At 54.7% G+C, this 57,411-nt stretch carries 51 protein-coding genes, 1 pseudogene and 1 riboswitch (1 of these 53 only partly in view); of the genes and pseudogenes, 31 read left to right on the plus strand and 21 right to left on the minus strand.

The genetic code is table 11. The features are described 5' to 3' along the window. Window positions 1-35 precede the first annotated feature (35 nt). The 3 genes from IGS16_RS22320 to IGS16_RS07245 are packed head-to-tail and all read right to left on the minus strand — an operon-like array spanning window position 36 to window position 686. Window positions 36-170 (minus strand): DUF86 domain-containing protein, encoded by a 135-nt coding sequence (locus IGS16_RS22320; protein WP_367185748.1) that lies wholly within the window; start codon window positions 168-170, stop codon window positions 36-38. Next, window positions 121-333, minus strand: coding sequence for a HepT-like ribonuclease domain-containing protein (locus tag IGS16_RS07240; protein WP_297084605.1), 213 nt, complete (start codon window positions 331-333; stop codon window positions 121-123). Before IGS16_RS07240 ends, IGS16_RS22320 begins: the two co-directional genes overlap by 50 nt. Next, the gene (locus IGS16_RS07245; RefSeq protein WP_297084608.1) at window positions 330-686 is read right to left on the minus strand and encodes a nucleotidyltransferase domain-containing protein; all 357 of its coding nucleotides are present in this window, start codon (window positions 684-686) and stop codon (window positions 330-332) included. Before IGS16_RS07245 ends, IGS16_RS07240 begins: the two co-directional genes overlap by 4 nt. Window positions 687-946: 260 nt before the next feature. On the opposite strand from IGS16_RS07245, the gene IGS16_RS07250 reads away from it, so the two are divergent. Both IGS16_RS07250 and IGS16_RS07255 read left to right on the plus strand, forming a co-directional pair. Further along, window positions 947-2,725 carry a DUF5942 domain-containing protein gene (locus IGS16_RS07250; protein WP_297084610.1) on the plus strand — a complete coding sequence of 593 codons (1,779 nt, stop codon included), beginning with the start codon at window positions 947-949 and terminating at the stop codon, window positions 2,723-2,725. Window positions 2,726-2,865: 140 nt separating this feature from the next. Beyond that, window positions 2,866-3,771, plus strand: coding sequence for a M48 family metalloprotease (locus IGS16_RS07255; protein WP_297084612.1), 906 nt, complete (start codon window positions 2,866-2,868; stop codon window positions 3,769-3,771). 129 nt (window positions 3,772-3,900) lie between these two features. On the opposite strand, the gene IGS16_RS07260 is transcribed toward IGS16_RS07255, so the two are convergent. Further along, window positions 3,901-5,202, minus strand: coding sequence for a glycosyltransferase family 4 protein (locus IGS16_RS07260; protein ID WP_297084614.1), 1,302 nt, complete (start codon window positions 5,200-5,202; stop codon window positions 3,901-3,903). 491 nt (window positions 5,203-5,693) lie between these two features. Between IGS16_RS07260 and IGS16_RS07265 the strand changes: the two genes are divergently transcribed. From IGS16_RS07265 to IGS16_RS07275, 3 genes are all read left to right on the plus strand, one after another. Further along, window positions 5,694-7,019 (plus strand): bluetail domain-containing putative surface protein, encoded by a 1,326-nt coding sequence (locus IGS16_RS07265; protein WP_297084615.1) that lies wholly within the window; start codon window positions 5,694-5,696, stop codon window positions 7,017-7,019. A 265-nt stretch (window positions 7,020-7,284) separates the two neighbouring features. After that, window positions 7,285-7,572, plus strand: coding sequence for a hypothetical protein (locus tag IGS16_RS07270; protein WP_297084616.1), 288 nt, complete (start codon window positions 7,285-7,287; stop codon window positions 7,570-7,572). Window positions 7,573-7,685: 113 nt separating this feature from the next. Then, complete coding sequence (locus IGS16_RS07275) at window positions 7,686-7,907, plus strand: hypothetical protein (RefSeq protein ID WP_297084617.1); 222 nt, start codon at window positions 7,686-7,688, stop codon at window positions 7,905-7,907. A 113-nt stretch (window positions 7,908-8,020) separates the two neighbouring features. Here IGS16_RS07275 and IGS16_RS07280 read toward each other — a convergent pair whose 3' ends face one another. Next, the gene (locus tag IGS16_RS07280) at window positions 8,021-8,719 is read right to left on the minus strand and encodes an N-acetyltransferase family protein (protein WP_367185753.1); all 699 of its coding nucleotides are present in this window, start codon (window positions 8,717-8,719) and stop codon (window positions 8,021-8,023) included. A gap of 142 nt (window positions 8,720-8,861) precedes the next feature. Between IGS16_RS07280 and IGS16_RS07285 the strand changes: the two genes are divergently transcribed. After that, entirely contained in the window at window positions 8,862-12,218 is a 3,357-nt protein-coding gene (locus tag IGS16_RS07285; RefSeq protein ID WP_297084620.1) for a DEAD/DEAH box helicase, read from the plus strand. On the opposite strand, the gene IGS16_RS07290 is transcribed toward IGS16_RS07285, so the two are convergent. From IGS16_RS07290 to IGS16_RS07300, 3 genes are all read right to left on the minus strand, one after another. Next, window positions 12,205-14,559, minus strand: coding sequence for a filamentous hemagglutinin N-terminal domain-containing protein (locus IGS16_RS07290; RefSeq protein ID WP_297084622.1), 2,355 nt, complete (start codon window positions 14,557-14,559; stop codon window positions 12,205-12,207). The two genes, IGS16_RS07285 and IGS16_RS07290, sit on opposite strands and share 14 nt — an antisense overlap. Window positions 14,560-14,596: 37 nt before the next feature. Beyond that, complete coding sequence (locus tag IGS16_RS07295; protein WP_297084624.1) at window positions 14,597-15,148, minus strand: hypothetical protein; 552 nt, start codon at window positions 15,146-15,148, stop codon at window positions 14,597-14,599. A 235-nt stretch (window positions 15,149-15,383) separates the two neighbouring features. Further along, entirely contained in the window at window positions 15,384-15,737 is a 354-nt protein-coding gene (locus IGS16_RS07300; RefSeq protein ID WP_297084627.1) for a hypothetical protein, read from the minus strand. 362 nt (window positions 15,738-16,099) lie between these two features. Here IGS16_RS07300 and leuC point away from each other — a divergent pair, with 362 nt between their 5' ends. From leuC to IGS16_RS07320, 4 genes are read left to right on the plus strand one after another with little or no spacing between them, the layout of a single operon-like run. Continuing rightward, a complete protein-coding gene (gene leuC, locus IGS16_RS07305) occupies window positions 16,100-17,503 on the plus strand; it encodes a 3-isopropylmalate dehydratase large subunit (protein ID WP_297084628.1) in 1,404 nt (467 codons plus the stop codon). 25 nt (window positions 17,504-17,528) lie between these two features. Beyond that, window positions 17,529-17,720, plus strand: a complete 192-nt coding sequence (locus tag IGS16_RS07310) for a hypothetical protein (protein ID WP_297084630.1) — start codon at window positions 17,529-17,531, stop codon at window positions 17,718-17,720. Continuing rightward, window positions 17,707-18,096 carry a type II toxin-antitoxin system death-on-curing family toxin gene (locus tag IGS16_RS07315; RefSeq protein WP_297084631.1) on the plus strand — a complete coding sequence of 130 codons (390 nt, stop codon included), beginning with the start codon at window positions 17,707-17,709 and terminating at the stop codon, window positions 18,094-18,096. Before IGS16_RS07310 ends, IGS16_RS07315 begins: the two co-directional genes overlap by 14 nt. A gap of 5 nt (window positions 18,097-18,101) precedes the next feature. Further along, a complete protein-coding gene (locus IGS16_RS07320) occupies window positions 18,102-18,923 on the plus strand; it encodes an SDR family oxidoreductase (RefSeq protein WP_297084633.1) in 822 nt (273 codons plus the stop codon). A 10-nt stretch (window positions 18,924-18,933) separates the two neighbouring features. Here the strand turns inward: IGS16_RS07320 and IGS16_RS07325 are convergent, their stop codons facing one another. Continuing rightward, window positions 18,934-19,725, minus strand: a complete 792-nt coding sequence (locus IGS16_RS07325; RefSeq protein ID WP_297084635.1) for a Uma2 family endonuclease — start codon at window positions 19,723-19,725, stop codon at window positions 18,934-18,936. A 126-nt stretch (window positions 19,726-19,851) separates the two neighbouring features. Here IGS16_RS07325 and leuD point away from each other — a divergent pair, with 126 nt between their 5' ends. Beyond that, entirely contained in the window at window positions 19,852-20,451 is a 600-nt protein-coding gene (gene leuD, locus IGS16_RS07330) for a 3-isopropylmalate dehydratase small subunit (protein ID WP_297084751.1), read from the plus strand. Between the two features lie 525 nt (window positions 20,452-20,976). Here leuD and IGS16_RS07335 read toward each other — a convergent pair. From IGS16_RS07335 to IGS16_RS07350, 4 genes are all read right to left on the minus strand, one after another. Then, complete coding sequence (locus tag IGS16_RS07335; protein ID WP_172354454.1) at window positions 20,977-21,156, minus strand: hypothetical protein; 180 nt, start codon at window positions 21,154-21,156, stop codon at window positions 20,977-20,979. Between the two features lie 170 nt (window positions 21,157-21,326). Next, a complete protein-coding gene (lgt, locus tag IGS16_RS07340; protein WP_068512152.1) occupies window positions 21,327-22,172 on the minus strand; it encodes a prolipoprotein diacylglyceryl transferase in 846 nt (281 codons plus the stop codon). Window positions 22,173-22,584: 412 nt separating this feature from the next. After that, window positions 22,585-23,337, minus strand: coding sequence for a universal stress protein (locus IGS16_RS07345; protein WP_297084639.1), 753 nt, complete (start codon window positions 23,335-23,337; stop codon window positions 22,585-22,587). Between the two features lie 698 nt (window positions 23,338-24,035). Then, window positions 24,036-24,250: riboswitch (cyclic di-AMP (ydaO/yuaA leader) on the minus strand. Between the two features lie 906 nt (window positions 24,251-25,156). After that, window positions 25,157-25,975, minus strand: a complete 819-nt coding sequence (locus IGS16_RS07350) for a fatty acid desaturase (RefSeq protein WP_297084753.1) — start codon at window positions 25,973-25,975, stop codon at window positions 25,157-25,159. Window positions 25,976-26,294: 319 nt separating this feature from the next. Between IGS16_RS07350 and IGS16_RS07355 the strand changes: the two genes are divergently transcribed. Further along, window positions 26,295-27,005, plus strand: a complete 711-nt coding sequence (locus tag IGS16_RS07355; RefSeq protein ID WP_297084640.1) for a TetR/AcrR family transcriptional regulator — start codon at window positions 26,295-26,297, stop codon at window positions 27,003-27,005. A 103-nt stretch (window positions 27,006-27,108) separates the two neighbouring features. On the opposite strand, the gene IGS16_RS07360 is transcribed toward IGS16_RS07355, so the two are convergent. Then, complete coding sequence (locus IGS16_RS07360; RefSeq protein ID WP_297084642.1) at window positions 27,109-27,549, minus strand: META domain-containing protein; 441 nt, start codon at window positions 27,547-27,549, stop codon at window positions 27,109-27,111. A gap of 235 nt (window positions 27,550-27,784) precedes the next feature. Between IGS16_RS07360 and egtB the strand changes: the two genes are divergently transcribed. Together egtB and egtD are read left to right on the plus strand one after the other, a co-directional pair. Beyond that, window positions 27,785-28,912 (plus strand): ergothioneine biosynthesis protein EgtB, encoded by a 1,128-nt coding sequence (gene egtB / locus IGS16_RS07365; RefSeq protein WP_297084644.1) that lies wholly within the window; start codon window positions 27,785-27,787, stop codon window positions 28,910-28,912. Between the two features lie 178 nt (window positions 28,913-29,090). Beyond that, entirely contained in the window at window positions 29,091-30,068 is a 978-nt protein-coding gene (gene egtD / locus IGS16_RS07370; protein WP_297084646.1) for an L-histidine N(alpha)-methyltransferase, read from the plus strand. A gap of 24 nt (window positions 30,069-30,092) precedes the next feature. On the opposite strand, the gene IGS16_RS07375 is transcribed toward egtD, so the two are convergent. Further along, a complete protein-coding gene (locus IGS16_RS07375; protein ID WP_297084648.1) occupies window positions 30,093-33,686 on the minus strand; it encodes an NB-ARC domain-containing protein in 3,594 nt (1,197 codons plus the stop codon). Between the two features lie 552 nt (window positions 33,687-34,238). Between IGS16_RS07375 and IGS16_RS07380 the strand changes: the two genes are divergently transcribed. The 13 genes and pseudogenes from IGS16_RS07380 (at window position 34,239) to IGS16_RS07435 (ending at window position 44,802) form a co-directional block, all read left to right on the plus strand. Beyond that, on the plus strand, window positions 34,239-34,457 hold the full coding sequence (locus tag IGS16_RS07380) for a hypothetical protein (protein ID WP_297084649.1): 219 nt from the start codon (window positions 34,239-34,241) through the stop codon (window positions 34,455-34,457). 23 nt (window positions 34,458-34,480) lie between these two features. Next, window positions 34,481-34,984: a DUF5946 family protein gene (locus IGS16_RS07385; RefSeq protein ID WP_297084652.1), complete on the plus strand. Its 504-nt coding sequence runs from the start codon at window positions 34,481-34,483 to the stop codon at window positions 34,982-34,984. 359 nt (window positions 34,985-35,343) lie between these two features. Further along, entirely contained in the window at window positions 35,344-35,727 is a 384-nt protein-coding gene (locus IGS16_RS07390) for a hypothetical protein (RefSeq protein ID WP_367185749.1), read from the plus strand. 200 nt (window positions 35,728-35,927) lie between these two features. After that, window positions 35,928-37,907: a calcium-binding protein gene (locus tag IGS16_RS07395; protein WP_297084653.1), complete on the plus strand. Its 1,980-nt coding sequence runs from the start codon at window positions 35,928-35,930 to the stop codon at window positions 37,905-37,907. Between the two features lie 107 nt (window positions 37,908-38,014). Next, on the plus strand, window positions 38,015-39,418 hold the full coding sequence (locus tag IGS16_RS07400) for a hypothetical protein (RefSeq protein ID WP_297084655.1): 1,404 nt from the start codon (window positions 38,015-38,017) through the stop codon (window positions 39,416-39,418). Window positions 39,419-39,450: 32 nt separating this feature from the next. Next, on the plus strand, window positions 39,451-40,032 hold the full coding sequence (locus IGS16_RS07405) for a TIGR00730 family Rossman fold protein (RefSeq protein ID WP_297084657.1): 582 nt from the start codon (window positions 39,451-39,453) through the stop codon (window positions 40,030-40,032). Between the two features lie 582 nt (window positions 40,033-40,614). Beyond that, window positions 40,615-40,890: a hypothetical protein gene (locus IGS16_RS07410; RefSeq protein WP_297084658.1), complete on the plus strand. Its 276-nt coding sequence runs from the start codon at window positions 40,615-40,617 to the stop codon at window positions 40,888-40,890. A gap of 175 nt (window positions 40,891-41,065) precedes the next feature. Continuing rightward, a complete protein-coding gene (locus IGS16_RS07415) occupies window positions 41,066-41,425 on the plus strand; it encodes a hypothetical protein (RefSeq protein WP_297084660.1) in 360 nt (119 codons plus the stop codon). Further along, window positions 41,395-41,481 (plus strand): annotated as a pseudogene (locus IGS16_RS22325) (hypothetical protein); the annotation flags it as partial. The gene IGS16_RS07415 and the pseudogene IGS16_RS22325, both read left to right, overlap by 31 nt. A 21-nt stretch (window positions 41,482-41,502) precedes the next feature. After that, on the plus strand, window positions 41,503-41,943 hold the full coding sequence (locus IGS16_RS07420) for a hypothetical protein (RefSeq protein WP_367185750.1): 441 nt from the start codon (window positions 41,503-41,505) through the stop codon (window positions 41,941-41,943). Window positions 41,944-42,003: 60 nt separating this feature from the next. Beyond that, window positions 42,004-42,228, plus strand: coding sequence for a hypothetical protein (locus tag IGS16_RS07425; RefSeq protein WP_297084662.1), 225 nt, complete (start codon window positions 42,004-42,006; stop codon window positions 42,226-42,228). A gap of 142 nt (window positions 42,229-42,370) precedes the next feature. Then, window positions 42,371-42,712, plus strand: coding sequence for a hypothetical protein (locus tag IGS16_RS07430; protein ID WP_297084664.1), 342 nt, complete (start codon window positions 42,371-42,373; stop codon window positions 42,710-42,712). Between the two features lie 473 nt (window positions 42,713-43,185). Continuing rightward, window positions 43,186-44,802 carry an NAD(P)/FAD-dependent oxidoreductase gene (locus IGS16_RS07435; RefSeq protein WP_297084666.1) on the plus strand — a complete coding sequence of 539 codons (1,617 nt, stop codon included), beginning with the start codon at window positions 43,186-43,188 and terminating at the stop codon, window positions 44,800-44,802. Between the two features lie 386 nt (window positions 44,803-45,188). Here the strand turns inward: IGS16_RS07435 and IGS16_RS07440 are convergent, their stop codons facing one another. The 3 genes from IGS16_RS07440 to IGS16_RS07450 all read right to left on the minus strand — a co-directional run bounded on the left by IGS16_RS07440 (window position 45,189) and on the right by IGS16_RS07450 (window position 48,291). Beyond that, complete coding sequence (locus IGS16_RS07440; protein ID WP_367185751.1) at window positions 45,189-45,755, minus strand: cupredoxin domain-containing protein; 567 nt, start codon at window positions 45,753-45,755, stop codon at window positions 45,189-45,191. A 76-nt stretch (window positions 45,756-45,831) separates the two neighbouring features. Continuing rightward, complete coding sequence (locus tag IGS16_RS07445; RefSeq protein ID WP_297084669.1) at window positions 45,832-48,084, minus strand: heavy metal translocating P-type ATPase; 2,253 nt, start codon at window positions 48,082-48,084, stop codon at window positions 45,832-45,834. A gap of 12 nt (window positions 48,085-48,096) precedes the next feature. Next, window positions 48,097-48,291, minus strand: a complete 195-nt coding sequence (locus IGS16_RS07450) for a heavy-metal-associated domain-containing protein (protein WP_297084671.1) — start codon at window positions 48,289-48,291, stop codon at window positions 48,097-48,099. Window positions 48,292-48,654: 363 nt separating this feature from the next. Between IGS16_RS07450 and IGS16_RS07455 the strand changes: the two genes are divergently transcribed. Both IGS16_RS07455 and IGS16_RS07460 read left to right on the plus strand, forming a co-directional pair. Continuing rightward, window positions 48,655-49,320, plus strand: a complete 666-nt coding sequence (locus IGS16_RS07455; RefSeq protein WP_297084673.1) for a GNAT family N-acetyltransferase — start codon at window positions 48,655-48,657, stop codon at window positions 49,318-49,320. Window positions 49,321-49,569: 249 nt separating this feature from the next. Next, window positions 49,570-51,639: a Calx-beta domain-containing protein gene (locus IGS16_RS07460; RefSeq protein ID WP_297084675.1), complete on the plus strand. Its 2,070-nt coding sequence runs from the start codon at window positions 49,570-49,572 to the stop codon at window positions 51,637-51,639. Window positions 51,640-51,712: 73 nt separating this feature from the next. On the opposite strand, the gene IGS16_RS07465 is transcribed toward IGS16_RS07460, so the two are convergent. Both IGS16_RS07465 and IGS16_RS07470 read right to left on the minus strand, forming a co-directional pair. Beyond that, entirely contained in the window at window positions 51,713-52,768 is a 1,056-nt protein-coding gene (locus IGS16_RS07465; RefSeq protein ID WP_297084677.1) for a zinc-dependent dehydrogenase, read from the minus strand. Between the two features lie 178 nt (window positions 52,769-52,946). Beyond that, window positions 52,947-53,642: an aldehyde oxygenase (deformylating) gene (locus IGS16_RS07470; protein WP_068511873.1), complete on the minus strand. Its 696-nt coding sequence runs from the start codon at window positions 53,640-53,642 to the stop codon at window positions 52,947-52,949. 437 nt (window positions 53,643-54,079) lie between these two features. Between IGS16_RS07470 and IGS16_RS07475 the strand changes: the two genes are divergently transcribed. Further along, complete coding sequence (locus tag IGS16_RS07475) at window positions 54,080-54,895, plus strand: carbohydrate ABC transporter permease (protein WP_297084679.1); 816 nt, start codon at window positions 54,080-54,082, stop codon at window positions 54,893-54,895. 41 nt (window positions 54,896-54,936) lie between these two features. Here the strand turns inward: IGS16_RS07475 and IGS16_RS07480 are convergent, their stop codons facing one another. Beyond that, on the minus strand, window positions 54,937-56,118 hold the full coding sequence (locus IGS16_RS07480; protein ID WP_297084681.1) for an aldo/keto reductase: 1,182 nt from the start codon (window positions 56,116-56,118) through the stop codon (window positions 54,937-54,939). A gap of 447 nt (window positions 56,119-56,565) precedes the next feature. Between IGS16_RS07480 and IGS16_RS07485 the strand changes: the two genes are divergently transcribed. After that, window positions 56,566-57,411 carry the 5' portion of a DUF2325 domain-containing protein gene (locus IGS16_RS07485; protein WP_297084683.1) on the plus strand. Its footprint extends 195 nt past the window's final position, so only the first 846 of its 1,041 coding nucleotides appear in the window; the start codon lies at window positions 56,566-56,568; its stop codon lies beyond the right edge, outside the window.

Raw genomic sequence — 57,411 nt, forward strand, 5'->3', positions numbered from 1 at the left:
ATACTACATTCTGCCCCCATTTTTTGTATGTTGAGCTATCTTTCAACACCTCTGTTCCAAACGATATTAAAGTTGACATCGAAGTAGGCATGAACAACTCGATTTCTCATGCCGATGATCTCACTCCAAGGGAATATCTGAAAGCTCTTTTCGACGCTCTGGAGATACATTTGCTGTGGCCTCGCCAACAATTTCAATCAGCCGAACGATTGCCAGTGTTAGCACTTCGTCTGACTCCAAGTCGGCCTGAGTTTTACCCTGTGTAAATTCGCAGGCTTTTCTGGAATAGTCCAGCATATGTTGCAGGCGAGTTGTATCGTCAAGTTTTGTCATGTCCGCACATATTGAGTGACAGCTTCGTCAATTACTTCTTGCCGAAAATAACGGCTGAGTTCCTGAGGTGTTCTGAGATCCGCTTTCCTACCAATCATGGTAGACAGCTCATTTTCGATACGAACGATTTCAAAATATCCAATTCGAGCTTCAGGCAAAAACTCCACCAGAAAATCGACATCGCTGCGATCTGGATCAAAATCGTCGCGTAGGATAGAGCCAAATAGCGAGAGTTTGCGAATGCGGTGCTTCTGGCAAAAATCTGCAAGCTTGGCGCGATCGAGTGTGATGTGCGTCAGGTTTGCTGCAAGGGCTGGAGCGATGCGATCCGGCGACAAAGGAGAAGATGTCATAGGGCGAGGGCTGGTGACAGTAGGGAGCGTGGGGAAATCGTCTTGGTTTTGGACTTACTTCTCATTTTCGCTGAGTTTTGTGCTTCGATGATGGCACCTCCAGCTTGCAATGGCTGATAAGCCTGAAACCCAGGCGTGAAGCAATTCAAAGCGCAAATTTCAAAGGGCAAACTTCTCAGTTGCGTTTCTTAACTCCGTCCTCCAACTCTTCTAGCGCCTGAGCTATCGTTGGGAAGAAACACTTCCTGGGAGTCGAAGCGATGGGACGGCTGTGGTGGATTGGGCTGTTTTTAGCGGGGCTGATTTTGGCGCTGAGCCAGGTGCCGGGGCTGGGCAGCCGGGGCGAGTATGAATCGATTGTGCTGGATTTTCGGGATGACCTGACGGCGGCAGAGGTGGAGCAGCAGCTAGGGGCGATCGCCCAGCAATTCAGCATCACGCCCCGACTCAACAGCGCTTTTTCCGAAGCCGAGCAGGTCTACATTCTGCCGGGTGATAAACAGACTCTGCGGGCGTTGCGCCGCTCCGACCTGCGCCGCTACACCGAATCCATCGACCCCAACTATATCTACCGCACGCTCGACGTGCCCAACGACCCCGACTATCCCAAACAGTGGAACCTCCAGGCGATTCAGATGGAGTCAGCCTGGAACGAGAGCAAAGGCGCAGGCATGACTATTGCAGTAATCGACACGGGCATCGCGCCTGTGCCCGATTTGCAGCAGACGAAATTCGTCCCTGGCTACGACTTTGTGAACGACCGGGAAGAGGCGATCGACGACAACGGCCACGGCACCCATGTTGCCGGAACGATCGCCCAATCGACCAACAACAACCTCGGTGTGGCGGGCATTGCCTACGAAGCCAGCCTGATGCCGTTGAAGGTGCTGGGCGCAGAGGGCGGCGGCACTGTCACCGATATTGCCGAGGCGATTCGCTTTGCCGCCGACCACGGGGCGGACGTAATTAACCTCAGCTTGGGCGGGGGCGGCGATGCAGGCGTGATGCGCGATGCCATCGACTATGCCCACAGCAAGGGCGTGGTGATTGTGGCCGCGGCGGGCAACGCCAACACCAACGCCGCCGGATTTCCGGCCCGCTATGGCAACGTGATTGCCGTGTCGGCCGTGGATGCCACGGGAGCCAAAGCGCCCTATTCCAACTTTGGCGCGGGCGTAGACATTGCCGCACCGGGCGGCGCGTTTGAGGGCGAAAACGACGCAGGCGGCATCTTGCAGCAGACCATCGATCCGGAGACGGGCGAACCCGCGTTTCGCGCCTTCCAGGGCACGAGCATGGCCGCGCCCCACGTTGCCGCCGTTGCTGCGCTGGTGAAATCCGTGGGTATTACAGAACCAGAGGCGATCGCCCAAATCCTCAAATCCTCTGCCCGCCAGGTCACGGAAGATCCGCTCAACCACTTCGGCGCAGGGCGGCTAGATGCCAACGCCGCCGTCCGCCTGGCCCAGCAAGAAAACCTGGACGTGAAGGACTTCCTGCGCTGGCTGCGCGACAACGGCTATCTCAACCTGCGCTTCTGGTTTGATGGCGGCGCGGTGGCTTTCCTACCCAAACTAGGCATGGTGCTGGGGTCGTACCTGCTGGCGTGGCTGCTGCGGCGCTATGTGCCCGTGCTGAGTCTGTCGCTGGGGCTGGGGCTGGTGGCGGGCAGCAGTGGCTTTTTCCCATTCCGGGGCTTTTATATTTACGACCTGCCGCAATATCCCTTCCGGCTCCTGGGTAGCTCGATTCCCGAACTGGGCGGCGCGGTATCTGGCAGCGCAGCACTGAACCCCCTATTTGCCAGTGTGCTGATTCCGTTTGGGCTGGTGGCGCTGCTGCTGGGGCATTCCTGGGGCAAGTGGGTGGCCATCGGCGCGTCGCTGGGCGTGGCGGCCTGTTTGGGCATTAGCGCGGTGGTCGATCCACAGGTAATGGGACTGGGCGCAGGGGCGATCGCCCGTGGCTACCTGGCGCTGAATGCATTGCTTTCTTTTGGTCTGGCAACGTTGGCCGCCAAAGCCGCAGCCCGCGCCTAGTTTTCAGCCGCCTCCTCCTTTGGAGAGGGACTGACCATACTCCCAGTTGCCAATTTTCTTTCCTCAGATAGACCTTGCCAAACCGAGAGTCTGCGATGCTGTAGAAACCTCAAGCAAACTTGTCGATTTACGAGGGTTCTATGGCGGGGATGAATCAGTTCAAAACTTTGGCGCTGCTGGCGCTGCTCAGCGGCTTGATTGTGCTGGCGGGCTATCTGCTGGTGGGCAACGAGACGGGCCTTTACTACGGGCTCGCGTTTGCGGCACTGAGCAGCTTTGGCTCCTGGTACTATTCCGACCAAGCGGCGCTGGCAGCATTTCAGGCCAAGCCCACGCCACGAGAAGACGCGCCAGAGCTATACGACCGCATTGAAAAACTGTGCGATCGTGCTGAGCTTCCCATGCCTGCGGTGTATATCGTTCCGTCAGAGTCGCCCAATGCCTTCGCTACCGGGCGCGACCCCAATCACGCGGCGATCGCCCTCACCGAGGGACTCATCAAGCTGCTGCCGCCCGATGAACTGGATGCTGTTATCGCCCACGAACTCACCCACGTCCGCAACCGCGATACGCTGACGCAGGCTGTAGCGGGCACCCTGGCTGGTTCGCTCACCTACCTGGGGCGCATTCTGACGCTGGGCGCACTCTATTTTCCAGTGTCGCGGGCAGGGCGACGCGGCAACAATCCCCTGGCAATCTTGTTTTTGCTGGTGGTGGGGCCGCTGGCGGCGGGGCTGATCCAGATGGCAATTTCTCGCACGCGGGAGTTTGCCGCCGATGCCGGAGCCGCCGAGATCACGGGCGATCCCCTGGCGCTGGTTCGCGCTCTAGAGGCCCTAGAAGCGACAGGACAGAAGGTTCCCATCCACGGCAATCCCGCCTTTGCGCCGCTATTCATCGTGAATCCCTTGTCGCGGGAAGGGCTGATGACGCTGTTTATGACACACCCGCCTGTTGAAGAACGGATTAAGCGGCTGAAGGAAATGGCTGCACAAGCCGCAAGTTCAGAGACGAATCCGCCGACCGCGTTGAGTCCGTCGGTGTAGGAAGAGGGAAGAAGGAAGAGGGAAGAACGAAGAACGAAGAACGAAGAGGGAAAGGTGACGGGCATCCAAAATCACCAATCCAAACTCTAGAATCGACATAAGCCCAGACACTAGGATCGTTGATGCTGCCTAGATCAGCGCTTCCGCAGGCGAGAACACTCGACGTTCTGCCAGCACTTCGTGATAGAGCGCCACAATCTGTTCTGCCTTGTGTTCCCACTCAAACTGGCGGGCATGGGCGATCGCCCCTTGCGACAGGTGCGATCGCAGCGCCTCGTCTTCTACCAGCAGTTGAATTTTTTCTGCCAGCGTAGACACCAAATACTCGCGGGAATGCAGCGGAATAGTAAAGCCCGTGTTGGGAGTCATGTATTCGGCGATGCCGCCATTGTCGGCAACGATGCAGGGCAGTCCCGCCGCCATCGCCTCCAGCACCACCGCTCCGCCAAATTCCCGAATTGACGGGAAGCAGAAGAGATCCGCCTGACTATAGTAGCGATGTGTTTCTGAATGAGGAACCCAGCCCGCGAATTCTACAATGTCTTGCAGGTCAAGCTGCCGCGTTAGCGCTTCTAAATATTCCCGCTCGGCCCCATCACCCACAATAGTTAGCCGAGTTTTCGATAATGCAAGGGGCTTAATTTCTGCCAGCGCTTCTAGCAAAATATCTGCGCCTTTGTAGGGCACCAAACGACCGACGAATAGCAGGTTGATGCGATCGCCCTGCTCTTGTTTTGCACCCGGCCTAAAGAACTCTGTCGGAATTCCATTTTCGTAAAACAATCGGAGGCGATCGCCCAATTGAAAGCGCTTTTGCAGCATCCCAAAGGTATAGGATGACCCGGCTAAAATGCGATCGGCTTTTTGATAGGTTGCTCGGTATCCTGGCAGCAGCAGGCCCAGCCCTCGCAGAAAGTTAAAGTACGAAAATTCTCGACGGGCGATTGCGCCGAAGCCCTTGGGAAACGGTACACCGCCATTCACCGGGCCAAGAATAAACGGCGTTTGTCCGCAAGCCTGCGCCAGCTTCACCGGATAGCGCGGCATCATTGGCGTGATGGCGTGAACCAGGTCATATTTTCCTCGCCGGACATCGGTGTGAAACAAACGATAAACCCGATGATTAAACTCCTCGTATAGCAAGTAAGCCAGTGCGTTATGCAGCGGCCAATTCACCCGGCCGTTGATCACGGTTAGACGATCAACCAGATGATAATATCGCCGCATCAAGCGGCTTTCGGAAATATAAAAAATCTTCTGATCTGGCGCGACTCGTTCCAGCGACTCTCGGTTGCGTTCGTGAGTGATTAACGTTGCATCAACCCGTTCACAAATCGTTCTGAAATATTGATACCCCACATTAGGGACAGACGGTAAATCAGGATTGCACTGCTCAATCAACAACAGAACTCGAAGCCGATCCGCTGACATATATTGCTCCTGCTTGATCCCTGATGTAGCGATGTAGCGGTCTCGAATCTGCCTGCCGCAACGCAGCCTGTCCTTTAACGACTTCCTTTAAAGCACACCTACGAGTTAGTACTGACAAACCTCTGACCTCGCTAACGCCATTTAAGGACGGGGTGCAAACTTGGCAGAGTAGTGTGCGAAACGTTTTTTAATGTCTGAATTTTGCATCAATGGAGGGCGATCGCCCCAAAACTAGCTCCAAAGCCCTTGCGGATGAGCGATCGCCCTTTCCTCTCAGCGCCTCTGGTTCATCTCTACTTTATGAGGCTTCATTAAATCTTTACAGAAAAACCCCTAAGATAGACCGGGAAATCCCTGAGAATTTAGCCAGAGAAAAGTCTGTTAGAAGACTTTACAAACACGCTTTTTTACAAGCACGCTTCTTTGCAAGCACGCTTTGGGGCTTTGCAAAGAAGCGTGCTTGTTGGCTACCAAACTTTATAAACACCGTTATGACACTGATCAAACTTACCGCTGCCCAGCCCAACCAGGGTTCTCTTGTGCTGTTTCCCCAAACCATCAGCACGGGCACAGGCTTTTCCGTCAGCTTTGACCTCTATGCCTATGGCGGCAGCGGCGGCGATGGCATCAGCTTCTTTCTGGTCGATGGCAACGCCACGCCGACCCAGGCAGGTGGATTTGGTGGCTCCTTGGGCTACGCGCCGCGAAATGCCGAGCCGGGTCTAGTCGGTGGTTACTTGGGCATTGGTTTCGACGCGGTGGGCAATTTCTCGACTGCCACCGAAGGGCGCGTGGGGGGGCGGCGACCGCCGTTGCAAGATTCGGTGGGGGTGCGCGGCAGCGAGGCAAATAACTATCGCTATCTCACGGGCAGTCAGACGCTGCCCATCAGCCTAGACAATCCAAGGGGGAATCGCGCCCAGGCGCGGCGATCTGTGCAGATCGAACTGTCGCCAGCCGGGTTGCTGTCGGTGTTTGTCGATCTGAACGGCGATCGCGACTTTAATGACCCTGGCGAAGTGGTGGTCAATCGGTTCAACGTGGTGCAGGCGGGCAATGGCCCCGTCCCCACGACGTTCAAAATTGGCTTTGCGGCGGCCACAGGGGTGCTGACCAACAACCACGAAATCGACAACCTCACGATTCTTTCGTTTAATAAGCGGCCACTGCCGGGGTTTTCGGTCGGCGGTGCCAATATTATCGGGGGCGATCGCAACGACGTGCTGACGGGGGGCCGGGGCAATGACACTATCGACGGGCGCGGCGGCAACGACACCCTGCGCGGTGAAGCGGGCGACGACGTGTTGCTCGGTGGCCCGGGACGGGACGTGCTGATCGGCGGCCCCGGAGCCGACGTGCTGACGGGCGATGCGGGAGCCGATCGCTTTGTGTTTTCGGGACGCAACCGAACTCAGGCGCTCCGTACATCGTTGCTGCGGGCCCCTGACCGAATAACTGACTTTAACCCAGCCGAGGGCGATCGCCTTCAGCTTGATTTTGACAATCGGCTGAAAACGCGGGAATTGCCCAGAGCCTTGTTTAACGTTGGCGCAATCGATCAACCCGGCATCACGACGCTGGCTCAGGCCGTCAACGCTGCCTACGCCGATACGCGCCCCAGCCAGCCCGGAAATCAGCGGCTTGGGGCCAATCAGGCGCTATTCTTCGAGTTCCAGGGCCAGACCTACCTCTCGGTCAATGACAACCGGGCTGCCTTCCGTCCAAAAAATGACCTGCTGGTGGAGGTGACGGGCATTCAGTTTCGTCCAGGGGATGAGCAGCCAGGGGTTCTGTCTGTCAGAAACTATTTTGCATAACGCAGCGTAGTACTTGGATAGATAGTCAGGGTTGTATCGATTCTCGATTTTGGATTGCCAGTCGAGCATCTGCGGGGCTTCCGGCAACTTCCTTCGTAGCGTCACGGAGGGCAATAGATCTGAGGCGGCGGCATCGGGTGATCGGCTCTATGCGTAATTCAATCCATTTTTAGTGAAGACCTATAGGGTGAATCAAGAATCCCATTCACCCCAGAAATTTGCCCCAAGAAATTTACCAAAAGATTCCACAGGAGCAAAGCACCATATGTCTAAACCGTTCTGCCAAGGTGGGCGCGATGAAACGCCCGCTCCTAGCGACCCGACTGAGGCGGCCTGCGTGGCGATCGCCCGCCTGCTGCACGAATGGCTGCAAGAGGACATCATCGATGCCCAGGAATTTATCAGCACGGTAGGACATCTGCCCGTCAGTCTGGCGGTGTTATTTCCTCCACATTTATTTGATGCAGAGCCGTTTGATGCAGAGCCGTTTGATGCAGAGCCGTTTGATGCAGAGCCGCTAGAGTCCGACGATCCACCCTTCGATAGACCCTAGAAGCCCTCCTTTTTACAGAAGCAAATGCCCAAAAATTCGGTGACAATTCCTTTACGCTGATCGACATCAGCCCTGTTGCCTAAACCTTTGCTTCATGAAGTGGGAGGGTTTCTGTGTTTAATCTAGTCGAAGCGACGGTCAAGCCCTTGATGCTCAATCACCAGGTTTTGGAAGTGGCCTATGAGCTCTATCTGCAAGCGGCGGAAAGCAGCCATCCGGTGATTAATCTGCGTGATCTTTCTCGAAAAACGGGCAAGAGCGCCCTGACGTGTCGCAACGCGATTGTAGAAGCCAATCAGTTGGGGCGATTCCCCAATTGCACGTTGGAATCCTGAGGACTGACGGGCCCGGCAAAGTGGGCGGTTAAAGTGGCGATCGCCCCGTTATAAGATTTTCCCTTATCGCCTGAATTCGTAAACTTTGGCTGGCCACCGTTTGACTGTCCGCCCTATAGCGCACGGTAGAGCATCATCGCATCAATGCTTGCTCCATTGGGTAGCCGAGCGGCTTGGGGGACGCGGCCAAGGGTGGAAAAGCCGAGCGATCGCCACAGGTTGAGCGATGGCTCGTTGGTGGCAAAGACCAGGTTGAACATGACGGCGGTGTAGCCCTTGGTGGGGGCGATCGCCAGCATGGTTTCTGCCATCCAGCGGCCGATCCCCTGACCTCGCATAGCAGGTTGTACAATGAAGCCAGCATTGCAGATATGACTGCACCAGCCGGGAAAGTTGGGCTTTAGGTAAAAAGCTCCCAAGACTTCCCCAAGCGCAGGCGTAGTAGGCGATGCGCGGTTTGGTAAAGTCTCGGTTGAGGTCTTGTCTAACGATAGATTCTGTGGCAATGGGTCTTTGAGCGACATTTCTTGCGATATCGCTTCGACTAACATCTCTTTGGGTAACGCATCCTCAGATGCAGGCGGCGGTGCATCCCCCACAGCCCGCACCACAAAGGCATCCCGGCTCAGCCAATAGGCCGCAAACTCTGACGGAGAGAGTGGCTGAGCATGGGGATAGGTTAATCCTTCAGTTCCTGATGACGTTACGAAATAGTTCAGCAGCGCCCGCACGGCTTCGGCTTCCTCTGGGCGCAGGGTATCCAATTCGGCGATCGCCCCGTTGGGCAGGGTTTTCCGAATCGGCAATGCCAGGGGTAAGGTCGAATTTAGCTTAGGTTCTGCCTCAGACTGCGTTTCAGTTCTTGGTTCAATCATTCCAGGTGTAGGCTTTTTAGCCTTTTGTCCAACATTTTGTCCCGGTTCAGCACTGCTCATTGCATCGTTCTCCGCTCGCATGGCAATCTTACACGGTAGCTGGTTATTTCAGCCCCAGGTTTCTTCTCTAAGCACGTCAGAATCCGGCGAATCATTGGCGTGGCCCGCAGGCGGGCAATTTTTGATTTGGGGTGAAACCTGGCGACGGGTGGAAACGAATAGCCGCAAAGAGCCAGACCTGGACTGTGAGGTTCTGCCCCATCCCTTTGCGATGTCGCGGGTAGAACTGCTGAATTTGTTGCGATCGCTCCATCAAGCTCGTCGGCTCGCCTGGCCAGTTGCGGAGGTTCCTTTGATAGAACCCGTCCCTGCTGCCAGAGGTCGAGGGCGCAGGCGCACCACGACGCTAGAGCCATCGCCCGCGATTCCCGAAGCCCGCTGGCAAACCCTGCATTTCTCGTTGCCGACCTACACAACCGAGGTTGAGGGTGAAATCTCTCGACTGCCGCAATATTCTGTCGCGCTGCCTGACGGGGAGGCGGATGAACCTGGGCGATCGCCCCCGCTGGAACTGCACCCCTGGCAGATCGAGGGGCTGCTGCTGTCGCCGCTAGAGGCGTTTCAACTGCTGAATTCGCTGCCTCTATCTACGGTAGGCGAAGCAGACTCTTTTATCAGCGGGGATTTGCGCTTTTGGTCGCACGCAGCACGATGGAGCCTGGATCTGCTGGCACGGGCCAAGTTTTTGCCAGGGTTGCGGCTGCAAAATGGAACGGCGATCGCCACCTGGCAAGTGCTGCTGGATAGCGAGGTCGATCAGACGCGCCTCCAGCAGTTCTCCCGCCGGATGCCGCCCGCCTGTCGCACCTACCAGCTTCCCCACAGCGCCCTAGACAATGCAGAAGAATCCCCTTTCCCGGCGGCGCGGCTGGTGCTACTGGATTTTCTCAACCGAGTGACGGAGGCGCAAATTCGAGCGGCGATCGCCGCTCAGCCCCTCCCTGCTGCACCCCTGCCCAAAGACATTGCCCTGCGAGAATGGCTGCAAGCGCTGGGCACCGAGGAGGGGGCGATCGCCGCCGAGCCTGCCCGCATCGAGCGTCTGCAATCTGCGCTGACCCAGTGGACTGCACCCATCGCCCCGGTGCTAAACCAGCAGATCGCCGCCTTCCGCACCTGCTTCTACCTGCATCCCCCCGCCGCCGGACAAACGGACTGGACGCTGGAATACTTCCTGCAAGCCACCGATGACCCCGAATTTCTCGTCAGCGCCCGCACCATCTGGAACAACCCGGTAGATCGGCTGGTCTACCTAGAGCGCACCATTCCCCATCCCCAGGAAACGCTGCTAGCGGGGTTGGGCCTGGCCTCCCGCCTCTACCCCGTCCTCGAACCCAGCCTGCAAACCTCCCAGCCACAATCTTGCCGACTGAATCCCCTGCAAGTCTACGAATTCATCCGCTCGACCGCTTGGCGTTTGCAAGACAGCGGCTTTGGCGTGGTGCTGCCGCCGAGCCTGTCGCAGGAGCAGGGCTGGGCCAACCGTCTGGGGCTGAGCGTCCGTGCCGAAGCCCCCAAAGGCAGCGCGGGCATGGGGCTAAAAAGTCTGCTGAATTTCAAATGGGAACTGACCATCGGCGGACAGCGCATTTCCAAGGCAGAATTTGATCGGCTGGTGGCGCTGAACACGCCACTGGTAGAGATCAACGGCGAATGGGTGGAACTGCGTCCGCAGGACATCCGCGCTGCCCAGGACTTCTTTGCCAGCCGCAAAGACCAGATGGCGCTGTCTCTAGAAGACGCGCTCCGCATCAGCACGGGCGACACGCAGACCATCGAAAAGCTGCCCGTGGTGAGCTTTGAAGCCTCAGGCGCACTGCAAGATCTGATCAGCACCCTTACTACGGGCAACCAAAACCTATCGCTAATTCCTACGCCGAAAGGCTTTCAGGGCGAGTTGCGGCCCTACCAGCTTCGCGGCGCATCCTGGCTGGCATTTTTAGAGCAGTGGGGTTTAGGTGCGTGCCTCGCGGACGACATGGGTCTGGGCAAAACCATTCAGCTCATTGCTCTACTGCTGCACTTGCAGGAAACGGAACAGTTGGAAAAGCCCGTCTTGCTCGTCTGTCCGACTTCTGTGCTGGGCAACTGGGAGCGAGAAGTGAAACGGTTTGGCCCCAGCCTGCGTGTGTGGGTGCAGCATGGCGACAAGCGGCCTCAGGGCGCGGAGTTTGCCCGCACTGCCCAACGCTATCATCTGGTGATCACCAGCTACGCCCTGGTTTACCGAGACGAAAAAGACCTGAAGCGTGTCTCCTGGCAGGGCGTGGTGCTGGATGAGGCGCAGAATATTAAAAACCCCGAAGCCAAACAATCTCGGGCGGTGCGTCAGTTGGATGCCCAGTTTCGCATTGCGCTGACGGGGACTCCGGTAGAAAACCGCCTGTCGGAGCTATGGTCGATTCTGGATTTTCTCAACCCTGGCTACCTCGGCCCGCGCAACTTTTTTCAGCGGCGGTTTGGCGTGCCCATCGAGCGCTACGGCGATACAGATTCGCTAAAAATCCTGCGATCGCTCGTCCAGCCCTTTATCCTGCGCCGCCTCAAAACCGACCGCGACATCATCCAAGACCTGCCCGAAAAGCAGGAAATGACCGTCTTCTGCGGCCTCACCGCCGAGCAAGCCGCCATCTACCAGCGCCTGGTCGATCAATCCCTGGAGCAGATCGAATCTGCCGACGGCATTCAGCGCCACGGCATGATCCTGGCGCTGCTCACTCGGTTGAAACAAGTGTGCAACCATCCTGCATTGCTGAAGGCAATCGGGGAAGACGAGCGAAATGATGCGGAACCCTTTGAAATAGACTCACCCGCCGATTTCCTGGCGGGTTCTGGCAAGCTGCAACGGCTGACGGAAATGCTGGAGGAACTGCTGGCGGAGGGCGATCGCACACTGATCTTTACCCAGTTTACCGAGTGGGGCAAGCAGCTCCAGGTTTACCTCGAACAGCAGTTCAAGCGGGAAGTTATCTTCCTCTACGGCGGCAGTTCCAAGAAGCAGCGCGAGGAAATGGTCGATCGCTTCCAGAACGACCCCCAGGGCCCGCGCATCTTCATCCTGTCGCTGAAGGCGGGCGGCGTGGGTTTAAACCTGACTCGCGCCAACCACGTCTTTCACTATGACCGCTGGTGGAACCCCGCCGTGGAGAATCAGGCCACCGACCGCGCCTTTCGCATCGGGCAGACCCGCAATGTCCAGGTTCACAAGTTCGTCTGCACGGGCACGCTGGAAGAGCGCATCCACGACCTGATCGAAAGCAAAAAAGCCCTCTCGGAACAGGTCGTCGGCACGGGCGAAAACTGGCTCACCGAACTCGATACCGACCAACTGCGACAGCTCCTCCTGCTGGATCGGAGCGCCATTATTGACGAGTAGGCGATCGCCCTTCTCCACAAGCCGCCGATATCTGGCTACTTGCCGTCACCGGAACCGCCGCCACCAGCCGCACTTGTCCGCTGTCGTCGCGAACCCAGCCCTGAGCCTCGGTAAAGGGTGGAGGAGTGGGGGAGTGATGGAGTGATGGAGTGATGGGGTATTGGGGTGTTGGGGCATTGGAGCCAACCTCTAACCCCTGACCCCTGACCCCCAACCCCTGACCCCTGACCCCTAACCCCTGATCCGCCCAACCCACCGCAACAACCTCGCCACCCTGCACATCCCCCGGTGCAGCAGGCAGCCCACCTCGCCCAGAGACGACGAATTCTCGCTGTGCTAGGGCGATCGCCGTGCCTGCTGTGCCGCACCCTCTGGCGATCAGCCGCGAGGCATCTACAGGTTGGGCGGGCAGTTCGACTAGACCCTGGCTGGGGTCAACCACTAGGCCGTTGATCGTGACTGTGCCATCTAGTCCAAACTCTGAACTAGCAGTAATGTCACTCAGCCGATCGTCAGGGCGGGGGCGAAACGCAATTCCAAACAGTCCCTCTGTGGTGATCCGCACATTGCCGCCGCGTCCATCAAAGGCACTAGCGGTGATGTCGCTATTTTCGGATTCCACTGCGGCAATAACATCCGCATTAATAGAGATATTGCCGCCATCGCCACCGCCAAATCGTCGGTCAATCCCTGCATTTGTGGAGATAGAACTGCCATTTCTGAGGAAGAGCGATCGCCCCGCAATGGCAATATCACCCCCCAGTCCTTGAGGAATTGAAACAATTGTGGTGATGCGCCCGTCATTTAAGAAAACCTGTCTGGCTTGTAACTGAATCGTGCCTGCATTTCCAAAAGCTGCCGGATTATCCGAAATTGCATTCGATGAGCTATCAACTTGAGAATTGCGAATGGTAATGTCATCAGTGGCGCGTAGCAGAATATTGCCTGCATTGCCGCGCCCCAAAGTTTGAGTTGAAAGTCCACTGCTATTGCTGATTTCCAGGTTGCCACCGCTAATTACTTCGATTTCCCCACCCAATCCATTTCCGGTGATTAGAGTAATATTAGTATTGCTAATTAATAGATTTCGCCCTGCTTGTAAACGGATACTGCCTGAGTTGCCGCTGGTAAAAATCTGACTTCTAAGGCTGCTTGGGTTATCAGGGTCTCCCGCGATTTGCAGCGTGTCTGCTGCCTGAATAACCAAATTTCCAGCATTGCCTGGGCGGATCGTATTAAACGAAAGAACCAGGTTTGAAAGGGTAAGGTTTGGCGCAGCAATCAAAATGTCGCCAGAGTTCCCGTCTTGGGAATCGGTAGCAATCCTTATGTTCCGGAGATTGACAAATTCCTGAGCCAGGATGGCGATCGCCCCTGCATCTCCTTCAGTCGCATTGCTGGTTTCCAAGCGCCCACCATCTGCTGAGAATTGACGAGCAGCAATCAAAATTCCTCCTAGCTCACGACCCGCAGAAGCAGTTTGTACATTAACCACCTGAGCATCATTCAGAAAACTCACATTAGACAGGTTGCTGTTAGGAGAAAACTCAAATCTTGGGCGTGCAGGAAATTGCTGCGTTTCTCCCTGCCATCGTAATTTAATCCCTCCTGGCTCACTCAATCCACCTAGTTCAACCACACCTCCTGGCGCACTCAAGACACCGCCATTTAGCCTTACGTCTCCACCTGCTAATAGAAGGCTGCGAGTATTTTCGACCTGCAATCCGACAAAATTAAAAAACATCGAATCTGTGGAAGAATCGGCCGGGCGACGGCTATATACCTCAATGGGCTGTGGAGACATTTGGCGGTAGAGTAGGGCTGAAGGATTAATGCTGAGCATTCCAGGGGCAGTGGGTTGAGTTGCGCTAAAAATGCCGCGATCGCCAAACCCTATTGCATCAGCAGTCGTTGCCACAAATGATCCCGCCACATTTAGTTGAGCATTGCGCCCAAACAGAATGCCATTGGGGTTCATGAAAATCAGATTTACGTTTCCGTTGACTCCCAGCGTGCCGCGAATCTCGGAACGGCGATCGCCCGTCACCCTTGCCAAAATTGTTCGGACATCGGATGGAGCAAAGAAATAGACGCTGCTGCCTCGATTGATCCCAAACTGCCGGAAGCTATGAAATAAATTTTGCCCGCGTCTTGCGCCACCGTGAATCTGAAAATCCACATCCGAAATAGGCTGGACTTGTGAAGATTCAGCCCCCAAAGTATTGTCTGCAACCGGACGACTCCAGGCGCGATCGCCCAGACTCCAGTAGAGACATAGAAGGGCGATCGCACAATGTCTCCAGCACTGGCTTTGTCTAGTATTGCTTGGCTGATTATTCACAAGTTTTTCTTGAATTTATCCAACACAAAAAAGCAGATCACTCCACCTTCTCAGGGCTACTATTCTCTTTGTCTTTGGTGCTACTTTCATCTTGGATATCACTATTTGGACGACTGATATCGTCATTATCCATATCGTCATCCATATCACCATCTAGATAGTCATCCGATGGAACAAAGAGGCGATTTCCTGGATCAATAATGAGACGCACTAGGCTTCTTGCTGCGGTCAACAGCGTGATAGACAAACCCACAACTAAATCAAATAAGAACAGGATTGGACGCAGTAAATATTGAATCGGGGGTGGAGCAGACGTGGGCACAGACACCTCGATCACATACCTGAGACGTGGCACAACATTTACCTGCACCGTCGCAGAATTAACCGGGTCAAACAGCACATTTTGAGACCCAATATCCACATAGGAAATGTTGCTCCGACTGACGTAGAGCGGTACGCCTTCAGGAGAGTAGAGGTATAGATTCCCTTCAAATCCAGGGGGCACTGTTCCTATAGGTTGTGGAGCGGGAATTTCTGAGGGAACGCCCCACTGTAGCCATCTTCGTCTTGCCTGAACGGTAGCGCCCAAATAGTTTCCTCGAAAAAATGGACGCAAAGGCCGGGTTTGCCCCTGCGGTAACCCATTGCACCGGATTGCAGTCAGTCTCAGGATTTTCATCGCTCACTCCAAAGTCTGAAAATGCCAAAAGGAGCAGACAAACACTGCATTTGCCTTCGGCCTCTAAGATCGCACAGAAATCACCTAAGAGTGGGTCTTTTTCAATCTTTGTAAAGTCCGAACGATTCAAAGATTTTCTATTCACCTACTCAACCGTAAACTTCAGCTTTGGAACATGGTTAACGTTAGACGTTGCACCATTGGCTGGGGTAAATGCTGTCTGCTTGTTTCCAGGATTATCGTGAGAAACTTCTTGCCTACTTTCATAGAGGGGATCGTTGTTTACAGAGCGCAGGTCAATCTTCCCTCTAACGTTGACAGGTACATTTGCAGTAGGTTTTGACCCTGGTATTTGTGCGGGGTTGCCCCATTGCCGCCAATTTTTCGTAACTTCTACCGGAGCGCCAATAGGAATTCCACGAAAATAAGGTACAAATTTTTTGGTTTCGCCATTCGCTAAACCATCACATTTGATTGCAGTTAAGATCAGTTTCTTCATGACTTGAGCCTCCATTGAGATGCTGCCTACATTTTTTATCTTTGCTAAAGTTCTCAATGGATGCACTTCCCCCAGTGGGTACTTTATGTCCTTTGTTCTGTGACAAGGCGGCTAACCTGACGAGCAATTCTTTGCTGTGAGAGTGAGGTGTGGAATGAAGCTGGCTTGAGGATCTAAATTTTTCTAAATTTCATGGGTCTTTTTCATCAGCAGGATGGGCAATTGGCGATCGCCACGACTCCAGGAATCGAATTCAGGCTCTGATATTTTTCAGATATTAAAAGGAATCAAAAAATATATTGGACTGAATGAATCGGCTTGACTATTGTTATAGGTATGGAGAACACGGAGTACAGTCCACCATGAGTAGAGGAACGTTATTCGACAAGGTTTGGGACTTGCATACAGTGGGGACGTTGCCCTCAGGACAGACGCAGCTCTTCATCGGGCTGCATTTGATTCATGAGGTGACCAGCCCGCAGGCGTTTGCCATGTTGCGAGAGCGGGGGCTAAAGGTGCTGTTTCCTGAGCGCACGGTCGCCACAGTCGATCACATCGTGCCGACGGAAAACCAGGCGCGTCCCTTTGTCGATCCGCTGGCGGAGGAGATGATGCTGGAGCTGGAGCGCAACGCCAAGGACAACGGCATTCGGTTCTACAACATCGGCTCTGGTAGCCAGGGCATTGTGCATGTGATCGCGCCGGAGCAGGGCTTGACCCAGCCGGGCATGACGATCGCCTGTGGAGACAGCCACACCTCCACGCATGGCGCATTCGGGGCGATCGCCTTTGGCATTGGCACCAGCCAAGTCCGAGACGTACTGGCTTCGCAAACGCTGGCGCTGGCCAAGCTGAAGGTTCGCAAAGTGGAAGTGAACGGCACGCTGAAGCCGGGCGTTTACGCAAAGGACGTGATTCTGCACATCATCCGCAAGCTGGGCGTGAAGGGCGGCGTCGGCTATGCCTACGAGTTTGCAGGCACCACCTTCGAGCAGATGAGCATGGAAGAGCGCATGACCGTCTGCAATATGTCCATCGAGGGCGGCGCTCGCTGCGGTTATGTGAACCCCGACGAGACGACGTTTGAGTACCTGAAGGGGCGCGACTTTGCTCCCAAAGGTGACGAGTGGGACAAAGCCGTGGCCTGGTGGACAAGCCTCCGCAGCGATGCCGATGCCGAATATGACGATGTGGTGGTGTTTGACGCGGCAGACATCGAGCCAACGGTAACCTGGGGCATCACGCCGGGTCAGGGTATTGGCGTGAGTGAGGTCGTGCCCACGGCTGATTCGCTGCCAGAAGAAGATCGGGCGATCGCCCAGGAAGCCTATACCTACATGGATCTGGCTCCTGGAGCGGCGATCGCGGGCACTAAGGTAGACGTGTGCTTCATCGGCAGTTGCACCAACGGCCGCATCAGCGATCTGCGGGAAGCGGCGAAAGTCGCCAAGGGTCGCCATGTAGCGGAGGGCATCAAAGCCTTTGTGGTGCCCGGTTCCGAACGGGTGAAACAAGAAGCCGAAGCCGAAGGGCTGGACAAAATCTTTGAGGCGGCGGGCTTTGAATGGCGCAATGCGGGCTGCTCCATGTGCCTGGCCATGAACCCCGACAAGCTGGTGGGTCGGCAAATCAGCGCTTCCTCTTCAAACCGCAACTTCAAAGGGCGGCAGGGGTCTTCCTCCGGGCGGACGCTGCTGATGAGTCCGGCGATGGTGGCGGCGGCGGCGGTGACGGGTCATGTAACGGACGTTCGCACGCTGCTCTAAGAGTCTGAATTGTAGGAGTCTTAAGATGACCTATCGCGAGAAGCTGTTGCAAGAGGTCGAGACGCTGCCCGACTCGATGGTGGAAACGGTGCTTGAGTTTGTGCGATCGCTCAAGCAAAACGACCTGCCAGGAGGCGTTAATCCCAAAGTTTGGGAAGCCTATCTCGCTTCCAAGCGAGAGCGGGAGGAGGTGTATCGTCGCCTTGCAAACTCCTGAATTTCTCTCAATTGCAGACGTGCTAGTTATTCATGCTGACCAGATTGATAGCTTTGGCGGCAGTCCGGGTGTGCGCGATCAGGGGTTGCTGGAATCGGCTCTGGCACAGCCCCAGGCGACTTTCGGCGGCGAGTTTTTGCACGCCACGATCGCCCAACAAGCCGCTGCCTACTTGTATCATCTGGCGATGAATCACCCGTTCATCGACGGCAACAAGCGCACTGCCTTCGCGGCGATGGATGCGTTTTTGCGGCTGAATGGGGTTCTGCTCGGCTTCACCGACGACGAGGCCTACCAACTGGTAATTCGCGTGGTGGAAGGAGCGCTAAACAAAGACGAGTTAGCAGATATTCTGCAAGCAGCCCTACAGGAGTAGCGAACGTGCCGAAGACTGTTTTGATTACGGGTGCCTCGACGGGCATTGGCTACGCGACGGCGCAACTGTTTCAGCGGCAGGGCTGGAACGTGGCGGCCACAATGCGATCGCCCGCTGGCTCTGACCTAGCGGCGCTGGATCGCGTGATTTGTCCACCCTTGGATGTGACGAATGCAGCCTCGATTCCGGGGGCGATCGCCACCACGCTGTCCCACTTTGGGCAGATCGACGTGCTGGTGAACAATGCAGGCTACGGGCTGATTGGCCCCTTTGAAGCCTGCACCCCAGAGCAGATTCAGCAGCAGTTTGCGGTGAATGTGTTTGGGCTAATGGACATGACTCGCGCCGTGCTGCCCCATTTTCGAGAGCGGCGATCGGGCGTGATTGTCAACGTCGCCTCGATTGCAGGGCAAATGGCGCTGCCGATTTACAGCCTCTATCACGCTAGTAAGTGGGCGGTGGAAGGGTTTTCGGACTCGCTGCGCTATGAGCTAGAACCGTTCAATATCCGGGTCAAAATCATCGAGCCGGGGCCAATCAAGACGGACTTTTTCTCGCGATCGCTCGTTGTGGCAAAGCGGGAAGGGCTAACGGCTTACGATCCCTTCGTCGCCAGCGTCCTACCCCAGCTCGAAAACGTGGGCGACACCGCCTCGCCGCCCGAAGTCACTGCCCAGGTGATTTACACTGCCGCCACCGATGGCAGTTCTCGCCTGCGCTATCCCGCCGGGGGCAATGCGTCCTTTTTGCTGGCACTACGAAAGCTCCTCCCCGATGGGCTATTTACCCAGTTCATCAAGGCCGGCATGATCAAGGAGGTGAAGTAGGGATTGGGCGTTAGGGGTGGGGTGGGTTGAGGCGCGATCGCAGTCTGGCTAGTTCTGCTTCGGCTGCATCGGCCCGCTGTTTTTCTGCCTCAGCTCGCTGTTTTTCTGCCTCAGCCCGTTGAGCTTCTTGCTCTGCGCGCTGGCGTTCTAGCTCGGCTTTCTCAAAGCTCCACAGCAACAGATTGCCGTCCGAATCCCACCAGCGCAGCCAGTGGATCGTAGAACCCAGCCGGGGGCCATACCAAACGCCCAAAAACAGGGATAGCTCAGGAATCCAGAAGCGCCCCTCGGCACTTGGCTCCTGAAGTTGGTATGCTCCGTCCCTGAGATGCCGTACCTCTAGCGTTTGGCTGTAGGGATCAAACGTGACGTAGGTGGGAACCTGGAGGATTTGCTCATAGAAGAACAGTTTGCCGTAGGGAAATGTGGGGCGAATGGAATACTCACCCAGCTCCTCATCCGACAAAAATTCCATGACGATCGCCACCGGATCGCCCTGGAGAACGGGAGTATAGCTGCGGCGCACGCCCTCGCCCGTCCAGGGCAACACACGGGGCACGTATAGCCAGTCTGGCGCTTTCACCACGACCTTCTGGTTCACAGTCGCCACCAGCCCAAAGTTCGAGGCGATCAACATCTCTGGCTGAATCAGTCCCGCCTCGCCCAGCGCATCGGTGAGGGCAGCGGCCAGCAGCGGTTGTTGAATATTTTCCACAGGATCATCAGGCAGGCGATAGTCATCGGGGAGCGCTTCCCAGGTGACCTTGAGCGATTGGGTCGGGCGCGGCGCATTCAGAACCATGAGCTTTTGCGGGCTAAACTCGCGGGTGAAAGGGGCAATTTATCGGGACATTCATCAGACATTCATCAGTACATCCATCATAGGCGAGTCGGTTTTTGAGTTTTGTTGTTTTTAATTGAGGTAAACATCATGAGTCAAGTTCAAGCAATTTCCGGTCGCGGCATTCCTCTAGTGGGCGACGACATCGACACCGATCGCATCATTCCAGCGCGGTTTCTCAAATGCGTTACGTTCGACGGGCTGGGGACCCATGCCTTTGAGGACGATCGCGCTCAGTTGCAGGGGCAGCATCCGTTTGATCAGCCACAATATCAGGGCGCAGAGGTGCTGGTGGTGAATCGCAACTTTGGCTGCGGCTCTTCGCGGGAACACGCACCCCAGGCGATCGCCAAGTGGGGCATCAAGGCGCTGGTGGGCGAGAGTTTTGCGGAAATCTTTTTTGGCAACTGCGTGGCAATGGGGATTCCCTGCGTCACGGCGACAGGCGACGACGTAAAGGCGCTGCAAGGGGCGATCGCCGCTCATCCCCAGGCAACGGTAACAGTCGATTTGAGCGCGATGACCGCCACCTGCGGCGACCTGTCAATTCCAGTGCTAATGGGTGAGGGGCCGCGTCAGATGTTTCTCTCTGGCAGTTGGGACGCAACGGGACAACTGGTGGCACAGACAGAGCAGATTAAAGCCACAGCAGCAAAGCTGCCCTACGTCGCTTGGAGCCATGCCTGAAGTCCTTGCTAGGTTAGGGGTGCAGACTTCTGAAGCCTCATCAGCAAAAAAATTTCCGAACTTTGCAAAACCCTCCGGATACTCCCCTCTAGCCTGAGAACAATGGAGTGGTAGATGCACCCTGATTCAACATTCCCCCAGGCTCACGCGATTGAGTTTCGGGGGAATTTCTTTTGGGAGGGTATCGACTGCTTATCGACTACTTATTAAAAAATGGGCATCGCGTTAAAAAATGGGCATCGCGCCAGTTCTGACGCGCTTGCAAAGAATGCCTGCATTTTAGAAAACTTGTTGAGGCACAACTCGCGAGAACCCACTCATTGCGTGAATCCTGAGAGTTAAAAAACTGGACAGCTTTTGCAGAGTGAGCGAGAACCCCACTTAAATTTCATGTAAATTTCATGCCGTTCAAACGATTTTCAGCCCAAATTGCTCCTGACCCGAACGGCACTCCAACTAGCACCAGAAGTTGCGTCATCTGTCCTCAATACAACAAATCCCAATCCCTGAACCCCTGCGCCAAAGCTATGGATCAGACGAGGAATCTGCAATGTTGCGAATATCTTGCAGCAACAGGTCGAGGTGAGACTCGGCAGGAAGCTCATCTGTGGGTGGATTCGGCTGCTTTTTAGGTTTGGCAGGCGTTTCTTCAGGTTGTGCTGCCTGAACGATCTCCTGAACCAGTAAATCTAAGTAGGAGTCCATGAGCGTTCTCTCTTATCTATATGTCAGCGTACCCTTGTCCACAGAATCTGACCTCCTTATTTTGACTGAACCTGATCGGGTGAATTTATTCACGGGCTGCCAATCTTGAACCTCATGAATTTGCTCTGGAGACTGGTAAACCAGTGTTGCCGATAGTCAATATCAGGAGTTTAAGACTGGGAGGGGGCTGATTGATGTCGCCGATAGAGCAAAATGCTGGCGACAATCAGAGAAACAGCACTCAGCAAATGTACCGTGTTGAACGGTGTGCCTGGAAAGAACCATGAGTCGGTTCGCAAGAACTCGATGAAAAAGCGCCCTAATGGATACCAAATGAGATAGACCAATAGCAAATCGCCTGGACGAAGCTGGCGGGCAAACCGACGGGAAATCCATAGCAACAGGACAAAACCGGCCAGGTTCCACAGCGACTCGTAGAGAAAGAGTGGGTGAAATCGTGTGCTTTCAGGATACAGGATTATATCGTCATACGGGGGAATGCGACGGTTTTTCGTGGGATCGGTGCTGTAGTCGATGGCGAGGCCCCACGGCAGATTGGTGGGCGGCCCGTATAGCTCCTGGTTAATGAAATTGCCCCAACGACCGATCGCCTGGGCCAGTGGTAACCCCAGCGCGATCGCATCTAAGAAAACCAGTGTGGGCAGTTTGCGAACGCGGGTGTAGAGCCAGAGGGCGATCGCCCCAAAGATAAACCCGCCAAAAATATGGATGCCGCCTTCCCACACGCGAAAGATGGACAGCGGGTCTGAAAGGTAGTCTCCCAAGCGATCGCGCGGCGATTGGACAAAGACGTAGTAGAGCCTCGCCCCCAGAAACCCCGGCACCAGCACCCAAATCAGCATGTCCCAAAAGTCGTCGGAGGAATGCCCCCGTCGCTCTACTTCGCGACTGGCAACGGTTGCCCCTACAATCACGGCGATCGCCATCAGCAGCCCATACCAGCGCAGCGCAAACGGGCCAAATTCAAAAATAACGGGGTCAACAGGGGGATGCATAACCAAAACGTCTATGGCGCTCGCTTTATCAGGTGTTCGCTGGATCTGTGTTCACTGGATCTGTGTTCACTGGATCTGTGTTCACTGGATTCTGATTTCGCTCGGTCAGGGCAGCGCGAAATCAGCCTCAAATTTTTAGGTGGCAGGTTTTTAGGTGGCAGGTTTGAACCGGACATTTTGCCCTCCACTCTGCCCTTTGCAACTTGGCTCACTCGCTCTTCACTATATCAAGCCCCCAGGACGGTTGGGTGTTGGGGGCTTGTGCTGCGATCGCTGGCGCAAGGGCGCTGGGTTGTCCCCATTGCAAAAGCTGTTGGCAAAGAAGCGGACATAAAGCAATGGGCGCAGACGGGACAAATAAGCCTTTCCCAACTGCACCCTGTTCAGCCCTATCCAGCCCAATTCACCCGTCCTATCCGCGCTCCAGCGGACGAACCCCCGCCAACTGCTCTGGGATACCTAAAATTGGGCAGTGTGTATTGGCTCTGAGCTTGTTGACCAGTGGATGAGCTTTGGTGCTACAGCCCAGCACCATCAGATCCGCGCCCACTTCTTCGGCAACTTGATGGAGTTCAGCATCCGTCGCGCCAAACCGGAGGTGTGCCTCCAGAGAGCCGCGCCATTCTTCGGCCAGACAGCGAGCCTGCCAGAGGATACAGTCGGCCTGTTCCAGCAGATTTTGCGCTGGTGGTTCGGCGGGGTTGATGTGGCAATCGGTCAGGCAAGCTGGGTTGGCGTGGTAGTGGATGTGCGTACTGAGCGGGACAAACGATTCTGCCGGAGTCAGTCGAGGCAAGGTCAGGGTGTTGCCCACGCGCTCGGTCTGTCGTTCTAGCGTTGCTGTTTGGCGCGATCGCGCTCTTTGCGATTTCTGAGAGGGTTGGGGCGATCGCCCATTAAGCAGCCGATCGACCACGTACACCACATGCACCATGACCTGCTTCTGCGTTGCCAGTCGGGTTTGGTGAGCAATCCACAGCGTTAAATCCAGTGCCACCTGGCTATTGGGCGATCCGTTGTAGCCAATGACCAGATTCACCGTCTCATCTGACTGGGTTTCTGCGGCATCCAGCGCCGTTTTGCCAGATGCCAGCAGCATTTGCTCCACCAGCTTAGGCTGCCCCAGGGCATTTTGCAGACGCATCAGCATTGACTTAATCTTCACGATACTCACCTCGTCAGAAACAATAGACCGACAGAACTTAAAAACAAAGCTTTAAAGAAAGCCAAACCCGCTAAAACTGGAAATCAGGCAGGGATTGGACGACTCGATCACTAAAGGCACTAAAGGAGACAGCGCAGGAAATGCAGTCGGCATCTGCTCAGCCAGCACTCTTGGTGCAGCGCCCTTTTGGAGAAAACCCTTCCACAAGCGGCACTCTGATTTCATCGTCAAAACTCCCAAAACAGAATTTTGAAGATACGACTCCCTAACGCTGACAGAACAAGACTGCTGACCCTGATGGCGATCGCCCATTAGAACATCGATCGCTATAGATCGATCGCTAAAGATTCGGATCGCCATCACTAAACCAGAGGTAAATCCTCTGCACAAGCGGCAGACTCCTCGGCCAAATGGCCTAGAAGCATGAATTCTTCCCAGAACTGGGAAAAAGGCTCGGCGCAGACCCGCCCCATTTCTGTGAAGCAACCTGCCCTAGTCAACTTGCCTGAAATGACTCCATCTAAACCAGAGAATCCTGAGAAGAACATCTCCAGAAGAGACGTTTCCAATTACCAACTTCTATATCCGCCTATAACCACTTGTAGCCTCCTCAGAAAAACGCCACATGCAACGATCCAGCAGGCAGAGTGTGCAAGCTGGAGGCTCTATCAGTTCTGAGGACACTGAATAACTTTGCTTCAGTCTCCTCCCAAAGCCGACGGAGTTAGCTGACGGGCTAGGGCTGAGAGGTGCCCCTCATTGAGTACGGTAGAGCCAATGTTATGAGACCTGGACAAAGCCAGTTTCACTATACGCGGCAGCTCAAAAAGCTGCCTTCTACCGCACGAAAGATACGCCCCAAAGGATGGTTCCTCCGCTTCTGGTGTGCTGCACAAAGGGGCGATCGCGCACATCGCGCACTGCTAAACATGAACGCTGCCCGGATAGAGTAATGTCCCCAGAGGCAGTCCCTGATCGAGACGAGGATCTCGAAGGGCTAGCTTAGCAAATCACCACAATTGTTAGACCTCGAATTAGGCTGATGCATCTAGAGCTGTTCAAACATACCCTAACAATGATTGTCAGGAATCGTCAACAAAACAAAAAATATCGTTAAGTTCTAAAAAAGATCAGCCTCACCCATCAGTGCCTAGAGGGAGGCGGGCGAGGCTGGAGACGCAGTTAGGAGGTATCTTGTCCATAAGATTACTCGCAGATTTCCAAATTGTGCTGCCTTTTAAGATGTTCTTAAGTTTGTAGTGCCAATTTGGCGAAAATCCTTCAATTTTCGTTTCAAAGAATACATATTCGCGGTCTGCAAGTGCTGGCAGGTGAGGATCTGGCACCCTCAGCCTTTCAATCATGACCATAAAATGCCAGGTTTTTGAATCTATGATCTGGCTGCATCTAGCTGCGATTTGCTTGCAGAGAGCCAAACATTTCAACAGGCATTTTAGTAGAGAATGGCTTGGAACTTGCTCTATAACTCGCTTTACAAAAAGCGGAACGGACTTAATTTGAACTTCACGCAAAAATGAAGAAGTATTTAACCTTAAAGACAATCAATTGTAAGTATTAGCACAAATCTATCCTTGCGCTGAGGATGCTGCCTGCTATTGCCATTGCAATTACAACTCACCGATTACAACTCACTGATTAGGTAGATGGACGTATAGAACAACGACAAGACAGCGTATAGGGCCACGCACCAAATGTAAACCGCTACCAAGGAGAAAACTTTGGCAGCGGCTTGTGTACTTAGAATCGTCTGAAGGGCCTCTTCGCATTGCTAGAGAGCGCTGCGAAACCCAAAGGTGGCTTAGGTAGAGGGGCTGATCTTGGCGATCGCCTGGGAAGGCGGCATCACCACTTTCTTGGCTAGCCCTGTTGCGCGAAGCACCTGGATTGCCCACCAAGTCATGTCGATTTCCCACCAGCGCAGGCCCGCTTTGGCCATGTTGGGATAGGTGTGGTGGTTATTGTGCCAGCCTTCGCCATAGGCAAAAAGGGCGGCCCACCAGAGATTACGAGAGTTGTCGTCGGAGTCGAAGTTGCGATAGCCGAACATATGGGTGGCAGAGTTGATAAACCAAGTGCTGTGCCACACCAAAACCGTCCTGACAAAGATGCCGTACAGCACAAACTGCCAGCCGCCGAGGGCATACAGCACGGCTGCCAAAGGAATTTGCAAGAACAGGAAGTAGCGATCGAGGAACTGGTAATAGGGATCACGCGCCATGTCGGGGGCGAAGCGGCGATAGGCTTCTTTGTTAAAGAATTCTTCGCGGGGGAAAATCATCCACAGCAAGTGGCTCCACCAAAAGCCCAGACTGGCGGCGTAGGGGTCTTTTTCTTCCTCTTCGGTGTGGGCGTGGTGCAGGCGGTGGCTAGCAACCCAGAAGATGGGGCCGCCTTCTACCGCCAGAGCGCCGATGGTGCCCAGGATGTATTCCAGCCACTTGGGAACCTGAAAGCTGCGGTGCGTCAGCAGGCGATGGTAGCCCAGACAAATGCCGATGCTAGCGGTGAGCCAGTGCAGAAACAGCATGACCCCCAGGGCTGCCCAGGAGAAGTTGAATGGGGCAGTGAGTGCAAGAATGTGGTACACCCCAAAGAAAAAGACGTGTCCCAAACTCATCGGGGGTAGCTTGATACCCTTGAGAGTGGGGCTAAATGAAATCAATGACATAGATCATCCTTAGTGATGAGGCTTGCAGGCCTACTGGGCGATCGCGATATTTAGCTAATAAACAGGTTCCAGAAGAAAAAAGTCGGTCAAGCAGGAGATTAAAAGATGTCCTGAACAAGAGATACCGATGGCTTTTTAACTAGCTCGCTGGGGTGCATCCTGCCTTTTTGGTAAAGATGTCGCTACAGTAGGGGTAATGCAAGTGCTACTTACATCCTGAGCTTAGCAGTAGTCAACCTTTCTGTGCAAGTTTCACTTGCATTTGTCTATGTCGGATCGACGCACCTCCACTCGCCAACGCCTGATTCAGGTTGCTGTGGATTTATTCATGACCCAGGGCGTTGCAGAAACCACGACGCGGCAAATTGCTGAGCAGGCCGGTGTCAATGAAGTGACGCTGTTTCGTCACTTCGGTAATAAACATGGGCTGCTGCTGGCGGTGATGCAAGACAAAGAGGCCCTGAGCCGTTTGGGGATGGCCTTAGGCCAACAATCGACCCAAATGGGCAGCGCCTCGCAAGCCATCAAAGATTATGCCAATGTTCACCTACAGGCGCTAGAACAAATTCAGGAATTTGTGCGATCGCTCATTGGTGAAGCAGGACACTATCCTGATGAAAACCGACGCGCACTTGGACGGGGGTTGCTCCAGGCCAATCGCTACACGGCACAATACCTGGCGACGATTATGGAGCATGAGCAGCTACAAACTTGCTTGCCAACCGAAAAATTGGCTAGTCTGCTCAATAGTATGCTGCTGCGCTATGCAGTCCTGGAATTTACCAGTGAATTTAATAATTTATGGCCGAGTCGAGAGAGTTTTATTGAGGCACTGGTGGAACTGTTTATGTACGGGGCGATCGCCCAACCGCCCACCGCATCCACTCCCCCGACCGCGCCGCCACCAGCCACGCCGCCCAATGCTCCCACAAAGCGCCCGTCCTCAGTCAATCTGACCCATCCCAGTGAAAAACCATAGCTTCAAATCGCGGGGTTGGAGGAAGTGGAGTCATTTGTCAAAAAAGCCGCGTGATGGAGCGTCAAAGCCCTCAAGCCCCAATCCTTTATCATGCGAATTGGCTCTACCACAGACCCCGAACGGCGATCGGCGCAAAGCGCAATTCTCCCGATTCACGCTCGTTTTGATATGAAACGATCAAGATTCCCTGGGGATCAATTTCATAGCGCTGAGCGCCCTGCAACGCCGTCAGATAGCGAAACTCTTGATCCATCAAAAAGCCCTCGCAGGCGCGTTGGGTCGAGGCTAGGGGACTAACGCTCAACTGGCTTCCCGTGGTTTGATAGCGACCGGTGAACTGATTGCAGCCGCCAAACCCAGACAGGCGATCGCCCACAAACTCCGCCGTCAGCCGCACATCTTGCGACGGCACTCCCGGCTCAATCCCAGCCATCGATACGAGCCGCCAGTTCCCACTGAGGGAGGTTGTCTGCGCCACCTGCGGGCGGGCCACGCTGACCTGCGCCAGACCAGGATGCGCGATGCCCACACTCGTCAGCCCCATCGCTAAGACCGCTAACCCGCACGCCAATTTTGATGTCAACGCTGGTTTACCAGCAGAGGTGTAACTAGATTTAGTATTCATAAAGGTTGCCTCAAAATCCTCTTTAAAAGGCAGATCTAAAAACATCACCCAAGCATCATAAACGCTTTACAGCGTTTTTGAAGCTAGTGAGGCACACGGATGGTCAATAAGCCCTTGCCTCGTGAGGGCAGCATGTGCCTCACGAGGCAAGAAAATGCTGTATCTGTTTAATTCATATTACGAAGCCGTCGGAAATCGTCATCCTCGTGCCCAGCGTGGGTTGCTCTCGCGCCCAACTGTGGCAGAAATTTATCAATATCGGGACTATGTAGATGAGGCAATGCGATCGCTCTTTTCTAGCACCGATCTTTCGCCCAAAATCACCGAGCTGATCACCCTGGGTCTGCACCATGAACAGCAGCATCAAGAATTGCTGTTGACCGATATCAAACATATTTTCGCCACCAATCCTTTGCGCCCTGCTTATCGACCTGCCGCATCAAAAATTTCGCTGGCTTTGGTAACATCACCTCTTCGATTTATCGAATTTTCTGGCGGACTTCATACGATTGGACATCAGCAATCCGGCTTTGCATTTGATAACGAAGGCCCTGCCCATCGCGTCTATCTTCAGGATTTTTCGCTGGCATCGCGCCTGGTAACGAATGGCGAATATCTGGAATTTATCGAAGCGGGCGGCTATGAAAAGCCAGAATGCTGGCTGTCGGAAGGCTGGGCGACGGTGCAGACCCAGCGATGGAATGCGCCTTTGTACTGGGAAAAGATTGACGGGCAGTGGTGGGAAATGACGCTGATGGGAATGCAGCCGCTCAATCTGACGCAGCCTGTGTGCCACGTCAGTTTATTTGAGGCAGATGCGTTTGCGAATTGGTGCGATCGCCGTTTGCCCACCGAGGCGGAATGGGAAGTCGCAGCCGCTCGTGTCGCAGTGTCGGGGAATTTGTTGGAGGGCGATCGCCTGCATCCCCACCCCGCAGCAGGTCAGGCACCCCTCGAACAGCTCTATGGCGATGTTTGGGAATGGACGCAGAGCGCCTATCAGCCTTACCCCGGTTTTCGTCCGGCGGCAGGAGCCGTGGGGGAATATAACGGCAAGTTTATGTGCAACCAAACGGTTTTGCGCGGTGGGTCTTGTGCCACGCCACCCGGACACATCCGCCCCACCTACCGCAACTTCTTTCCCGCCAGCACCCGCTGGCAGTTCAGCGGCATTCGTCTGGCTCAATACAGCATTTTCTTGCGGGGTGAGGCACATGCTGCCCTCACGAGGCAAGGGCTTATTGACCATCCGTGTGCCTCACTAGCTTCAAAAACGCTGTAGCCTGCTTCTTCGCCATGTCTGCTTTTGCAAAGTAAAGTGGGTTAACATCCCCTTTTCCTGTATCTGAGAACGTCATCTAGAATGCTAGATTTCATTATTCTGACTGTTTATGGAAAAGGAAATTGCTCTTAGTTTGCACGTAAAATTCCAGATTTTGTGACATCTCATCGAAAGCATTATGACTCCCATTTTGAATTCTCAACTGCGTCACAGTCCTGTCAAACTATACGACTTTCATCCGCCGATTGAAGACTTTAGAACGTCCGTTTTGGCAGGACTACAGCAGCCTCAAAAAGCCATCTCGCCGCAGTTTCTCTATGACAAACGCGGATCTGAACTGTTTGATGCAATTTGCACGCTGCCGGAATATTATTTGACACGTACTGAAGTTCAGCTTTTGCAAGATCACGCGAATGAAATCGCGACGCATTTAGGAAATGGAGCGCTGGTGGAATTTGGCAGCGGCAGCAGCCAGAAAGTCCGCATTTTGCTGGGCGCAGCGCCCCAGGTGCAGACCTATGTTGGGCTGGATATTTCGCGTCAGCATTTGTATGAAGCCTGCATGGCGCTGGCGCAAGACTATCCGGGACTGGAGGCGATCGCCCTCTGCACCGACTACACGCAGCCGCTCCCCATCGCCCAGATTCCCGAATTGCAAAACCGACACACCATCGGCTTTTTTCCAGGGTCTTCGATTGGCAACCTGGAGCCGCTAGAAGCTGTAGCATTTTTGCAAAATGCAGCCGTGCTGGGCGACTTGATCATCGGCGTTGATCTGAAGAAATCAGCGGCGATTCTTGAACCTGCTTATGACGACGCTCAGGGGATCTCCGCTGCCTTTGCACTAAACTTGCTAACCCGGATTAACCGCGAACTGGGCGCAGATTTTGACCTGTCGCAGTTCACCTATCGCGCCCGCTACGACGAAACATTTGGACGCATTGAAATGCAGATTGTCAGCTTGGCGCAGCAAACCGTTCACATTGGCGATGCCAAAATCAGCTTTGGCAATGGCGAAACGCTGCGAACTGAGTATTTCTACAAATACACGCCCGATGAGTTTCAAATGCTGGCAATGGCGGCTGGATTTCAACCTGTGCAGGTGTGGACGGATGCCCAGCAACTCTTCAGCATCCATTACCTAAAGCGTCTGTAATCAAAAATTTCTGTAATCAACAAATTAAGGATGGTCAGCAGCGATCGCTCCCAGTATCTTCAGTGATGCCTGCTGAGCAGTAGTTAGCCCCTTGACTCCAGTGATATTCATCCCTTCATAGGGGCGATCGCTTGTTAGAGTTTTCAGGCATTCTCCCGTCTGGGCATTCCACAGGCGAATCGTCCCGTCTTTGCTGCTGCTGGCGAGAGTATGGTGAACAGGGTCAAAGGCGATCGCCCAGATCCAGTCTGTGTGATCTTTCAAAACGCAGATCAGTTGATGAGTTTGCGTATCCCACAGGCGAATGGTTTGGTCATTGCTGCTGCTGGCGAGAATATCACCCAGGGGGCTAAAGGCAACCCTCGTTACGGAGCTGGTGTGTCCGTCCTCTCCCGCCAGGATCGCTAGCAGTTCTCCTGTCATCACTGACCACAGCCGAATAGTGCCGTCTTCGCAGCCGCTGGCCAATTGCTGCTCATCGGGGCTAAAGGCAACCGACCAAACCCAGTGGCGATGCCCCTCCAGGACATGAATGATTTCACCAGTTTCTGCGTCCCACAGCCGAGCTGTATGATCATCGCTGCTGCTGGCTAATCGCTTGCCACTGGGGCTGAAAACAACTGACGTGACCCACTGGGTATGTTCTTCCAGCACTTGATGAAGCTGGCCAGTTGAGACGTTCCACAGCCGAATGGTCTGATCGTTGCTGGCGCTGGCGAGGAAGGGCTGCGTCGGGCTAAAGGCGACTGCCCGTATCCAGTGGCGATGTCCTTTTAGCGTTCTCAGGCATTGTCCATTTTCGATGTTCCACAGCTTCACTGTTGTATCATCGCTGCCAGTGGCGAGCAAGTTTTGAGACGGTTCATAGGCAATCGCCCGAATGCCCTGCGTGTGTCCTTCCAGCGTTCGCTCTAGCGTTCCAGTGTTCAGATTCCACACCCACACTGTGTAGTCTGTTTGCCCGCTGATGAGTCGCTGCGCCTGCGGGGTCGAAGCAAAGGTGACGGACTGCGCCCAGTTGATATAGCCGCGAAAGGTTTTGAGGCTCTGGCTCGTTTGGGTATCCCAGAGTCGGATCGTCTGGTCGAGGCTGCCGCTAGCCAACATTTGCCCATTGTGAGTAAAGCAAACAGATGTTACCCAGGCGGCGTGTCCGCGAAACATTCTGATGCTCTGCCCAGTTGCTGCGCTCCACAGGCGAATCGTGCCGTCTTCGCCGCCGCTGGCGATCGCCCGTCCGTCGGGGCTAAAGGCAACTGACCACACAGAACCAACGTGCCCTAACAAAACTTGGGTCACTTGAAATGGCTCACAGTCCCACAACCGGATGGTTTGGTCAGTACTGCTGCTGGCGATCGCCCGCCCGTCGGGGCTAAAGGCAACCGAGCAGACCGGGCCCTCATGTTCTCGAAGCTGCGCTAACCTCTCTCCCGTTTCGAGGCTCCACAAATCAATGCAGCCGTCGGTGCTGCCGCTGACGAGGGTGTGCCCATCGGGGCTGATGGCCACGGTCAAAACTCGCCCTTCGTAGCCCGTCAGCGTATTGAGCAATGTCCCAGCTTCCACGTTCCACAGCTTAACCGTGCGGTCTTCGCTGCCGCTGGCCAGCAGGTGGCCCCCAGGGGCAAAGGCGATCGCCCAGACGGTCGTGCTGTGTCCATCCAGTGTGTTTAATAAGCGCCCTGTGGCGAGATCCCACAGGCGAATGCGGCTCTCTTCTCCGCTGCTGGCCAGGAAGCGATCATCGGGGCTAAAGGCAACTGACCAGGCGGCGGTGGGGTGCCCCTCCAGCGTCAGAATTTGCTGCCTGTCAGACAATCGCCAGACGTGGATTTCGCCGTTTTTGTCGGCGGCGGCGAGCAGGGTTCTATCATGGCTGATGGCGATCGCCATTATGCTGCCAAAGACCTGACTAAACCGCGTTTTGGATAGATCTGCGCCTGCAAAATTGACCCGCGCCAGGTTGACCTGCTGCAAATCGGCGTGCCAGATTGGCAGGTTTGAGAAATTCCACCCCGTCAGGTCAACCTTGAGTCCGCTGCATAGATTCATCAGGTTGCCCGCGCCATATCCCAGCCCCGGCAAACCGCTCTGTCGGAGCGCGTCTAGCAGCCGCAAAAGCTGCGTTCGCAGTGCCATTGGGTCTGGAAACGCCTGCTGAAACCGCTGGGCAATCGCCTTCAGCAAAACCCGACTCTGGCTCTCGCGAATATAGTCTTTGACCGTGGTTTTAATTAGTGCAAACCGATCCAAAAAATTGATCTTACCGCTGATCAGCTCCGTCGAAATCCTTTCCACCAGACAATCGCTCACGTATTCCATCACCACGGGCTGTTGGGTGTAGCTGCCTGAGCGTTTCTCAATCAAATTCCGCCAGCTCAAGGATTCTAGTGTTTCTAGCAAACTGGCGCGCGAGACAGCAGGAACGATGTCTTCCTCTAGCGTGGCGATCGCCGTCCACTCGCGGTTGATTGCCAGCCAATACATGACGGACTGTTCCAGATAAGATAGCCGCTCAAACTGCTGCTCCAGCAACCGCCGAACGCCATTAAACAGAAAGGTATCCTGCGTCAGAAACGGCTCGATCTCGCCTGCAAACAAATCTTGAATAGACGTGGCGACAATCTTAAGGGCGAGGGGGTTGCCGCTATAGCGATCGCACAACTGCCGCTGCTGGGCAGCAGAGCCGATTAGCCCTTTACCCTGGAGTAATGCCTGCCCCACCTCCAGGGAACCGCTCAACGCCAGCGATCGCACCACGAACCCAATCCCTTCTAACGCAGCAATCTCTGCGGGTTTTTCTCGACTGGTGAGAATGATGCAGCTTTGGTGAGGAGTTTCTCCAAGGGTTTGAAACAGATCGCCATAGTTTTCATAGCCATTCCGGTAATGCCCAGCGCGATCGCCCGGTTGCAAAATCGTTTCCACATTGTCGAGGATGAGCAGGCAGCGATGTTTGCGGAGCCAGTGCAACAACTGCCCCACCTCCGCTCGAATGTCTGACTGATCGGAGAGAAACGCCACCAACGCCGCCAGCAGCGTGTCTAGCGGAGGAGCATTACCAAGCCCGCGCCAGATAACATACTGAAACTCCCCTGTCGCGGCCAACTCCTGCGCCAACTTAGCAGCCAGAGAGGTTTTGCCGACACCGCCCATGCCCAGGATCGCAACCAGACGGCACTGGTCTTGCACAATCCACTGACTGAGGGTGTGGAGTTCGTCGCGGCGAGCAAAGAAGTGGCGCACGTCTGCGGCTTCGCCCCAGTCGCAGAGCGGGCCCTGGGACGTGGGCAGCGGGCTGGCGGGCGTGGGGGCGATCGCTCCGACAGGCTGCGCGGCGGCGGTGGCAGCCGTTCTCGCCCGATAGCGCTCCAGCGCCCCCTGAAAGCTATTTTTGCTGACCTTTTCGCCAAGCGCTGCGCTGAGGCTGCGCCAGAGGACAGGGCCAATGTCCGTAGACAGATAGCTGAGGGAATATCCAGAGGACTCGGCGATCGCCCCGTAGGTCTGCCCATTCCACGCACCGCGCACGATCGCCAGCTCGGCATCCGACAGATACTTGCCCGCCTGGGCAAACATCGCCGCATTAATCAGGTCGATCGCCTCCTGAAGTTCCATAGTCCGAACAGGAAATTTGCAAGCCGAGAGCCAACAGCTTACCCCAAATTGCCAAGATAACCCAATCTGAGATTATCGAATAAACTCCATATTCTTCATGGCTTCCAGGTTTTCTTAAGACTTTGTTACACCGGCCGATCCCCAAATTACCCCAATTTTCCCCAAGTTGCCCTAGCTTCAGGATGGCGCAACTCCCCAGTTTTTCTGTAATGACAGTCACGGAATGGGTCGCTATTGTGGTACTCGTGCGCCGTTTGAGACTCTTGCGATCGCCCTTTCTTCCAGATGGTCATGGCAATTGAAGGGCGATCGCTTTCCTGAACTAACGAAGAGCGAAAAACGAAAAACGAAAATTCCAAATCGCCAAACTTAAGCCCAAAATCCAAAATCTTCCTGGAGCAGCCCTGTCCTGCCCTTGGCTTCGCGATGCCAATCTTCTTCCCGATCACTCCAACACTCCAACATCTAAAAGCCATGCAAACTCAACAAAAATTCCTGACCCAATCCCAGCTAAAACAGCTCTCTGAAATATCCCAAATCAATCGCCAAACCATGCCAAAACGCATTCTCGAACTCTGGCATACCGTGTGTCGTTTCACATCCTGGCTGCTGATCGATCCGACTCAGCCTGTGATTCAAGAAAAGCGCGATCGCCACGGTCGGCTGTATTGGAAAGTCTATGACCCGCGCACAGGGTATTGCGTTATCTGCGATTCCGAGCAGGAAGTCTGCACTTGGATTGAAGAACACTGGTTTGGCAATCGTCCGTAAACCATTTTGCAGGAGGTATCAGGATGCCGCATTCACTCTCAAAACTCTCACCCTGCCCTGGATGTAGTGCCATGGTTCTCTTTAGCAGTGGAGCAACCCATGAGTACCTGTTGGCATCTCCCGGATGTTGGGCAATGTATGGCGACGTGTTGGCACGGGAATATTCTGATGCTGCCTACGCCAGCGTTCATCGACTCACGGTTGATGCCTATGCCGTTCAGCATCCAGGCGTTCCCTCACCGCAAAGTATTCAGTCCGTTGCGCTCCATCTAATCAGTCTGTGTCTGGTTTTAGAGTGTGGGTTTGACATGGATCAGGCCACCAGAGCCATGCGACAGCACACCCAACGTAAATCTGATTTTGTCTGGCTAACTCCACCCAAATGCCTGGGCGACAGGACTGTGTTGGAGGTATGGCAAGCCCAGGATGCAGCAACCCACACACGGGCGGTGTGGGCCTGGGCCAGATCAGCCTGGTCAGCCTGGGAATCGCATCATCAGCAAATTCGACAGTGGATCGTGAGCTGAAAGCTGGATTCTGCATCATCACTCAGCCCTAACTTCCTGACTCGACGCGGCTTCCTTCCAATCGTCTGACCTGTTTCCGCTAAAGCCACGTAAGTCGTAACGCGATTACCCAATTCCTCAATAAAGGGAGACTCACAACGTTTGAATTGCCTATTTCTTTCCCCGCCGTAGCAGTGGGGAGGGGGAAGGTTTGTCCCAAAAACACTCAAAGGAGAAACTTCAATGACACGACAAGTCTTTGACACCGAAAACAATGACGTGAGAAATCGAGCCGTCAACGTCGGCAATATAGACAGGGGCTTTTTTGTCCGCGATGGTCGCATTGCTGGAAACGATGTGGCAGCGACAGTCTCTCTGGCATGGGCGGCAACGATGTGCTGTGTGGCAACAACGGCAACGACACGCTGTATGGCGGCAATGGGCGCGATATGTGTTGGGGCGGCGCGGGGCGCGACACCTACTACGGCGGTGCAGGGCGCGATACGTTTGTGCTGGATCTGCTGCGTGGTGTGGATGTGATCAAAGATTACAAAGACGGCACCGACAAGATCGGGCTGACCAACGGCATTGTTTACGAACTGCTGGATATCAAAAAAGAAGGCAAACACTCCGGCATTTATTTGGGCGACCAAAAGCTTGGCGTGGTGGAGAACACGCGCCCACGTGACCTGACGGCAGACGATTTCAAATCCATCAGCTTTGTCACCATCAAGGACATCCTCACGCCGCAGGTGATGACGTAGGGTTGATCCCCCTAAATCCCCCTTAGTAAGGGGGACTTCCGAGCCGCTCCGAGCCGCTCCGGTTCCCCCCCCTTAGCAAGGGGGACTTCCGAGCCGTCCCGGCTCCTCTTCTCCTGGGGGAGAAGGGCTGGGGATGAGGGCGATCGCTCGTTTTTCAAAAAGATCGCTGATTTATTTACGTAGCATAGGTACTTAAGGAAATGGTTCTGAATCTTGATCAGATTATTCGAGACCGACTGATTCGACTGGATAGCGGTCTGGGTGAGAATATACCCAAAACACCGTTTCAAGAGCAGACTGGTTCGGCTAACCCGTTTGCTGGGATTCAATCTGAGGTAATCGCGCCGAAGTTTGTGGATATTGACGGCGATGGAGATGCCGATCTGTTAGCCCGCACTGCATCGGGATTTAAGTTTTTCCGCAACAATGGCGGCAAGCTGCAAGGAGTGACAGGTAGCAGCAACCCCTTTCGATCGCTGCCTTTGCAAGCGGGCGATCGCCCCAATTTTGTAGATATTGACGGCGATGGTGACATCGATGCGTTTATGGGTCAGCGCGATGGAACGATCCGCTTTTTTCGGAATGACCGGGGGCAGTTTCGGCAGGTCACAGGGGCTGAAAATCCGTTGAATGGGATTCGAGTCGGAAATAATTCGGAGCTGATCTTCGCGGATATCAACAACGATGGAACTCCCGAACTTTTTGTCACCAATAGTAGTGGCATTCGGTTTATCGAAAAGCAGCGAGCAGTTGACGATCGAAACGGCGATCGCAGCGAACCCGGCGGCTTTGAAGATATGACCAATACCAACCGAAATCCACTCCGGTCTCTGTCGCTCAGGGGTGCGGTGCAGCTAGCCTTTGGCGATCTGGATGGCAACGGCTTAATAGAAATGCTGGTGGGCGACCTCAGTGGCAGGGTATCTCACTTTGAGTTTGACTTTTCTAGCAACGCCTTTGTGCCAGTCAGAAATAGCCACTTTACGGGTCTTAATTTTGGTAGTCTGGCCAACCCAGAAATTGGAGACATAGATGGGGATGGAGACCTCGATGTCATCATGACTTCTGTAGTGGGCACCAACCGCCAGATGCGCTTATTTAGCAATACAGGACAAACAGCGCCCCCGATTCGTGGCACTGATGCCAATGACATCCTTAGAGGAACACTCGTCAACGACTTGATCGATGGCGGCAAAGGCAGAGATACGATTTCAGGCTTGGCTGGCGACGATATTATCTTTGCAGGCGATGGCAATGATGTTGTAAATGGTGACAGCGGCAGGGACTTCCTCTTCGGCGAAGATGGCAATGACATGCTGCGAGGCGGCGACGGCAACGATATCTTGACCGGATCGACTTTCAAAAATTTCCAAAATGGAGTGCCTGTCAATACGGATGTCGATACGCTGATTGGCGGCAAAGGATCTGACCATTTTCGCTTACCCGTGGATGGGGCCAGGGCGATCGTTCAGGATTTTGAAGACGGCATCGATCGCCTGAGTTTATTTGGCAGAACGCGCCCATTGCGGTTTGAAGATTTGGATCTGCGTCAGCAAAATAAGGATGTAGAAATCCGGCTCGATGGCACCCTCATCGGCGTTCTGAAAAATACCGATGTCAATCGCATTACTCGCGATGATTTTATTAACCCTGACCGTTTAGGAGGCGATCGCATTGCCACGCCTGATCCATCAACTCCGCCGACCAACATTGGCGATCGCCGGGGAAATGTCATTCTGGGTCTCGAAGTTGGCGGCATTATGGATGGGCGCGGCGGCAACGACGACCTCTCCGGCATGGGCGGCGACGACATCCTGTGCGGCGGCAGCGGACATGACACGCTGCGCGGGGGGCAAGGTCATGACATTTGCTGGGGCGGTCGCGGCAGAGATATTTATTACGGCGGTGCAGGACGCGACACTTTCGTTCTCGACCTGTTGAAAGGGGTCGATGTCATCAAAGATTACAAAGATGGGATCGACAAGATTGGTTTGACCAACGGCATCACCTACGAGCAGCTCAATATCCAAAAGGAAGGCAAGCACTCTGGGATTTATCTGGGCGATCGCAAGCTTGGCGTTGTAGAAAACACGCGCCCCGGAACCCTGGGGGCAGATGATTTTAAGTCCATCAGCTTTGCCACTGTTCAAGATATTCTCACGCCGCAAGTGACGGCATAGCGCAGGTCTTTCTGAATTCCTGAATTCTCTAAATCCTTAACGAGGAGACCCCCAAACTGAGGGAAAACAATCTACTGAAACGATTCAGTATTCTAAGGAGCAACATCATGTCACGACAGGTTTTTGATACGGAAGGCAACAACGTTACATCAACTGCGGTAAACGTTGGAAAAATCGACATCACCAGTCAGCAAGGTGGCGCATTTGTAAGAGACGGCTTACTCTCTGGCACAGACGTAGTGGACTTTTACAAAATTGAGATCGATCGCCCGACTCAACTCAATAGCACCTTGACGGTCAAGTCTGGTGCTCTGTTCGGCAACTTTCAATTGCTTGACTCTGCGGGGCAGGTTTTACAAACTAAAACCTTGGGAGGTGGCTTGACAAATACATCCATTGCCATGAGCAACTTACCCGTTGGAACTTACTTCTTGAAAGTTAACCAGGAGCGGAACACAGAAGCTCGGTATGACCTGAGTATGCTAGGTGCGCCTGTATCGGGCGCAGAACTGCGCGTGGCAATGATCTCCGTAGCAGCAGTGGACAAGTTTGATCCGCTGCCGTTCGACAGTGCAGACTTTAAGATCACGATGGATATAGAGCGAGACACCAACCCCAGACAGATTATCCGGAGCATAACTAGCCCAGTTTTCGACAATAGAGATGCTGTGCCCAACCCCCTCACTGTGCAGGCACCTGTTCCTATATCCGATCGATTTATCAATGTCTCAATTAGTGTAGTGGATACCAATAATCTGTTTTTCCCAGATAAACCTGCGGATATCAATTCCTCGGTGTCTGATTCTATCGTGCGATTCAAGTATGACACGCTAACCCATACGATTTTTGATGATAGCCTCGATGGTCGCGGTGGGCGTGTCAGAGATAGGATTCTAGGTCGGATTAACGAGATAATCGTCAGTCGGGGAGATGGAAGGGCAGGTATTTCCAGACTCGATCGCGCCGAGGTTAGATACTTTGCTGCCTATCGAGCATTTACGTCGCTGTCGGCTCTGGCATTGCAGAGTGCGCCTGCTCGAATTGGGAACAATCGCAACAACACCCTGATCGGCAGCAGCGCAAACGGCATTCTGGACGGTGGTAAGAGGCATGATGATCTGTCGGGAATGGGCGGCAACGATGCTCTGTGTGGCGGCGCGGGCAATGACACCCTCTGGGGCGGTCGGGGGAACGATACCCTCTGGGGCGGAAAGGGCAAGGACACCTACTATGGGGGTGCAGGGCGCGATACGTTTGTGCTGGATTTTGAAAAGGGGGTGGATGTGATTAAGGACTTTCGGGCTGGTGTGGATAAGATTGGCTTGTCGAGCGGCATGATGTATGAACTGCTAGATATTAAAAGAGAAGGTAAGCACTCTGGGATCTATGTGGGTCAGCAAAAACTGGGGGTCGTCGAAAATACGCGCCCCAGAGATCTGAAAGCAGACAGCTTTGTACACATGAGCTTTGCTACAGTTCAAGACATTCTCACGCCCTACGTGACGGGTTGAGCGTGTTGTTTGGCTATCAAGGAACTCAATTGATGAAGCGTGTGTGTGTCTATTGCGGCTCTAACTTTGGCGATCGCCCCAGCTATCTGGCGGCTGCACAGTTGCTCGGCAAAGAGCTGGCGGTGCGCGACGTTGAGCTGGTGTATGGCGGCGGCAATGTGGGGCTGATGGGGGCGATCGCCGATGCGGTGCTGGCGGCAGGCGGGCACGTCATCGGCGTGATTCCTCAGGCGCTGGTCGATAAGGAAGTGGCGCATCGGGGGCTGCCCGATCTCCGCGTTGTGCAGTCTATGCACGACCGCAAATCCCTGATGGCAGAGCTGTCGGATGCGTTCATTGCTATGCCCGGTGGTCTGGGTACGCTGGAGGAATTCTGCGAGATCGCCACCTGGACACAGCTTGGCTTTCACCGAAAGGCGTGCGGTTTGCTGAATGTGGACGGGTTTTATGATGGGCTGCTGGAATTTTTGAACCATGCCACAGCCGAAAAGTTTATCCGTCCTGAACATCGAACGATCGTGCTGGCAGATAACGACCCTGGCGCGCTGCTCACCAGGCTGGAAACCTACGAGTTGCCCAACGTGCAGAAGTGGATCGATAGCAACCAGCAGTAGCCTCACCCTCGCCGCAGCAAACGGTCTGAGAAACCCAAAAGCCTATTGTCCAAAACCCTCTGTCAGCGCTGGCAGAGGGTTTCAAAGTAAGAACCAAAATCTAATAGACCTCTTGCGTGAATCGTGGGGCAGCACCGCCGCCCCACGATTCATCGCCATTACCCTAACTGCCTCTGCCGTTCAGACTAGCTCCCCACCCCTTGCTCCAGCCAGTCCGCATCGACGTATAGCGTTTGCCCGATTGGCAAAGCCTCCCAGGTTTCAGTAAAGTGCTGAAGCTGCGATCGCCCGCCCCCCAATTTACCCCAATTTACCCCAACTTTTTTCAGTTTTGAGTCAGGCCAATTCCCCAGTTTTTCCCCAATGACAGCGCTGAAACGGAGCGTTATTCTGGCAGGGTAAGTGGTTGAGCCGATGTTTGATGGCGATCGCCCTCGGATTGTTGCTTTGAGGGAAAGGGCGATCGCCCCTCCTCTTCGCGTTCACGCTTTGTAATCCTTAGCATTCACTAAATTATGCGGAGCAGCGTGCTGTGCTGCCTCCCGCTTTGCTGCGCCGTTTCTTCTTAAAGGAGGTCTATTCATGACACGACAAATTTCTGATCGCGAAAACAACAACCAGAGAAGCCGAGCCGTGAATGCAGGCAATGCCAATGGTGGCTTTTTTGTCCGAGATGGCAACCTCAGCAGCAGTGACAGCCAAGACTTTTACCAATTTCAGGTTGATCGCCCCACACAGATTGACTTGACGCTGCAAGCCAAGCCATTCCTCGGTCGCGTGAATGCATCGCTGCGTCTACTAGACAGCGATGGCAACCTTAACTGGGCGTGGTGGAGAACACGCGCCCGCGCGACCTGACGGCAGACGATTTCAAATCCGTCAGCTTTGTCACCATCAAGGACATTCTCACGCCCCAGGTGATGGCGTAGGGTTGATCCCCCTAAATCCCCCTTAGTAAGGGGGACTTCCGAGCCGACCCAGTCCTGTTTATCCAAATCACAGGAGATTTCTCATGAAGACTCAACCTCGCGCATTGCGCGCGCTCACGACCGAGCTTCTGGTCGCCGAAGACCTCGAAGCAACCGCAGAAAGCATTCTGGGCACGCTGGAGCAGGCACAACTGATCCAGCCCGCTCGCGGCAGAACCTTTAGTGGCACCAGCAAAACCGACATTTACCTCGGCGGCAGCCAGGGCAACGTGGTGGATACAAAAGGCGGTAACGACATCGTGCTGGGCAAAGGCGGCAACGACAGCGTGTTGCTGAGGCAGGGAAACGACCTCGCCTTTGGGGGCGACGGCAACGACACGATTTTTGGGGGGGCGGCCGCGATACGATCTTCGGCGGCGCGGGCGACGATCTGCTGGATAGCGGCGCGGGCGACGACTGGCTGAACGGCGGCCCCGGCAGTGACACGCTCTTAGGTAAAGGCGGCAACGATACGCTGGTAGGCGGTGACGGCGTAGACACCATGACGGGCGGACTGGGGCGCGATCGCTTCTTGTATCTGGGCAATCCGTTCGCGACACCTGACCCCGACATCATCACCGACTACGAAATCGGGACTGATCAGTTTGCGCTGAAGGGGCGCGATCTGGGCATGACCACCCTCGCGTTTCAGAAGGGCAACGCCGCAGAAATCACTGCTGATGGCAATGCGCTGGTGCTGCTGGATGCGTTCGACAGCGCTGGCGATGCGGCAAAGGCGATCGCCGCCAACGGCAACATCACCGCCAAGGCGGGTGTGTTTGTCTATCACAACCTGACGCAGGGCATCAGCCGCCTGGTGTATTCCAAAGACCTGGCGGGCGGCGGCGACTTCACCGTGCTGGCCAACCTCACCAACCAGGCAGGGCAGACGGGCATCACCAATCTGGCGGCATTTTCGGCCAGGGATTTCAGCCTGATCTAAATTGCAATTTTGGGTTTTAGATTGGTGATTTTAGATTTCGAGTCTACAAGGAGAGACAACATGGAACATAACTTTGAACGCTATTGCGAATTGGAATTAATTCCCGATTTGCGCCCTTCGCCCTACGATTTTCAGCCGCGCATTACGCGAATGTGGGACATTGGACAACTGCTTGTGTATCGCCTTGCGTCGGGGCATGAACCGATGATTCGCCAGTGCGTGAATCACAAAGGCGAGGTGAAATGGCGCGTCTATAATCCCGTGGGCGATCGCATCTATTTTTGATTCCGAACAGGAGGTGCGTGAGTGGCTTGAAAACCGACAAAACTAGCTTTTTTGACCCAGATTCGTGCAAATGACTGATCTATCTTCGTTCATGTCTACATTCGTTTACTCATCACACGCTAACACCACAAGAGGACTCATCATGAAACGGACTCAGATTGCAGCTACAAATCTGCTGATGGCGGCATCCCTGCTGGGGCTGGTGCCTGGGGCGATCGCATCCGAAGTCGCCGTTAATTCCGAAAACCTGCCCGCTTCCCTCAATCAAGCTGCACGGGGATGTAGCTTACTCAATGGCACCTATCACGAGATGGCTAACGGCAACTGGATTTGCTTATACGGTGCTGTGCGCCCAAATCCTAACTTAGGGATTCACTGTAATCTGGACTACGAGTGCGATCGCCTGGTCTATCGCCCAAATGCCAATGGCAACGCCCAGTTGCACTGGGAGCGCATCATCCCCGAAGAACGCCACGAAGACTAGCCTCGCGGTGTTCCGGCTCTATCATACTTAACCAAAAACTGACTGGCTCATACTCATAGCGCGGAAATGACTTTCCCCTTAGTCATTTCCGCCACCCTGATTCTCCAATTCCCTCGCATCAGCGCTGCGGAGCAATCATCCCCAACCCCTTTCACAGGAGACGTTCCCCCATGTCTGCATATCGTCGGCATCGAGCCTTGCAAGACCTCTATGCCCAAGCTTGCCTATTTAATGAATCTTCTGGTCGTTCAGATGAACTCAATACGTTCTCAGAGCTATTCCCAGAGGAATCTGTTTTACGTTCAAAGCCGATGCCTAAACCGGCTTGGCGACTGCGTAGCTACTCGCAAAAAGGCAATCGCCCGCCTGACTAAAAATCTATCAGAATCTCGCTCAATCTCAATCTCGATTTAGGTTTTTTCAGCTCCATTTCTGATGCACTTTCTCATTCCATTGATCCAAGAGGAATTATCATGGCACGTTCTGCATTATTTCGTAAGTTTGTAAAACTGCTGCACTTATCCCGTTCCGGTTCCGATTCGCTAGCGCCTGCGCCAGTTCCAGTTTCTGCTGATTCAGAAAGCGAACAAACAGGCTCTCCAAAGTATTCGCGGCGGCGGTTTCTGCGATATTCTGCGCTGGCGACTGGCGCGGCGATCGCCTCCACAGCGCTTTCCGAGTTACCACGTCTGGGCAGCGTTTTAGGCTACAGTAAACCCACTGTGGCGATCGTGGGCGGCGGCATCGCGGGACTCAATGCAGCCTATCAGCTTAAGAAACTGGGCATTCTTGCCACCGTCTACGAAGCAAAATCCTACCTGGGCGGACGCATCCAGTCACGTACTGTAGCGGGCGATCGCCTGGTGAACGACCTCGGCGGCAGCTTCATCAACACCGACCATGAAGATATCCTGGCGCTGGCGGAAGAGTTTGGGCTGGAACTGTTCAATCGGGTGGAAGATGCGGCACAGTCTGAGTTTCCTGAAACCGCCTATTACTTTAACGGCAAGGTCTTGAATGAGGAAGAACTGGTAAACCTGCTGCGGCCGCTAGCCGACCAACTGACCACCGATCTAGCATTGCTCGACGAAGATTTTGACACCTACGCGCCGCAGTTTGATGCGCTCAGCGTCTCCGACTATCTCTATCAGCATCGAGATAAGATCCCTGCGCCCGTTGTGCGAAAACTGGCAGAAAATGCCATCCGCACCGAATACGGCGTGGAGCCGCATGAATCATCGGCGCTGCAACTGATCTACACCGCCCAACTGCTGGATGAAGATACCGTATCCATCATCGACAGCGACGAAACCTATTACCTGAAAAACGGCAGCGCTGATTTGATCAGAGCTTTGACCGAGGCTCTGGCAGATCAGATTCGCACCAGCCAACCGCTCACCCAGGTGCGATCGCACGGTGACAGATTCCAGCTTACTTTCAGCACGGGGCTGACTGTAGAAACCGATTATCTGATTCTGGCAACGCCGTTCACGGCGCTGCGCCAGGTCGATTTGCAGATAGAACTCCCCGACACGCTGCGCCGCTTTATCCAGGAGGTGAACCTGGGCACCAACGAAAAGCTATTTGCTGGCTTTCGGCAGCGCGTGTGGCACCAGGCGCAGGGCTTTGTGGGTGGTGCCTGGACAGATTTGGGCTATTCGGGGCTTTGGGAAGAAACCCAGCGTCAGCCAGAGCAATCGCAGGGGGTGCTAACTTTCTTTTTGGGTGGCAGCGAGGTCGCCCGCGCCAAGCGCAATCTCAATGTGCAGGGTCGCGTGTTTGTGAACCGCCTGAATTCCCTTATGTCGGGGATAAAATCCGCCGCCACAGGTCAGTTCTATCGAACTGCCTGGGCCGATGATCCCTACATCCAGGGCGGCTACACCAGCTTCAAACCCGGACAATACACCGAGTTTGGCGAATATCTCTACATCGAATCCGACAACCCCGAGGAGCGTCAGGATGTGGCGATCGGCAAGCTAGTGTTTGCCGGAGAACACCTCAGCGATGAATACTATGGCTACATGAACGGCGGTGCCCAGACAGGGCGATTGGCCGCAGAAGTCATTGCAGAGATGCTTCAGGCGTAATCCTTATAGGGCTACTAAGTACACACATCTCGGCGGAGAAACCCAAACCCTGATCAATCTCCCTCAATCCCCGCGTTGATGCGCCGCTGCGCCATAAAAAAGGGGATTTTGAATCTAGTCGCCCCGGTTTTGTGGCGGGCGAAGGGGGATTGCTAGACTGTGGTGTACTTAGCTAGCCTTTTGGGATAGGGCTGGAGTATAGCTGGCTCCTGCGAAGCGGTGGGTAGATTTGAGCGTTCTTATCTTCATTCGGCAATGCCCAAGACTTTCTTATTTCAGCGCGATCCTGGAATTGGCACGATATCGCTGCTAATCCCACATTCATTTGACGCACTATGAACACGTCCTAATGTGCTGGATGGGTCAAGTGATGATGCGCTGAGTCATCAACTGGCTGCGACTCTGCGGATCGCTCCTTTCTCGTCTGCGCCCTGCACCTCAACGACCCCTCGAAACATGTTCATGCCGCAGGTAAATTCATATCGACCGGGTTGTGTGGGGTTAAACTCAATCGCTGTCGTTTGATTTAGCGGCAAAACTTGGGCAATGCGAAAATCGGGAAATCGCACTTCTTCCAGGCAACTGCTGGGATCTTTGCGATCGAAATTGAGCCGCACAGGCTGACCCACCTGCACCACAATCTGACTTGGCTCATAGCCGCCATCCACCGTCACGGTTACTTCCTGAACGCCGCTCTGTGTTGTGGCTTTGCGCGACTGGGGTTTGCTGAGTAAAAACCACCAAAGCTCTAGCCCGATTAATCCCAACCCGCCTGCGGTGACCGCCACTTTAGCCCACAACGGCTGTTCAATTCGTTGAAATTGTCCTGCCTTTTCGGTGGTGGAAGGCTGCATGTCTGTGTGCGTTTCCTGGGCGATCGCCCGACTCGATGCCGTTCCAATCAGCATTCCGATTGCTGCAACACCAGCAATAAGTTTTTTGTGGTAAACCATGTCTATCTCCCTGCATTCGCTTTGCAAATTTTGTCCTGAAGCTCTGCTTGATATAAACCTGAACACTGCTCTGAAGCTATCTCGATAGCTTGGGCTGAAAGTTGCGTAGACGCAGCGCATTCGTCACCACGGACACCGAGCTAAACGCCATCGCCGCTCCTGCAATGATGGGGCTGAGCAACCAGCCAAACACGGGATAGAGAATGCCTGCTGCAATCGGGATTCCGGCAACGTTGTAGATGAAGGCAAAGAACAGGTTTTGCTGGATGTTGCGGATGGTCGCGCGGCTGAGCTGAATTGCCGTCACAATGCCGTGCAGATCGCCGGAAATCAACGTGATGTCGCTAGCGGCGATCGCCACATCTGTTCCCGTACCAATCGCAATCCCCACATCGGCTTGAGCCAGCGCGGGCGCATCGTTGATGCCATCGCCCACCATTGCCACAACCTTGCCTTCCGCCTGAATGGTTGCAATCGTTGCTGATTTTTGATCAGGACGCACTTCTGCAAAGACGCGATCGATGCCGACTTCACGAGCGATCACGTTTGCCGTCCGCTGGTTGTCCCCCGTGAGCATGACGACTTCCAAGCCCATTCGCTTTAGCGTGCGAATCGCGTTCACCGAAGACGGCTTCACCGCATCCGCAACGCCCATCAACGCTTCCACGTTGCCGTTCACTGCAATCCAAATCACCGTTCTGCCCAGGTATTCCAGTTTGTCCCAGGAAGATTGCAAAGCGCTGGTATTAATGCCGAGTTTAGCCATCCAGCGGTGCGTGCCAATCTGCACCAATTGGCGATCGACATAACCCTGAACACCGCTGCCCGCGATCGCCTCAAATCCTTGTGGCTCTGTCAGCTCCACCTCTTGCGATCGCGCATATTGCACCACGGCTTCCGCCAGCGGATGTTCGGAATTGCGTTCGAGCGATCCTGCTAGGCGTAGGAGGTCTAGCTCATGCTCGATGCCATTTGCAGGTACAAAATCCGTCACCGTGGGTTTGCCCTGGGTAATTGTGCCGGTTTTGTCGAGGACGATGGTTTGCAGCTTGTGTGCCAGTTCCAGGCTCTCTGCCCCTTTGATCAAAATGCCGTTTTCTGCGCCCTTGCCCGTGCCCACCATGATCGAGGTGGGCGTGGCCAGGCCCAGCGCACAGGGACAGGCGATGATCAACACGCCGACGGTCGTAATTAGCGCCATCGTTACGTTGCCCATGAGGTTGAACCAGAGGACGAACGTGAGAATGGCGATCGCCATCACCGCAGGCACAAACCACCCCGTCACCTGATCCGCCAATCGCTGGATCGGCGCTTTGGAACCCTGCGCCTGCTGCACCAGTTTGACGATCTGCGCTAAGAACGTGTCTTTGCCAACGCGAGTGGCGCGAAACTTAAAGCTGCCCGTTTTATTCAGCGTTGCGCCGATTACCTCATCGCCCACCTGCTTTTTCACAGGCACGCTTTCGCCTGTCACCATCGCCTCATCAATCGTGGAAGCGCCCTCCACAATCTCGCCATCCACTGGGATTTTCTCGCCCGGACGTACCCAGACCACATCCCCCAGCATCACGTCCGAAATCGGAATGTCGAATTCCTGCCCGTTGCGAATCACCCTCGCCGTTTTGGGTTGCAAGCCCACCAGTTTGCGAATGGCTTCTGAGGTTTGCCCCTTGGCGCGGTTTTCTAGCAGTCGCCCCAGCAGCAGCAGCGCAATAATGACCGCAGCCGCCTCGAAATACACATCGGGACTCAGCCCCTGCGCCAGGAACCACTGCGGCGCAAAGGTCGGAAACAGCGAGTAAAGAAACGCCGTGCCCGTGCCCACTGCCACCAGCGTATCCATCGTAGCGGTGTGCCGCTTCAGCGCTTTCCAGGCGTTGGTGAAAAAGCGACTGCCGGCCCAGAGCATTACGGGTGTCGTTAGCACAAGCTGAAGCAGCGGATGGTGGAGCCACATGGGGATAAAAGGAATGGGCAGACCCGTCATCATGGGCAGCGAGCCAATTACGAGAATTGCACTCACTGCGCCGCTCAGCCAGACTTTGCGAACCAGCTTGCGGTGTTCGTCCAGGCGGTTCTGTTGCTCTTCATCAGCAAGGGGCGCAAGTCCATCATCGCTCATCGGCTGCGCTCCGTAGCCCGCTTCTTCCACGGCAGCCTGAATTTGGGCGATGTCCGTTTTGCGCTCATCGTAGGTGACCGTTGCCTGCTCTGCACCGAAGTTGACGCTGCACGCCTCTACACCCGGCACTGAACCAATGGCTTGCTCGATATTGTGGGCACAGGCGGCGCAACTCATGCCGCGCAGCCGAAAGGTTTGATCTTGCATTGAGTAACCCCCTTACGCGATGGTGTATCCGGCCTCGGCGATCGCCCTGCGAATGTCCATTTCTGCCGCTTCGGTGTCAACGTTTACCTGCTTGGTTTTCACGTCAGTTTGTACAGTTGCCGCAGCATCGATGGCTTGAATCGCCTTGGTGATGGTGTCGCTGCACGCCGAGCAGGCCATATCAGGAACGATGAATTCGTAGGTCATGGTGAAAACTCCCTGGTTTTGCCACAGTCTTTGGAACTGCTTCTATCTTGAAGCCTCCAGTCTGCTAGAGAGTCAAGGGACTGAGTGATACGTTTTTTGTCACAGGCTGGAGAGTTTGCAGCGGAGCGCTTTGGGAACGGTTTCAGGACGGTTTGGGATCGCTCGGTTCGATAACTTGTGTTCAGACACCAGCAGCAGAGATTTGAAAGCCTCGACGTTGGTCTGAACGCCTCATAGCTGGTTCACTTCAGCCATGCGGTGTTGGCGGCAAGCGGGCTGAGCCGGATCGGCCAACCCGTGCATACTGCCGCCTCATACATATCAAAGTTCTGTCCCCATTCATTGTTTCAAAGGAGAAAGCCAATGCTTTCGCAGATTTCCCCCATAGAGCAAAAAGTAGAGCAAAAAGTAGAACAAAAAACGCAGGTTCCCACAGAACTGCCCAAAGCTCCCCAAGCCACAAAGCCCGCATCGGCGCTGTATCCCCTGCCAGTCCGTTCCGCTGCTGCAAGAATCCTCGACCGAGCAGCCAACCCAGAACTGATCCAGATTCGCCATGTCCAGGCTGAAGACACAGATAAGCTACATAGCTTGCTGACGAGTCCGGATATTGTGTACTGGACGAGTAAGATGCCCTGCGTCGTTGCAGAGGAGATGCGTGAGCAGCTAAGCAATCCGCCTGCGGGTCACTATACGCTGGTTGCGACTTACAATCAGAGCTTTGCAGGTAGTCTGGGCTTTTCGACCTGCCTCCAGCCCCGGATGCGTCACATGGGTCACATCAGCACCGTAGCCGTGCATCCCAACTTTCGCGGCTATGGCGTGGGGACGGCATTGGTCAAAGCCGCGATCGCCCTCGCAGATCAGTGGTTCAACCTGCATCGACTGGATCTGTTGGTCTACACCGACAACGAACCAGCGATCGCCCTTTACAAAAAATTCGGCTTCATCGCCGAGGGCGTGCTGAAGGACTACGCCTTTCGCGCCGGGGCGTATGCCGACGTACAGGTGATGGCGCGATTCGCCTAGCGCGTGATCTGGTCGCGCCTTATCTAACCAATTTCAGAAAACGGGCGATCGCAGCATGATTTTCGTGCTGGCAGAGTTCCCTAGTCTTTTTTACCCTACCTTCTTCGTTCTTCGTTCTTCGTTCTTCTCTCTTCGTTCTTCTCTCTTCGTTCTTCTCTCTTCGTTCTTCTCTCTTCTCTCTTCGTTCTTCGTTCTTCGTTCTTCGTTTTTCCCTTTTCCCTTCCAACCTCTCAACCCCAATACTTACTTATGTCTATCCTCAAAGTGAATTCCGAATTTCGCATTAACAACCGCCCTGCCGGTAGCCAATATGGTGCAGCGATTGCAACCGACGCTGACGGAGGCTTTCGGGTTGTTTGGGAAGAAGCCTTGAATGACCGAAACCGAATCTATACTCGTCGATTTCAAAAAGACGGTCAGCCACTGAGCGACGATCTCTTAGTGCAAGATGTGGCATCCAGCCCGGCTATTGCGATGGATCGGGACGGTAATGTGGCGATCGCCCATACCTTGCCAAACCAAAGAACCAATAGCCCTGATATTTATGTCTCGCGGCTGACTAGCACCGACCGCAACCAAAACGGCTTCTTTGCTGTGGAGCTTGAGGGCTTCCAGGGTGATGCGGCGATCGCCATTAGCGATGACGGCAGCTACATGGTGACTTGGACAAGCATTGGTCAAGATAGGGATGGCGCTGGAGTTTATGCCCGTCAATTCAACGCCGACGGGTCGCCTGCCGGAGCAGAAGTGCGGGTAAACGCAACGACTCGCGGCAATCAATTTGACCCGGCGATCGCCACAGACGGCAAAGGCAACTTTGTCATCACCTGGTCAAGCGTTGGTCAAGATGGCAGCGGCTATGGCATCTATGCCCAGCGATTTAATGTCAACGGCCGACCTGTGGGCGGCGAACTTCCTGTCAACCTGACCACCGACAACGATCAATTCGGCGCAAAGGTGGCTATGGATGCAGATGGTTCGTTTGTCGTAGCCTGGGGTTGCCAAAATAAAGGGCTGGTCGCCCGACGGTTTGATGCCGCAGGGCAGCCCCTCAGCGATGAAATTCAAATCAGCCAGACTCCGACAGGTTCCCACTATGCTCCCAGCATTGCGCTCGATTCTCAAGGCAACTTTGTGGTTGCGTGGGCCAGCACCCAGGAACGCAATGATGCCGACATCTATATGCGTCGCTTTAGCGCCACAGGCATTCCCCTCAGCGATGAACTGCGGGTAAACTCCTTCACTCCGGGTCTTCAGGTCGCCCCAACGGTCGCCATGCAGGGGGATGGCAATTTCATCGTCACCTGGCAAAGCCAGGGGCAAGACGGCGACGGCTATGACATCTATGCCCAGCAGTTTGAGATCGCATCGGCTGTGTCCTTTAGCCAGCCTACCTATCAGATTGGCGAAAACGGCGTGCCCGTCGGCGCGCAGGTGATGGTGACGCGCTCTAGCGATTTGCACCTGGCCTCTCAGGTTGCTTACGAAATTACTGGCGGCACCGCAACCAACGGCTCAGACTATGTCTTACCCCAATCAGACTTTATCTTATTTCAGCCTGGCGAATCGAGCAAAACAATTACGATTCCCATTCTGCAAGATACGCTCGTCGAGGGCGATGAAACAATTGTGATGCGGCTGCTTGAGGTGCAAGGCGGAAATGCGATTTTGCAAGGCAATCGAGAAGCGACGATCACGATCTTAGACGACGATCGCCCTGGTGGTGGCATCAATCAGCCCGGTCGTCCTCAAGATTCGCTGCTGCCCCAGCCGCCCAATGCTGCACCGATCGGAGCGCCAATTGGTGCGCCTGTGGGTCTCCCAGATCTGTCGCCCATACCCGGAATGCGATCGCTCCGAGGCACCAATCGCAAGGATACGCTGACTGGCACGAATGCAGGTGAAATGCTGGTGGGCTTGCGGGGGAACGATCGGCTCAATGGGCGCGGCGGGAACGATATTTTGATTGGGGTCAATCCAGATACTCGCACGCCGGGACGAAACGAGATCGACCAGTTGACGGGCGGCCCCGGACGCGACCTGTTCGTGCTGGGGGATCAGCAGCGTGTTTTCTATGACGATGGCAAGCGGAACAGCGCTGGACTCAAAGATTACGCGCTGATCAAAGACTTTAACCGCAAGCAGGATGTCATCCAACTGCACGGCAAAGCATCTGACTATCGGCTGGGTTCCGCACCCCAGGGATTGCCAAAAGGAAATGCCATTTTTCTGGAAACCGGACGCACGGATGAACTAATTGCGATTGTTCAGGGGAACGGCAAGCTGAACCTTAATAGCACAATGTTCCAGTTTGTCTAAGCTCAATCTGATGAACCAAAGAGGGATGGAGCCGTGCAGGTTCTATCCCTCTCGTGTCAGTAGATAAGTATTATTAGCCCTGCCCCACATCAATCAAGATTTTGAACGTGTCGGGTGTGGGCGACACAGCGCGATCGACCGCAGCGGCGAGGTCACTCAGCGGAAAGCGATCGCTCACCAGGGCATCCACATCAATGCGCTTGTTGAACACAATATCGGCGGCGAGGCTCTGCACCTTATAAGACGAGCTGTAGCTGCCCATCAGGTCAATCTCGCGGCGATAGAGCACGTTGGGATTAATGGGAATCTCTACCTCGTCGGGAAATTCCGCAAAGAAGAGAATCTTGCCGCCCTTGCGGGTGCAATCCAGCGCTTGAAAAAACGCCTTGTCGCTGGGAACCGCCAGCAGCGTCGTGTCTACGCCCATGCCCTGGGTCAGCGCGTGAATTTTGGCGGGCAGGTCTGGGTCACGCGGATCGAAGGCGGCCTCGGCCCCAAGCTGGCGGGCTTTTTCCAGGCGAGACGGGATCAGGTCAGTGGCGATCGCCCTTGCGCCAAAATACTTCACCAGCATCACAAACATCAGCCCAATTGGCCCCGCTCCCGTCACCAGCACCGTCTGTCCGGGCTGCACCTGCGCTTTTTTCACCGCCTTCAGGCAGCAGTTGGTCGGCTCCACAAAGCTGGCCTGCTCAAAGGTCACATCGTCGGGAATTTCGATCAAGCCGCCGTGCTGCACAATATGCCCCGGCACCTTCACGTATTCGGCAAAGCCGCCGCCGCTAGGCGCGAAGCCCGCCGTGGTGCTGATGGTTTTGTAGACCTCGCACATGGAGTAATTTTCATTCAGGCAATAGCCGCAGTGCATACAGGGAATATGGTGCAGCACCACGACCCGCTGACCTGGCTGCCAGCCCCGCACCTCAGCCCCCACCGCCGCAATCACGCCCGCCGTTTCGTGCCCAAAGATGCGCGGCGGCTCATATAGCGGATAGCGAATCTTTTTGATATCCGACTGGCACAAGCCCACTACCTGCACCTGCACCAGCACCTCGTCTGCCGCTAGCTCCGGCACGGGCACGTCTTCATAGCTCAGTTGGTTGACCCCGCGAAATACCTGCGCCTTCATGGAAAATCCCTTTCACTCAACAAGATTAGGATACGGTGTGGCGCGGTCATCCTTGGGCTGCGGACAGTATAAAGCGGGCAAAAATTGTTACAAGGTGACTCTCTCCCAGCCCTCAGCGAGAGGAGAACTGAGCCGCTCAGGGGACTGGGGAAAGCAGGACTAGAGGGCGATCGCCCCTCTAGGCAGCCGACAGCCCGTAGGCAGACATCCGCATGATGTCGCGAGTGGTGAAACCGATGTTGCTCAGCGCTTCGCCGTAGCTAATCATGAAATCTTCTACCAGGGCTTCTTTTTCCATGCCCAGTTCCTTGGCATCGTTTTCCACTTGGTTCAGCATCCGCCATACCAACGGCAGGTTTTGCTTGTTGGCTTCCTCTAGCTCTGCCTTGGATGCTTCAAAGTTCGCCTTCAGCCATTCTTCGCCAAAGTTCAGGTGCAGATACTCATCCTTTACCACGCCTTCGGTGATCTTGCGGGCAAAGTCGTCTGCCACCGGAATATAGATGTTGTACGCAGAAATCGCAAAGCACTCGATAATCAGCGACTGAATCAGCAGGCAGGTCACGATTTTGCCCTGAGCTGCGGCCTCTTGAAAGTTGCGGTGCAGGTCGGCAAAAAATTCCTTGGCAAAGGCCATGTCTGGCTCAACGGACAGGTTCCGCCCACAGGCCTGAAAGCCCTTCTTGTGGCGGCTTTCCATCTTCGACAGGCCGATCAACTGGTCTTTGTGATCGGGCATCAACTCTGCAAGGCGCTGGTAGTTGTCGAAGGCTTCCTCTTCGCCCTCAATCACAATGGCGTTGATGCGGCTGTAGGCATCTTTGTAGACGGCACTCTGATAGTCGAGTTCTGGGGTAAGCTCAAGCTGCGGCATAGTAGGGTCGGTCTCCTGACTGAGGGTCGAAACGGTGGAAAACAAGCTCCTGTAGGTCTGCTCGGGCAGCGCTCAGGTTGGCGGTGTCCAGAACATTCAGACGAGAGCGAGTGGGCAATGGCGGCAAATCGAGCCGTGACGTTAAGCATTGCGGGGTCAGTCTGTCTGCTGGCGTGGTTTGGAGGAAAGTCTCAAACTTGCAGCAGCTTTGGGAAGAAACCAGTGTAAAGAAATCAGTACCCTAGTTTGCTTAACTTAAAATATGCCCAAACTCTACTCTACTGGGTTTCGGCATGGAATGGTTAAACTAGAGTCCCCTTGTAGCTGATATCCTGTTCAACGACATCATAGATCTATATCTATGCCCAAGCCTAAACCGTTGATCCATACTGTATCGCACAAGATTTCGCTGCTGGCTCCTTCTCTAGAATTACCTTATGCTCTCTAGTCGGTTTCCCGGCCTGTCGTTGAATCTGTGGCGCTGGCTCAACGGGCTGCTGCTGGGCCTGGGAGCGGGGCTGGTGCTGCTGCCACTGGGCGTAGTGCTGTGGACTTCGTTTCAGGCGGGAGATGGGGCGGGGCTGACGCTCGACCACTATCGCCAAGTATGGGCGCGGGGGCACTTTTTGGGGGCGATCGCCAATTCTACACTCGTCGCCCTGGCCGTCACCGCCCTGCAAATCCTCCTCTCGGCGCTGGCGGGCTATGCGCTGGCCCGGTTTCGCTTTTGGGGGCGGCAGGCGGTGCTGGCGCTGGTGCTGGCAACGTTGGTAATTCCATTTCAGCTTTTGGTGATTCCAATTTTTCTAGTGCTAAAGGCGGGGCACCTGATCAACACCTATGGGGCGCTGATCTTGCCGACGGCGGTCAATGGCTTCGGCATTTTCCTGATGCGGCAGTTTTTTCAGACTATCCCCATCGAGCTAGAGGAAGCTGCTACGCTGGACGGCGCAACCCGTTTGCAAGTGCTGTGGCGGGTGGTGCTGCCGCTGGCGCGTCCGGCGCTGGTGACGCTGTTTCTGTTCACCTTCATCGGCGAGTGGAATGATTTGTTTAAGCCGCTGGTATTCACGACGCGCCCAGAGTTGCGAACCGTGCAACTGGCGCTGGCAGAGTTTCAGGAGCAGTTCACGAATAGCTGGTCGCTGCTGATGGCGGCGGTGGTGCTGGTGACGGTGCCCGTGGTGGCGCTGTTTGCGCTGGGGCAGCGCCAATTGATTGGCGGCATTGCGACGACGGGGCTGAAGAATTAGGCACATGCTTGGAACACAACTGCCTGCAAAATGCACGGTTCCTAGCTTTGCGACAGGCGCTTGACCGCTGCGCCACCCAGCAGTTCGTGAGTCTCGGCGAGCAGGCGGGGAATCTGGTCGGCGTGGGGGCTATGGCACAGGCAGTCGCGCAGGTCGAGGGATTGAATCTGATCAGCTTTGTTGCCCGGAAACCAGTGGCTAGCCCCGCCCAGCATGTTGTAGCGGGTTTTGGCAAATTCGGTCAGTCCAAAGGCGATCGCCAAGTTTCGCAGCCACAGGATCGAGCGAATATTCACCTGGTTGGGCACGTCTCGATAGTTCGGCAGGCCCACGTCCCAGGTTTTGTACCAGTCTTCGCCCAGCGCGGCGATCGCTGCCTGCTCAAGCTGGTGCAGAATAGGCGGCAGCACTTCATCAGCCCGATCGAGATAGGCTAACGTTTTCAAATGCTCATCAAAGTCGCTGGGGCGGGCTGCGCCAATGCTGAGGGTATGCACCTGCGGATGGCTGAGGCAAAAAAGATTGTTGAACACGATGGGACTCAGCGGTTGGCAAAGTTCTACCAATCGCGGCGGCGGGTTATAGAGCATTCCGCCCTTGTCGGACGGGCTGATGATGAACACGCCCATGTCGTGGCGCTGGGCGGCTTCGATGGCGGGCCAGTTGACCTGGTTGATGTAGTACCAGTGCAGGTTGACGTAATCGAACTGGTCGGAGGCGATCGCCCGCACAATCACCTCCGTCGGCCCGTGGGTCGAAAAGCCCACAAACCGCACGCGCCCCCGCGCCTGAAACCGTCGCGCCACGTCCAGACAGCCGCCCGGCCGCAGGCTATAGTCCAGCAGTTCTGGTGTGTTGATGCCGTGCAGCCCCAGCAGATCGACGTATTCCAGGTTGAGATAAGCGAGCGATCGCTCCAGGTTTTGCTCAAAGTCTCGCGGGTCTGCCGTGGGCGATACTTTGGTCTGCACAATGATCTGGTCGCGCGGCAGTTTCGGCAACATCTGACCCAACTGCATCTCTGAGGTGCCGTAGCCCCGCGCTGTTTCAATGTGGTTAATGCCGACTTCGAGCGATCGCCGAATCGTGGCTTCTAAATTTTCCTGATTATCGGACGGAATCTGATCCAGTGGCGTATCCTGCCACTTGTGCTGATAGCGCATCCCACCACAAGAAAAAACGGGCATTGCTAGCCCAGTCCGTCCAAACCGTCGATAGAGCATAGGATTTTGAGAAGGGGTCTTGAGCAAAAAGGCAACCCCTTCAAAAGTAGCAACAATAGGAGTATCGTCAACTTAGTAAGTTAACAAACGGCAGGCATGATGACTAACCAGTGGGATTCTCTGGCGAAGAAGGGAGCCAAGGATTTGGCAATCAGAACTCAATACTTGTTTTATTAAGATCGTATTCAAGATCCGATTCGAGATAGTATTTAGGTTCTCATACGGGAATACTGGGTTCTTCCTGGACGTTGGTGTCAACTAGAAGTCAACTGGGCGTCAACCCGCATTGATGCCGCATTGATGCCGCTGTGATGCCACGGTTGATACCACCTGATAATCGATACCACCCGATATTGGTACTGCTGATGGGTACCAACCCTCTTTTCTTTTTACGCGACCGAATTCATAGCCCCTAAATTAATCCCTTATTGCTTCGGAGAAAACTGTATGGATATCAACGATTTAGATGACCTGGAGTCATCCGTCAAAGATTTATTATCCCTGGCAAAGATAGAACTAGAAGAAAAACGATTACAGCAGCAGCGGGATGAACAAATTCAGCAAAAAGTTGTCGAAATTCGCCAGAGACTAGAACCGCTACTCCAGGAAACGGAGCGAATGCTCGCTAAGTTTGAGCCGGGTGATTTTTCAGACAGCGTGACCCGTACCAAACTGGAAGAAAAAGTTGCCGACCTGCGCCAAAAAATTGCCGATGCGCCAGAACTGGCGGCACAAATGGTCGATCGCCAGATGATTTTGAACGAGGAGCGGCTGATTGATGAGCGCGTCGCAGAACAGGCAGCCCGCTGGCGACAGGCCCTCAAAGATGACCTGCTGGAAATGATCGCAGAGCAGGAAGATTTTTATAATGCAACCGATGCGGCGATCGCCATTCGAGGCTATGTGCATGACCTGAAAGCGATCGGCGCGCTGGAAGAGGTGGTCGATAAGCTCATCGAGCAAATTAACGCCTACAGCGAGGAAGGGCCCGTCGCTCGCCTGCGGGGTAGCCACGAGCAGACCCTCACGTTTATCTACAACAAAGCACTAGAAAACCGCTCTCGCGTCGAGCGTGCGCCCAACGTCCAGCCCCGTGTTCGCCATCGCACCTCCGAAAAGCGCCCCAACCCCTATGCCCAGCTTGAGGGCAAAGTTGTCATTTTCGGCGGGCATGACCGATTAGAAACCGCCGTGCGAAACCGTTTGAGGGAATCAAAAGTCGAGTTAGTCTGGTGTACGGCGCAGGCGGGCCCCCAGATTGCCGAACAGGCCGAAAGCCACGTTGCCAGCGCC

The sequence above is a fragment of the Thermoleptolyngbya sp. C42_A2020_037 genome (genome assembly GCF_015272455.1).
In the GTDB taxonomy this organism is placed as follows: Bacteria; Cyanobacteriota; Cyanobacteriia; order Elainellales; family Elainellaceae; genus Thermoleptolyngbya.

Coding starts and splice junctions, on each gene's coding strand:
- IGS16_RS22320 (WP_367185748.1), bottom strand. CDS start 170: ATGTATCTCCAGAGCGTCGAAAAGAGCTTTCAGATATTCCCTTGGAGT.
- IGS16_RS07255 (WP_297084612.1), top strand. CDS start 2,866: ATGGCGGGGATGAATCAGTTCAAAACTTTGGCGCTGCTGGCGCTGCTC.
- IGS16_RS07355 (WP_297084640.1), top strand. CDS start 26,295: ATGTCGGATCGACGCACCTCCACTCGCCAACGCCTGATTCAGGTTGCT.
- IGS16_RS07270 (WP_297084616.1), top strand. CDS start 7,285: ATGTCTAAACCGTTCTGCCAAGGTGGGCGCGATGAAACGCCCGCTCCT.
- IGS16_RS07325 (WP_297084635.1), bottom strand. CDS start 19,725: ATGGTTCTGAATGCGCCGCGCCCGACCCAATCGCTCAAGGTCACCTGG.
- IGS16_RS07390 (WP_367185749.1), top strand. CDS start 35,344: ATGGGCGGCAACGATGTGCTGTGTGGCAACAACGGCAACGACACGCTG.
- IGS16_RS07250 (WP_297084610.1), top strand. CDS start 947: ATGGGACGGCTGTGGTGGATTGGGCTGTTTTTAGCGGGGCTGATTTTG.
- IGS16_RS07405 (WP_297084657.1), top strand. CDS start 39,451: ATGAAGCGTGTGTGTGTCTATTGCGGCTCTAACTTTGGCGATCGCCCC.
- IGS16_RS07460 (WP_297084675.1), top strand. CDS start 49,570: ATGTCTATCCTCAAAGTGAATTCCGAATTTCGCATTAACAACCGCCCT.
- leuC (WP_297084628.1), top strand. CDS start 16,100: ATGAGTAGAGGAACGTTATTCGACAAGGTTTGGGACTTGCATACAGTG.
- IGS16_RS07380 (WP_297084649.1), top strand. CDS start 34,239: ATGCCAAAACGCATTCTCGAACTCTGGCATACCGTGTGTCGTTTCACA.
- IGS16_RS07455 (WP_297084673.1), top strand. CDS start 48,655: ATGCTTTCGCAGATTTCCCCCATAGAGCAAAAAGTAGAGCAAAAAGTA.
- IGS16_RS07420 (WP_367185750.1), top strand. CDS start 41,503: ATGACGGGCGGACTGGGGCGCGATCGCTTCTTGTATCTGGGCAATCCG.
- IGS16_RS07400 (WP_297084655.1), top strand. CDS start 38,015: ATGTCACGACAGGTTTTTGATACGGAAGGCAACAACGTTACATCAACT.
- lgt (WP_068512152.1), bottom strand. CDS start 22,172: ATGCATCCCCCTGTTGACCCCGTTATTTTTGAATTTGGCCCGTTTGCG.
- IGS16_RS07300 (WP_297084627.1), bottom strand. CDS start 15,737: ATGAAGAAACTGATCTTAACTGCAATCAAATGTGATGGTTTAGCGAAT.
- IGS16_RS07375 (WP_297084648.1), bottom strand. CDS start 33,686: ATGGAACTTCAGGAGGCGATCGACCTGATTAATGCGGCGATGTTTGCC.
- egtB (WP_297084644.1), top strand. CDS start 27,785: ATGCTGTATCTGTTTAATTCATATTACGAAGCCGTCGGAAATCGTCAT.
- IGS16_RS07475 (WP_297084679.1), top strand. CDS start 54,080: ATGCTCTCTAGTCGGTTTCCCGGCCTGTCGTTGAATCTGTGGCGCTGG.
- IGS16_RS07450 (WP_297084671.1), bottom strand. CDS start 48,291: ATGACCTACGAATTCATCGTTCCTGATATGGCCTGCTCGGCGTGCAGC.
- IGS16_RS07480 (WP_297084681.1), bottom strand. CDS start 56,118: ATGCTCTATCGACGGTTTGGACGGACTGGGCTAGCAATGCCCGTTTTT.
- IGS16_RS07245 (WP_297084608.1), bottom strand. CDS start 686: ATGACATCTTCTCCTTTGTCGCCGGATCGCATCGCTCCAGCCCTTGCA.
- egtD (WP_297084646.1), top strand. CDS start 29,091: ATGACTCCCATTTTGAATTCTCAACTGCGTCACAGTCCTGTCAAACTA.
- IGS16_RS07470 (WP_068511873.1), bottom strand. CDS start 53,642: ATGCCGCAGCTTGAGCTTACCCCAGAACTCGACTATCAGAGTGCCGTC.
- IGS16_RS07350 (WP_297084753.1), bottom strand. CDS start 25,975: ATGAGTTTGGGACACGTCTTTTTCTTTGGGGTGTACCACATTCTTGCA.
- IGS16_RS07430 (WP_297084664.1), top strand. CDS start 42,371: ATGAAACGGACTCAGATTGCAGCTACAAATCTGCTGATGGCGGCATCC.
- IGS16_RS07265 (WP_297084615.1), top strand. CDS start 5,694: ATGACACTGATCAAACTTACCGCTGCCCAGCCCAACCAGGGTTCTCTT.
- IGS16_RS07435 (WP_297084666.1), top strand. CDS start 43,186: ATGGCACGTTCTGCATTATTTCGTAAGTTTGTAAAACTGCTGCACTTA.
- IGS16_RS07285 (WP_297084620.1), top strand. CDS start 8,862: ATGGCAATCTTACACGGTAGCTGGTTATTTCAGCCCCAGGTTTCTTCT.
- IGS16_RS07440 (WP_367185751.1), bottom strand. CDS start 45,755: ATGGTTTACCACAAAAAACTTATTGCTGGTGTTGCAGCAATCGGAATG.
- IGS16_RS07410 (WP_297084658.1), top strand. CDS start 40,615: ATGACACGACAAATTTCTGATCGCGAAAACAACAACCAGAGAAGCCGA.
- IGS16_RS07260 (WP_297084614.1), bottom strand. CDS start 5,202: ATGTCAGCGGATCGGCTTCGAGTTCTGTTGTTGATTGAGCAGTGCAAT.
- IGS16_RS07385 (WP_297084652.1), top strand. CDS start 34,481: ATGCCGCATTCACTCTCAAAACTCTCACCCTGCCCTGGATGTAGTGCC.
- IGS16_RS07445 (WP_297084669.1), bottom strand. CDS start 48,084: ATGCAAGATCAAACCTTTCGGCTGCGCGGCATGAGTTGCGCCGCCTGT.
- IGS16_RS07395 (WP_297084653.1), top strand. CDS start 35,928: ATGGTTCTGAATCTTGATCAGATTATTCGAGACCGACTGATTCGACTG.
- IGS16_RS07465 (WP_297084677.1), bottom strand. CDS start 52,768: ATGAAGGCGCAGGTATTTCGCGGGGTCAACCAACTGAGCTATGAAGAC.
- IGS16_RS07310 (WP_297084630.1), top strand. CDS start 17,529: ATGACCTATCGCGAGAAGCTGTTGCAAGAGGTCGAGACGCTGCCCGAC.
- IGS16_RS07425 (WP_297084662.1), top strand. CDS start 42,004: ATGGAACATAACTTTGAACGCTATTGCGAATTGGAATTAATTCCCGAT.
- IGS16_RS07240 (WP_297084605.1), bottom strand. CDS start 333: ATGACAAAACTTGACGATACAACTCGCCTGCAACATATGCTGGACTAT.
- IGS16_RS07335 (WP_172354454.1), bottom strand. CDS start 21,156: ATGGACTCCTACTTAGATTTACTGGTTCAGGAGATCGTTCAGGCAGCA.
- IGS16_RS07360 (WP_297084642.1), bottom strand. CDS start 27,549: ATGGGGCTGACGAGTGTGGGCATCGCGCATCCTGGTCTGGCGCAGGTC.